Genomic DNA, 55,947 nt, shown 5'->3' on the forward strand with positions numbered 1-55,947 from the left:
GTGATCGGTTTGGTCGCCTGTATCGCCGCCCAGGTGGCATCCCCACCGTCGCGCACCGCACGGCGCCCGTAGGTGCTGCGCGTGGCTCTGGCGCACCCGCCGCGCCATCCGACCGCCGTTCCTGCCCGACCTCTCCAGGCAGGGATTCGAGCTGCGCCAGTTCCTCGACGTGCTCCAGGATCAGGTCGCCGATCTTCCTCATCGGCCGTCCGCGCCTACGGGCCTTCGACGGCGCGGCGGGCGGCACGTACGGCGAGTTCGACGTCTTCGGGGCATCGGCCTCGGCCACCTGGCGCGGATCTGGCCGGTGGTCGGTGGCCGGGTTGGGGGTATGCCATCAGTCGCATACCGCCGGCATCCAGCTCCACATTCGCCGTCGCCTCCCCCTTGACGATCCCCGTCACCCGGGCCGGAATCCTGTTACGTGCGCTCAACCGCATGATGTCCTCGCCCCGTTCGCCGCTCGACTCGCCAGCCCCGCTGCCACGAGCAAAGCGATCACGTCCTGTCGCATGATGCTTACCGCGATTCGCCTGGTCGCCGATCTCAGTAGGTATGGAGTCACCTTGCTTGGCACGTCCAGAAGGATGCGGATTCCGGAAGTAAAAACCGGGAGTGACTTCCGGACACGACTGCGGAGATCGCCTGGGCCTTGGCTGCCGCACCTCAAGTGAGGTCGTGAGCGATCTTGCAGGTTCACCGCTCCCGAGCCCGCCCCAGCCAACTATTTGATCTAGCCCTCAGTGTCGTCACCGGCCGGTGTGCCCCTGCTGACCAGTTCGAGCACGAAGACCGGGATCTGGCGGTCGGTCTTGCGCTGGTAGTCGGCATAGTCTGGGTACGCGTCCACCGCCCGGCGCCACCAAAGGGCCTTCTCGTCCCCGAACACCTCGCGCGCCCGGTACTCCCGGGTCACCGCGCCGTCCTGAAGCGCGATGACCGGCTCGGCGACCAGGCTGGCGTACCACTGCGGGTTGGTCGGCGCGCCCCCCATGGACGCGACAGCCGCGTAGCGCCCCTCGTGCTCGACACGCATCAGCGGCGTCTTGCGAACCTTGCCGGTCTTGGCGCCCCGGTAGGTCATCAGCACGGTGGGCAGGCCACTGATCGTGACGCCGTCGGTCGTGCCGGTGCGCACGATCTGCTCGACATGCTCGCGGACCCACCCCGACGCGCTCGGCTCGTAATCACCAGTCAACGCCATGCCCTGATCAACGTGCCCGGCCCGTCGCGATTGCGCGTGCCGGCGGCCGTGTGGGTGGCGGGGGCGCCTGGTATCCACGTTGCCGGTCAAGGTGTTGAGGATGCCGGGTAGCTCTGCCACCGTTTCGGCTGGCAGGCCGGTCACGGTCTCCTCCGCCAGAGCGCACCAAAGCTGCTTGACCTGGTCGGCCAGAGCTTTGCCGCTGTCGGTGAGTTCGACGATGCTGGCGCGCTTGTCGGAGGGGGCGGGTTTGCGGCGGATGTGACCGGTGGCTTCGAGCTTGCGGGTCATGAGGGTGACGCTGGGCGGCTCGCAGCCGAGCGCCTCGCTGAGCTGGGCCTGGATCATCGGGCCGGTCCGGGCGAGCTCGAGCAGGAGCGCCTCCTGTCCGGGGTACAGGCCGAGCGGGTCCAGCAGCGCCGCGGCCCTGGCCCGGTGGCGCAGGCTCAGGAGGCGGATGGCCTGGTTGAGGGCGTCGGCGTACTCGAAGTCCACGGGCTCTCCTTGACAGATTAGTTATGTGCATAACATTATCCGCATAACTAATTCTATGCGACATCGAGGGAGCCGACATGACCGTGAAGGTCGCAGTCATCTACTACAGCGCGACAGGCAATGTGCACGCACTCGCGCAGGCCGTCGCCGAGGGCGCCGCCTCGGCCGGAGCCGAGGTGCGGTTGCGGCGGGTCGCCGAGCTGGCACCCGACAGCGCGATCGCCCAGAACCCGCTGTGGCGGCGGCACGCCGACGCCGCCACGTCGATCACCCAGGCCTCGGTTGAGGACCTGGCGTGGGCCAACGCTTTCGCGTTCGGAACGCCGACCCGGTTCGGCGCGCCGGCTGCGCAGCTCAAGCAGTTCATCGACCAGGCCGGCGGGCTGTGGCGCGAAGGCAGGCTGGCCGACAAGCCGGTGACGGCCTTCACCTCGGCGTTCAACCGGCACGGCGGCAGCGAGGCCACGATCTTGTCGCTGGGCAATGTCTTCTACCACTGGGGGGCGCTGATCGTCCCGCCCGGATTCACCGATCCGGTCGTGTACGCCGCCGGCGGCAACCCCTACGGCACGTCGTTGGTGACCGGCCAGCCAACCGGAGACGGCCCCGATGCCGCGGCGCTGGAAGCGGCCAGGTACCAGGGACGGCGGTTGGCCCAGATCACGATCCGGCTGATGGGGGGCAGCCGCGTCACCGATGCCGCCGCGGGTGACGGAAACGCCCGCGAAGCCCTGGCCGGAACAACCTCCCAGACCGCGTGAGCGGCGGGGTTGGCAAGGAAGAAGTCATGACAAGCACCAGCACTGCAACTCAGCCGGCCAGGCCGCTCGCCGGCTCCGCCTGGATGGTCCTGGCGCTGGCGTGTGCATGCCAGTTCATGGTGATCCTGGACGCGTCCATCGTTAACGTCGCCCTGCCCTCGATCCGCGGGGACCTCGGCTTCACGCCCACCGGCCTGGCCTGGGTGGTGAACGGCTACCTGCTTACCTTCGCCGGCTTCATGCTGCTGGGCGGCCGCGCCGCTGACCTGTTCGGCCCGCGCCGGATCCTGGCCGCCGGGCTGTTCTTGTTCTCCGCCTCGAGTCTGGCCGGCGGCCTGGCAACCGCTCCGGAGGTCCTGGTGGCGGCCCGCGTCGCGCAGGGCATCGGAGCCGCCATGATGGCCCCGGCGACGCTGGCCGTGATCAACACCTCCTTCACCGAGCCGAAGGCGCGTGCCAAGGCGTTCGGCGCATGGTCTGCCGCGGGCGGTGTGGGCGGGATGGCCGGCGCGGTCGCGGGCGGTGCCATCACAACCGGCCTGTCGTGGCGGTGGGTCTTCCTGATCAATGTGCCGATCGGCGCGGTGCTGATCGTCTTGACCATGATGTCGCTGGCCGGCACGCGAACCGGCCGGCGGCAATCGCTCGACCTCACTGGCGCGGTCACGGGGACGGCGGGGCTGGCCGCGCTGATCTACGGGGTCATGCAGAGCGCCGATCACAGCTGGACGTCCGTGCGGGTCGTCGGGCCAGCCGTTGCGGGCCTGCTCCTGGTCGTCGTCTTCACCGTGGTGGAGGCGCGTTTCACCACCCAGCCGACAATGCCCCTGCGGCTGTTCAGAATCCGGGGGGTTGCCGTCGGCAGCGGCATGCTGCTGCTGTTCGGAGGGATTGCCATCGCGATGTGGTATTTCACGTCGCTGTTCCTGCAGAACGTACTCGGCTTCAGTGCGCTTCAAGCCGGGCTCGGGCAGACACCCGCGGCGGTGACGTTTATGGTGATCGCGCGATGGGCCGCCGCCTTGCTGCCGCGAACCGGTGTGCGCTCTCTGGTGCTGGCCGGCTGCGGCTGTTTCCTGGCCGGTTTCGGCTGGCTCGCCCAGGCCCACGCCGACAGCGGCTACGTCACCAGCGTGCTCGGGCCTACGCTGCTCATCGCGGTCGGCATCGGACTCACCTTCCCCACCCTCATGGCCGCGGCGACCGCCGACGTTCCCGAGGGCGACGCGGGGATCATCGGCGGCCTGGCCCAAACCGCCAGTCAGGTGGGCGGGTCGGTAGGCCTGGCAGTGCTCGCGACGGCCGCCGGAGCCAGAGCCGCGGCGGAGGCCGGCGGGAGTTCCCCTGCCGCCGCCCTCGCCGCCGGCTACGACCTGGTCTTCCTCATGGCTGCCTGGCTCGGCCTGGCCATCGCGGTGGTCAGCTTGCTGCTGCCGCGGCACCGGCGCGGCTGACCGCCGGCGACGCCGCGTGCTCACTCGCCGCACCCCTTGTTTGCGCGGACGACCTCACGTGGGGATGTGGAACAGCGATCGCTTCCCCGCCCCCGAAGGCGGTAGGAGACTGAGGCCTCGGGACAGCGTGCGGACCCGCGGCGGCGACCGCTTTGCCATGCTCGCGGCCGGTGGTCGTCGGGGACGGCGTGCTCGGCGCCGCGGTCACCGAGCTGGCCGAGCGGCATAGGCGGGTCACCGGAGTGCGCATGGACAACGGCGAGACACTGCCGGCCGACGTCGTCGTGGCGGCGTTCGGCGCCGCACCGGCGACCGAGTGGCTCGAGAGCAGCGGACTGGAGCTGGACAACGGGGTGGTGTGCGACTCCCGCTGCCGCGCGGCGGAGGGGATCTACGCGGCAGGCGACGTGGCCCGCTGGCGCCACGAGACGCTCGGCACGGTGCTCAGGCTGGAGAACCGGACCAACGCCACCGAGCAGGCGGTCGCCGTCGCCGGCACCATCCTCGGCGACGACCGGCCGTACACCCGGTGCCGTACTTCTGGACCGACCAGTTCGACGCCAAGATCCACGTCCATGGGGTGCTGTCCCCGGACGCCGAGGTCTCCATCGTGGACGGCGATGTGGCCGACCGCCGCTTCGTCGCCACCTACCGCCACAACGGCGAGGTCACCGGCGTGCTCGGCTGGAACATGCCCAAACAAGCCCGCCGGCACCGGCAGGAGCTCGTCGGGGCTTCGGCACTCGTAGGAGGAAGGTCATGACGGGCACGACCGACTCGATGGCGGATCAGGCGCGGATGCCGGTGTTCCCTGCGGCCAGAGCGGCCGGGTGCCCGGCGTGCTCATGTTGATCGCCGGGCACGAGACCACCGCGAACATGATCGCGCTCGGCACGCTCGCCCTGCTGGAGCACCCCGATCAGCTGGCCATGCTGCGCGAGACGGACGAGCCCAAGCTGTTCGCCTCCGCGGTCGAGGAGCTGCTGCGCTACATGAACATCACGCACAACGGCCGGCGTCGCGTCGCGCTGGCCGACATCGAGATCGCCGGCCAGGTCATCCGCGCAGGCGAGGGCATCATCATGGCCAACGACATCGCCAACCGAGACCCGTCTGTCTTCCCCGACCCCGACCGGCTGGACATCCGCCGCGACGCCCGCCGTCACGTGGCCTTCGGGTTCGGCGTCCACCAGTGCCTCGGCCAGCCGCTGGCCCGGATGGAACTGCAGGTCGTCTACGGCACGCTCTACCGGCGCATCCCCACGTGGCGGCTGGCCGCGACACTGGACGAGCTCCCGTTCAAACACGACGGCTCGGTGTACGGGGTGTACGAGCTACCCGTGACCTGGTGACTTCACTCGCGGCACCGAAGGCGTGCTCAGGCGGTCAGCAGCGGAAGCGCCAAGGCGATCACCGGCGTGCTCGCGTTCGCCTTGACCTGCCACACTGGCGAAACTCGATGGAAGACCGCTCGTGCTCGCTCTCAGGACATTCGGCCCGCGAACGCAGGCCAGAAAAGGGGTGCCACTTGTCCCGCGTGATCTTGCGTCCGATCGCCGATCAGGACCAGGACGAGTTTCTCGAACTGGTTCGTGCCAGCGCCGACCTGCATCATCCGTGGATGTCCCTGCCCGCCACGCCGGAGGAGTTCCAGGTCTACCTCAGGCGATTCGACGACCCGCTGTCGGCCGAGGGCCTGCTGGTCTGTGTGCGTGACACCGGTGCGATCGCGGGCACGGTCAACATCAACAGCATCATCCGCGGACGCCTCCAGGGCGCTTCCCTCGGCTACGCGGCCTTCGCTCCCACCGCGGGGCAGGGCTACATGTCCGAAGGTCTCGGCCTGGTGCTGCGCCACGCGTTCGAGGAGTTGCGGCTCCACCGGCTGGAAGCCCAGATCCAGCCGGACAACCACGCATCGGTGAAGCTGGTCCAGCGGCTCGGTTTCCGCTACGAGGGTTACTCGCCCGACCTGCTGTTCATCGACGGCGCCTGGCGGGATCACGAACGGTGGGCCATCACGAGCTCCGTGGTCGGCGACCCGCATCCGAGCCTGCCCGCCCGCTGAGGTCACGCGTCGGTACCCGGTAGCGGCGTTTGCGCCCTGCCACGCCGACGATGCTTTCTCCAGCGCCGGAGTGAGGCGGTGGCTGATCGCCAGCCTGCCCAGCAGGTGGTCGCCCTTGGCCCACCACAGCGTCGTCATCGGCACGAACCCGACCGCCCTGACGCCCGCTTCGTCCCGCTCGCCCAGCAAGCGCGCGACGTACGCGTCAAAGGCCGACGAGTCCAGCAGAGCCTGATGATCGACGTCGGTGACGAACCATGGAAGCGGATAGTCGCGGTCTGTGCGGAATTCGTCCATCGCGGCCAGGAACGAGGACCGCAGCCTGGTGGTCGGATCGATGAGCGCCGGCATCCGACCATGATGGCCCACCGCGAGTTGTCTGGATCAGTGCGAGCGGTGGGTGACGAGCACGGCGTGGTGGTCCGTTCCTTCGGGACCGTTGGGGTCGGCGTGCACGGTGGCCGCCTGGAGGCGGGGCAGCTCATGGATGAGCCGGTGCTCCGCCGCGACGGCCACGGCGTGCGCTTCCACCAGGGAAAGCGCGTGGCCGACCGCGATGTCCACCTCGGCGCGCAACGCGTGACCGATCCAGCGCAGCCGTACGGTGCCCACCCGCTCGACGCCTGGGACGCCGGCGAGGATGTGTTCGGCCTGCTCGACCAGGCGGGGGTCGACGGCGTCCATGAGCCGGTGGTAGATCTCGCGTGCGGCATCGCGCAGGACGAAGCAGATCGCGGCGGTGATGGCCAGGCCGACGACGGGATCGGCGATCGGGAAGCCGAGGGCCGCGCCGCCGGCGCCGAGCAGTACGGCCAGCGAGGTGAAGCCGTCGGTGCGGGCGTGCAGCCCGTCGGCCACGAGGGCGGCCGAGCCGATCTCGCGGCCGACCTTGATGCGGTAACGGGCGACCGCCTCGTTGCCGAGGAAGCCGATCACACCGGCGGCGGCCACCCATCCGAGGGCGTCCACCTCCTGCGGATGGATGAGCCTGACCACGGCCTCGTAGCCGGCCAACGCCGCAGACGCCGCGATGAGGAGCACGATCGCGATACCGGCCAGGTCCTCGGCCCTGCCGTACCCGTAGGTGAAACGGCGGGTGGCGGCTCTGCGCCCCAGGGAGAACGCGATGGCCAGGGGAAGCGCGGTCAGCGCGTCGGCGAAGTTGTGCAGCGTGTCGCCCAGGAGCGCCACCGAGCCTGAGACCGCCACGATCACGGACTGGACGATCGCGGTGGCCAGGAGGACGGCGAAGGAGCCGGCGAGCACCCGCATGCCCCTGCTGCTGGACTCCAGCGCCTCGTCCGTCTTGTCCGCGCTGTCATGGCTGTGCGGGGTGATCGCGTGTCCGGCCCGCGACAGCAGCCGCCTGACGCCCTGCGATCGTCCATGCCCGTGCCCATGCCCGTGCCCATGCCCGTGGCCGTGGCCGTGTCCGTGTCCGTGACCGCCGGCGTGCAGGTCAGACATAACGCACCTCGCTTGCATGTGACCGATCTCTATGACTATATGTAGTTATGTACGCACGCGACAACGCATCAGGTGCCAGTACATCGCAACAGCAACCCTCGAGCGCGCAGGTTGAGAGTGCGGTGGACGCGTTTCGCATGCTCAGCGACCCCACCCGGCTCAGGCTGATGTGGCTGCTGTCCTCCGGCGAGTACGACGTCGGCTCGCTCGCCCAGGCCCTCGACGTGGCGCGCCCGTCGGTCTCGCAGCACCTGGCGAAGCTGCGCCTGACGGGCCTGGTCGAGACCCGGCGCGACGGGCGCCGCGTGCTGTATCGCGCCCGCGACGCCCACGTGCGCGCGCTCATCCACGAGGCGCTCTTCCATGCCGACCATCAGGTGTCCGGCATCCCGCGCCACGACTGACCTCTCGCCGGCGGGGTCCGCGGTCAGGGCTTGGCGGGGGGCGGAGTGTTGGGGCAGGTGGTGTCGCGGACGGGCAGGGTGCCGTCGGTCAGGTAGCGGTTGACGGCGGCGTCGACGCAGGCGTTCCTGGGGGCGAACAGCCCGCCGTACACGGTGTGGCGGAAGGCGCCGCGCAAGGTGACCAGGCGCGACCATGCCGTAGTACACGCCCCCGGCGTACGGAGACAGGAGGCCGCCGCGGAGCCACGTTCTCACTCGGGACCGGTCACACATCGCGTGGAACGAGGCACGCTGCGCGACTCCTCGGAATCGGTTGCGGCTTTCTGCCGTATTTCGAGAGGATCATCACCTCTTGTCACCCCCCGGAAGGACGCACGTGAGACGCCTGACGCTGGTGGCCGCGATCTCGGTGGCCGGGCTCTTAGCCCCAGGAATCGCCCAGGCGGCGGACGGGGTGCAGGGAGTGGACGTGAGCAACTGGACCGGCGACATCGATTGGGCCAAGGTGCGCGACGGCGGCGCCAGGTTCGCGTTCGTGCAGGCCAGCGAGGGCGTCGACTACCGCAACCAGCGGTTCGACGCGCAGTTCGGCGGGGCCGCGGCGGCGGGGCTGCTCAGGGGCTCCTACCACTTCGCCCAGCCGCACGAGACGGACGGCGCCGCCCAGGCGGACTTCTTCGTCGACAACGGCGGCGCGTGGACCTCGGACGGCCAGACGCTGCCCGGCGTGCTCGACGTCGAGGACAACCCGTACAAGGACAAGAACGGCAAGAACAACTGCTACGACCTGTCCCCCGAGGACATGGTCACCTGGATCGGCGACTTCACCAAGCGCTACCACGCGCGCACCAAGCGCCACGCGATGATCTACACCACCACGAGCTGGTGGAAGACCTGTACGGGCGATTCCACCAAGTTCGCGAAGAATCCGCTCTGGCTCGCCCACTGGGGCGCCGAACCCGGCGAACTCCCTTCAGGATGGAAGAAGCACGCCTTCTGGCAGTCGGCCGACAAGGGTCCCCTCGTCGGCGGCCAGAACTCGTTCAACGGCACGGAGTCACAGCTCAAGGCGCTGGCCAACCCGCCTGCCGAGGTGACTGTGTCCGGCGCCGCCAAAAGTAGGAAGCTCTACACGATCACGCTGAAGAACACCGGTGTCCACCCTGTCACCGACGTCAGGCTCGCGGGCCGCGCGTTCGGCGGGCAGAAGGTGGTCAAGGCGGGTCCCGGGTGCTCGTTCAGCGGTACGGCGGTGCGATGCCTCATCCCCAAGGTCAATCCAGGACACTCGTTGCGGATCACCATCGCGACCAAGCCCTCGAAGGCCAGGGGCACGGTCGGAGTCAACGTCACGGTCGGGTCGGTCAAGCTCTCGCTCTCGGCGCGTTAGCCGTCCTTCTCCTGGCGGTGCCGGCGTCGATGCCGCTCCGCCAGCTCGCCATGCCCCGCATCGTGCTGCTGGCCTACCTGTACCAGGGCATTCCCTACTCGTGGGGCGGCGGGCACAAGGAGGATCCAGGGCCGTCGACTGGAACGTGCCAGGGGTACACCGGCAAGATCAAACCGTGTCCCGCGAAGCGGACGCGGGGGCTGGACTGCTCGGGGCTGACGCGGGCGGTGTACGCGCGGGCCTACGGGGAGGACGTGCTCGGGCAGGGGAACACCGACGAGCATCTGCGGAGGATGCGCAGGGTCGACGAGCCGCGGCCGGGGGACCTGGTGTTCTTCGGCCGGCCGTGGACCAAGCACGTGGGGATCTATCTCGGCGGCGGGCGGATGATGAACGCCCCCGAGACGGGGGCCGTCGTGCGCGTGGACGATGTGAACCGCCGCAAGGACCTCGTCGGCTACTTCCGCCTCTGAACCGCGGTGCCCCCCGCCCGCCGCTCCGATGCCGCCTGGCCGCGTGTCGAGGGGGCCGCCGAGCAGGGGTCGGCGTAGGTTGCACGCAGGCGTTTCGCGGCTTCGGCCCGGCATGTACCGACTTGGTATGGCTGTAACGCGTGTCTACCACCGAAAAATGAGAGACCTGAGGTCTACTCTGTGCCGCTATGGACAGGCGGTGGGTGGGCCCGGAAGGGCTGGAGATCATTCCCGCGACGCGCGCGGGACAGCAGGTGCTCCGCATCAGGCGGAACGGCTGGGTCGTGGCCGACTGTTTTTCGGTCGAGGCGGTCGCGATGCACGTGGATCTCGCGGACCTCTGCGAGGTGGTCGAGTTCGGGGCCCGAACGAGTTCGCGTCATCGCTGAGGGCCGTGTATGGTTACACCTGTCCGCAGCGCCGAGAGGCGAGACGGACAGGCCCCTATAGCTCAGTCGGCAGAGCGTCTCCATGGTAAGGAGAAGGTCAACGGTTCGATTCCGTTTGGGGGCTCCGAGTGCGAACGCCCGCTCCTCGTGGAGGTCGGGCGTTTCTTGTATGGATTTCAGGTGCGGGGGGTTCCTGAGGCATACTGGGAAGCACCTCACTCGACCCGGTGAAGTCGTGGCATGTTCGTGACTACTCCGAGGGTCGGGTATCCTTCACTGGCCGGGATTTTCGACCGGCAGCAAGGCGGAGTAGCTCAGTCAGGCAGAGCAAACGGCTCATAATCGTTGTGTCGCCGGTTCAAGTCCGGCCTCCGCTACTACCCAATCCCGAGTCTCATGCTCGGGCATGGGTGTGTCCCAGTCCCAAACGTAGAAAGGCACTCCCACGTGGCTGCCACCGACGTTAGGCCGAAGATCACGCTGGCCTGCCAGGAGTGCAAGCACCGCAACTACATCACGCGGAAGAACCGGCGCAATGACCCGGATCGGCTTGAGCTGAAGAAGTACTGCCCCAACTGCCGCTGCCACCAGGCGCACCGCGAGACCCGCTAGGTCCGCGCCAGTGGGCGCTGCTCCAGCAGTACCGCCCACTGTGCCCCTGAACGGGCAGGCCGCGGGATCGTCGAGGTCCGCGTCGGCGGTGAGGTTCTGGGAGTCCAGCCCACCAGCCCAGGTGCACGGCATGGCAGACGGCGACCGGGTCCATCGCCCGGCGCTCCTGACGCAACCGAACAAACGGCGTCCTCCACGGAGGGCGCCGTTCGTCGTTTCCCGGGGAAATCCACCAGCGACAGCCGAATGTTGTTCTGTTACCGTCGGCTCTACAGCCCAGAACGCATCAAAGGAGCACGGGCACTGATGGCCTTGAACCGTGATTTCGTGGGACGGACGTACAAGTCCACCACCTCGTACGAGGTCAGCCGGGTGAAGATCAAGGAGTTCGCCGCGGCTATCGGTGACAGCAATCCCATCTACAGGGACAGGGAGGCCGCGCAGGCCGCGGGGCATCCCGACGTGGTCGCCCCGCCGACCTTCCCCATCGTGTTCAGCCTGCAGAGCGGCGGCGACGCGCTCGGCGACCCCGACCTCGGCCTCAACTTCGCCATGGTGGTCCACGGCGAGCAGCGCTTCGAGTACACGCGCCCGATCTACCCGGGCGACGAGCTCGTCACCACCTCGACGATCACCGAGATCCGCAGCGCCGGCCGTAACGAGCTGCTGACGATCAGGAGCGACGTCACGACGGTGGCGGGCGAGCCTGTCTGCACCACCTACAACACGATCGTCGAGCGCGGAGGGGCGGGCTGAGATGGCTGCCACGGTGAAGTACGACGAGGTCGAGGTCGGCCAGGAGCTTCCCGCCACCGACTACCAGGTGCGCCGCGTCAACCTGGTGATGTACGCGGGCGCGTCCGGCGACTTCAACCCGATCCACTGGAACGAGCGCTTCGCCAAGACGGTCGGCCTGCCGGACGTCATCGCGCACGGCATGTTCACCATGGCCCAGGGCGGCCGTTTCGTCACCGACTGGGCGGGCGACCCTGGCGCGGTCCTCGACTACGGGGTGCGCTTCTCCTCGATGGTCGTCGTCCCCGACGACGACACGGGCGCGACGATCACCGTCAGCGGGGTGGTGGAGGAGAAGCTGGAGGACAAGCGGGTGGTCGTCGGCCTGACCGCCAAGGCAGGCGACGCGCGCGTGCTGTCCAAGGCCAGGGCGGTCGTGCAGCTCACCTGATCACTGCCGCTCACCGGGACCGGCCGGTCACCGGGCAGGCCGGCCACGGGAACCGGCCGGTCACCGGGCGGGGTGGTCACGAGAACCGGCCGGTCACCGGGCAGGGCGGTCACGAGGGGCGCAGCACCCGCGTCGCGCCCGCGATCAGTGCCGTCGCCAGGATCCAGCCTGAGGCGATCAGCGCGTAGGCCAGCCCCTGCGTCCAACCAGCGGGGTCGAACAGCTCCCGCTGCCCGAAGGTGGGGAACGGCAGCAGCAGGTCGAAGGTGTAGGCGAACGACTCGAACGCCGGGCTCTCGGCCGGTTTCAACGCCCTGGGCGGCACCAGGCCGTACACCACGGTCCCCACCACCAGGAGCAGCCCGAACCAGAGCGCGGCCAGCCATGGGCGGTAGCCGTACCCGACGGTGATGTCGAGCAGGCGGCCCCACAGCCGCCCGCCCGCGCCGAACGTGCGGCGGCGGGCGCGCTGTTTGGCGAGGAGGGTACGGCGGGCCAGCGTGTCGTTGCCGTCGCGCAGGTACCAGGCGGCGAGCTGCTCGTACGGCTGCGGCAGGAACCCGTAGGGATCGCGCCCGACCCACTCGACCCGGCGGTCGACCCCGCCGCCACGCAGGGTCTCGTAGACGAGGCCGTTCAGCCGGAGCTTCTCCGGCCAGCTCGCGGGGTCGTCGTTCAGGGTGCCGATGCGGGAGTGGGCGAGGCTCACGACGCCTTCGACCGGTTCGGTGTACCTCAGATAGACCTCGCGCGCCTCCATGTGGCTGGCGTGCAGCGCGTAGGGGGTGTCGGGGCTGCGCAGGACGCCGCGGATCGACAGGTTGCCGTTGACGCGGGCGCCGCGCAGTCTGACGCAACCCAGCGCGGTGAACCCCTTGCCTGCCTGCATGACGTCCTCGACGACCATGCTGTCCGCCGTCAGCGCGTCGGCGCCCGGGTTGCTGAGTGTCGCGCCGTTCATGAACAGGCCGCCGTTCAGCCGCGCGCCCACCAACCTGAGCCCGCCGATGATCTCGGCGTTCTCCAGGTAGTAGCCCGCGTCGACGGTGAGCGCGCCCGTGTACACCCCGCCGTCGATCTTGGTGCCGCCCATCCACAGGCCGTTCTCGAACGTCGCGCGGGCCAGCCGTACGGTGCCGGTGACGTGCGCCCCCGACAGGCTGAGATGCCCGGCGACGCGCATGCCGCCGCCGCTGAAGCCCGGCATGTGGCAGTCGGTGAAACGCATCGTCCTGGTGACGGTCCCGCCGAAGTCGGGTGCCTCGTCGAGATAGCAGCCGCTCAGCGCGAGCTCGTAGTCCACGTTGCCGCCGCGCAGCTCCAGGCGTCCGGTGATCCTCGCTCCGCGCAGCCGTACGGCGGGCACCGCGCCCACCCCAGGCTCGCGCGCGCCGAGCAGCAGTGCCACGATCACCTGCGCCCTGATCGTCCGCTCGGGACCCCACGTCGCGCCGTCGGCGGGCGCGTTCTCCCCCGCGGTACGGCCAATGCCGACCGGATTGTCCCCCAGCTGAACCTGCGTGCCCGAATGGAACGCCCGCCAAAGCCTTCGTTCCGCCTGGGTCATGCGCAGGCGTAATCCGTTCTGAACGACCATGGCCTGATTGTTACGCAACCTTTCGGGGGGCCCGCGCATCTACCCTGTGACGAAAGGAAGAACGATGAACCGTTCTCGCGGGTTCGCGCTGCTCGCCGTGGCCACCGCCGCCTCCGCACTGATGGTCACGCCCGCCCAGGCTGCGGCGAAGGCCGAGATCAGGTACGGATGGGTCGGCGCCTGCGCCAAGAAGGACTACTCCGTCCCGTGCGGCCCGTGGCATCTCGCGCTGGGCGGTGGCAAGGACGTCCAGCTCAAGGACGCCGTCGTGTATCCCACCGCGGCGGGCGGGAAGATCGACAAGGAGTCGAGCGCGCCGCTCTCGATCAGCGGCGACGGCAGGTTCGTCGGCTACTTCCGCACGAGCGACCGCAAGTTCGTCGTCCGTGACGTCGCGTCGGGCTCGATCAAGGTCCTGCCGGGCAAGGCCGCCGTGGCGCCGACGAGCGTCGGCATGCTGAACGTCGACCCCACCTTCTCCCCCGACGGCGGCCGTGTCGTCCTCGACTACTACGACGACGACGCCAAGCTGCCCTCGCTGCTGATCGACCTCAAGACCGACGCCGTCCACCGGATTCCAGGCAACGAGACCGTCCAGGGCTTCAGCCCCGACGGCTCGCACCTGCTCACCACGCGCGGCACCGACGACAACACCACGGAGCTGGCCGTCTACGACGGTTCGGGCGCCGAGGTGCAGAGCAGGGTCGTGCCGCAGGTCGTGGCCAACAACGCGCCGATCGGGCTCGCCGACGACGGCGTCACGGTCGGGTTGGTGATCGTCAGCCCGCAGACGAACGGCAAGACGCGGCTGCGCACCTACGACCTGTCCACCGACGCGGTCTCCGACGCCGTCACCCTGCGCATCCCCGCCGGCGAGTCGCCGACCAAGCTGGTATGGAACACCTCGGGGGACGTCACGCTCTGGACGCTCCAGTCCGACGCCGACGGCAACACCTCCAAGGCCGTCAAGCGCTCACTCAACCCCGAGACGGGGGCCACGGCCGCACGCGACTCGTTCCGCATCAAGTCCGGCATCTGGACCTGGTGGTTGCCTGGCGACTGACCCCAGTTATCGTGATTTCATGGGGAAAATCTACGAAAAGCTGACAGATCGGCTGCGTGAGTTCATTTCCGCGCAGCCGGTCTATTTCGTGGCCACGGCCCCCGAAACCGGCGGACACGTCAACGTCTCGCCCAAGGGATACGCCGACACCTTCACCGTCCTCGACGACCTCACCGTCGCCTACCTCGACCTCGACGGCAGCGGCGTCGAGACCATCGCCCACCTGCGCGAGAACGGCCGCGTCACGGTGATGTTCTGCGCCTTCCAGGGCCCGCCCAAGATCGTTCGCCTGTACGGCACCGGCCGCGTCGTCACGCGCGACGACCCCGAGTTCCCCGACCTGCTCACGCGCTTCGGACCGCATCCTGGCGTGCGGTCGATCATCGTGATCGGCTGCGACCGGATCTCCGACTCGTGCGGCTACGCCGTACCGTTCATGGCCTTCGAGGATGATCGCACGCTGCTCGACGAGTGGTCGGAACGCAAGGACGTCGTACAGAAGCGCGCCTACCGGGCCAAGAACAACAGGGAGAGCATCGACGGCATCCCAGCCCTCCACCCTGCGGAAACCGACCCGGTATCCACCCACTCCTGAGCCGCCCCCCACCTCGGGCTCACCCCCGCTCCCCGGATCCCATCCTCGGACTCAGCCCTCGCGCCGCCCCACGCTCGCTCCCAGGTTCCACCAGCCGCCCCACCCCACGCCCGCTCACGGATCTCACCCTCGGACTCAGCGCCCTCCCCACCACACACTCGCTCCCAGATCCCACCCTCCAGCTCAACCCACCGCCCCACCACGCACCCCGTTCTCGGATTCCACCCTGCCTCGCGTCGCCCCATAGCAACCCGGGCGCCCACCCGCTCAGCGGCGGTAGCCCGCCATGCGCTCCAACCGGGCCACGCGTTCCGCCGTAGACGGGTGGGTGGAGAACATCCGGCCCAGCCCGCTCCCGCTGAACGGGTTGGCGATCATCATGTGGGACGCCGACGCCAACCGGCTGTTCTCCGGCAGCGGCAGCCTCCGGGCGCCCATCTCGATCTTCCGCAGTGCCGACGCCAACGCCAGCGGTTCGCCCGTCAGCCGTGCGCCCGCCTCGTCGGCCTGGAACTCCCGCGACCGCGAGATCGCCAGGTGCACCATGCCCGCCGCCACCGGCCCGAGCAGCATCAGGAGCACCGCCCCGAGGAAGCCGGGCCCCTCGTCGTCGTCCGAACCGCCGAAGAACACCGCCACGTAGCTCAGCCAAGTGATCATCGTCGCCAGCGCCCCGGCCACGGACGAGATCAGGATGTCCCTGTTGTAGACGTGTGACAGCTCGTGCCCGATCACCCCGCGCAGTTCCCGCTCGTCGAGCAGCTGCGTCAGCCCGTACGTCACGCACACCACCGCGTTGCGCGGGTTGCGCCCGGTGGCGAAGGCGTTGGGTTGGACCGTCGGCGACATGTAGAGCCGTGGCATCGGCTGTCTGGCCTCGGTGGAGAGCTCGCGGACGATCCGGTAGAGGGTCGCCTGTTCGACCTCGCTCACCGGTCTGGCCCGCATCGCGGACAGCGCGATCCGGTCAGAGAAGAAATAGGAGACGGCGTTGGCGGCCAGGGCCACCGCGACCGCGAGTTGAACGCCTGTGCCACCGCCCAGCCACGCCCCCACCATGACGATCAACGCGGAGAGCAGCCCCAGCAGGAGCGCCGTGCGCAGGCCGTTGTGATGCAAGGGTTCCCCCCTTCCGTGGTGCGGGCTCACCTGTACCAACGTCGAGGGGCTCGTCCAGCGTTCCCAGCCACGGTGACTTATGGGAAGGGAGGGGTTACAGCGTGGCTATGCCCAGGACCAATTGGGGAGCGACGGAGAACAGCAGCGCCACGACGAACGTGGCGCCGATCGCCACCGACACGGCCGTCGGCCGGCCGCCGCCGGGATGAGCGTCGCCGGTCTGCTCGGCGCCGGGTGTGAAGAGCCGGGCGGTCCAGGCGACGTAGTAGTAGAGGCCGATGACCGTGTTGATCGCCATGACGACGGCCAGCCAGCCGAGGCCGCCGTTGACGATCTCACGGAAGACGACGACCTTGGCGAACAGACCGGCGAGGCCAGGAGGGAGACCGGCCAGGCAGATCAGGCTGAACGCCAGCGCCATCGCCGCGGCAGGACGCCTGAACACCATCCCGCGGTAGTCGTCGAGCTCGTTTCCTGGACGGCTTCTGGACACGAGCATGACGACGGCGAACGCGCCGAGGTTCATGGCCGCGTAGAACACCAGGTAGGCCACCGACGCCCCGGCGGCCAGCCCGCGCTGCCCCGCCTCGGTGAGCACGGCGAGCGGAGCGAGGATGTAGCCGGACTGCGCGACGGAGGACCAGGCCAGCAGCCGTACGGCGGAGCGCTGCCGCATCGCCAGCAGGTTGCCCGCCGTCATCGTGAGCGCCGAGACGATGGCGATGATCGGCGACCAGGTCGGCGCCTGCGCGTGCAGCGCGCTCAGCAGGACGAGGATGAGCCCGGCGAAGCCGGCCGCCTTGGAGACGACCGAGAGCAGCGCGGCCACGGGGATCGGCGCGCCCTGGTAGACGTCGCCAGCCCAGGCGTGGAACGGCACCGCCGCGATCTTGAAGGCGAATCCGGCGACCACGAGCACCACGCCGACTGCCACGACCATGGGCGGGTCTGTGGCGATCTCCAACGTCGAGGAGTAGGCGCCCCCGGCAGGCCCCTGCGCTCCGACCGTCACCGTGCCGCCCAGGGCCTCGCCCAGGCGCGAGAGGTAGACGGTGCCGCTCATGCCGTACAGCAGGGAGACCCCGAACAGCATGATCGCCGTGGAGACGACGGAGACGAGGAAGAGCTTGAGGGCTGCCTCGGAGGCCCTGCCGTCGTAGCGTTTGAGCGCCGTCAGCGCGAAGACCGGCAGCGACACGAGCTCGAGGGCCACGACGAGCATGATCAGGTCGCGCGAGGCCGGCAGGGTGACGGCCCCGACCAGCGTGCAGAGCAGCAGGAAGTGCCACTCGCCGACCGGGATGCCGCCGCCCGCCAGCTCCGTCATCGACAGGAGCACCACAACGGCTCCCGCGACGAGGGCGAGCCCCGCGAGGATGAGGGTGAACCTGTCGACCACGAACGAGCAGAGCGGAGGGCCCTGCCCCGCCAGATCGCCTGGGACGCAGAATGTCCGCAGTGTCCGGCCCTCGAGGGCCTGGGCGACGACGAAGCCGAACGCGACGGCGACACCGGCGAGCGTGACGAGACCGAGCGCCGTCCGCACCAACGCCGAACGTGGCAGGAAGGCGTCGAGCATCAGCACGAGCCCCGCGACCAGCGCGAGGACCAGTGGCGGCGCGATGGCGAAGTAGTCGATCGTCTGGGTCATGACAAGCCCGCCTTCGCCCGGCGAACCGGACAGACGCCTGCCTTCACCCGGCGGCCCGAAGACACTCCAGATGAGATCCCGCGGCCCGGAAGAGCTCCAGGTGAAATCCCGGGGGCCGGAGACGCCCCGGCTGCGATCGGGCCGGCCGGAGACGCCCCGGGTGCGAACGGGCGGGCCGGAAGGGACGGAGGGGTCATGGCGTGCCTCCCAGCAGCATCTGTACGGCAGGCGTCGTCAGCGCCAGCAACGCCTTCGGCCAGAGCCCGAACACGAGGGTGAGCACGACGAGCGGCACCCACGCGACCAGTTCGTAGCCCCGCACGTCGAGCCGGCCCTCGTCGAGGGTGGCGACGGCCGTGCCGTGGTCGCCCCGCGCGCGCACCGCCGCCGGTCGGCCGTGCGTGACCCTGGACAGCATGGTGAGGAAGTAGGCGGCGGTGAGCACCGCGCCGAGCCCGCCGATCGCCATGAAGGCCAGGAAGAGCGGCCTGGGCAGCCCGGGTGCCGGTTGGAAGGCGCCCAGGAGCGCCAGCATCTCGCCCCAGAACCCGGCCAGGCCCGGCAGCCCGAGCGAGGCGATGCAGGCGAAGGTGAGCAGCGCGCCGAGGTGGGGAAAGCGCGCGAGCATGCCGCCGCCGATCGTGGGCATGTCGGCGGTGCCGTATCTCTCCTTGATGGCGCCGGCCAAGAAGAACAGCAGGCCGGTGATCAGGCCGTGGGCGACGTTGGCGAACAGGGCGCCGTTGACGCCGACGGTGGTCAGCGTGGCGAACCCGAGCAGGACGAAGCCCATGTGGCCGACGGAGGAGTAGGCGATCATCCGTTTGAGGTCGCTCTGGGCGAGGCAGGCCAGCGCGCCGTAGATGATGCCGACCACGGCGAACGCGCCCAGCCACGGGGCGATGGCCGCGGCGCCCTCGGGCAGGACGGGGATGGCGATCCTGGCGAAGCCGTACGTGCCCATCTTGAGCAGGACGCCGGCGAGCAGCACCGAGCCGACCGTTGGGGCCTCGGTGTGGGCGTCGGGCAGCCAGGTGTGCAGCGGCCACATCGGGGTCTTGACCGCGAGGCCGATGCCGATCGCGACGAAGGCGAGGATCTGCACCGAGCGCGACAGGCCTGCGCCGTGAGCCTGCGTCAGGGCCACGATGTCGAGCGTGCCGGTCTGCGCCCAGATCAGCAGCAGGCCGAGCAGCAGCACGACCGAGCCGAGCAGGGTGTAGAGGATGAACTTGATCGCGGCGGCGCGACGGCCCGGGCCGCCCCAGATGGCGATCACGAAGTACATCGGGATGAGCACGACCTCGAAGAAGACGAAGAACAGCAGCAGGTCGAGCGCGAGGAACGTGCCGAGCATGCCGACTTCGAGGACGAGCAGCGTGAACAGCAGGGCCCTGGGGCGGGCGGGCAGGGGGGCGGGGCCCCAGCAGAGGTAGACGCAGCACAGGAACGTCAGCAGCGCCGTCAGCACGACCAGCGGCAGGGAGATGCCGTCGACGCCGAGGTGGAGGCGCAGGCCGAGGGCGGGAATCCATGGCTGGTCGACCGTGAACTGGGGTCGCGCCGCCTGGCCGTACTCGAAGGTCGCCGCCAGCACCACCGCGAGCGCGAGCGTGAGCCCCGAGACGGACAGGCCGATGGGTCTGAGGCGGCCCTCCGTGGCGGGCGCGAGCAACGCGCACGCGCCGAGGAGCGGCACCGCGAGCAGCGCCAGAGGCAACCAGGTCATCCGAACACCACCGCCCCCACCGCGATCAGCAGGACGCCCGCGAGGATACCGCTGACGTAGAGCTGCACGTTGCCGTTCTGCGCCAGGCGCAGCAGGCCAGAGGCCCCCCGCGTGGTACGGCCCGAGCCGCGCACCGCGCCGTCGACCACCCTGTCGTCGGCCCGCACCACGAGCCTGGCGAGCGCCAGCACCGGGCGGACGAACAGCGCGCTGTAGACGGTGTCCACGTAGAACGCCCGCTCGCTCGGCACCCTGAGCGGGCCGAGGATCCTGGCGGGATCGGCCAGCGGATCACCCCGCCACACCGCGTAGACGACCCCCGCGCCCAGCAGCGCGAGCGCGACGCTGATCGCCGCGGTGCCCCAGCTGATGTGGCCGAGGCCGAAGACGCCCAGGCCGAGAGCGGGGACGGCGAGCACCACGATCGGGCCGAGCATCGAGGGCGGCGCCTCGCGCGGGTCGACGATGTGGGCGGTGCCCGGCTGCGGTTCGGGCAGCGCGACGGGCCGCTCCGGTCCGAAGAAGGTGCGCAGCCACGCGCGGGTGGCGTAGGCGCCGGTGACGGCGACCGTCGCGAGCGCGCACGCGTAGAGGAGCAGTCCTGCGGCGTCGGTCAGCCCGCCGGTGCCGAGCGCGTGCTCGACGGCGGCCAGCACACCGTCCTTGCTGAAGAACCCGCTGGCGGGTGGCAGGCCCATGAGGGCGGCGAAACCGATCGTCATGGTCACGAACGTGACGGGCAGGTGGCGGCGTAGTCCGCCCATCTGGCTCATCAGGTTGGAGCCGACGTGGTGGATCACCGCGCCCGCGCACAGGAACAGCAGCGCCTTGAACGCCCCGTGCGTGAGCAGGTGGAAGATCGCCGTGCTGTCGGACCCCGCGGCGAGCGCGGCGGCCATGTAGGCGAGCTGGCTGATGGTGGAGTAGGCCAGCACCCGTTTGAGGTCGTCCTGCGCGAGGGCGGCCAGCGCCGCCCCGAGCATGCCGAGCGCCGCGAGCACGGCCAGGACGTCGAGGGTGGGCTGAGCGGCGAGGAACACGGGGAAGAGCCTGGCGACCAGGAAGATCCCTGCCGCGACCATCGTCGCGGCGTGGATGAGCGCGCTGATCGGCGTCGGGCCGGCCATCGCGTCGGGCAGCCAGGTGTGCAGCGGCACCTGCGCGCTCTTGCCCGCGACGCCCGCCAGCAGCAGCATCGTGGCGGTGACGACCGTGGCGGTCGGCAGCTCGGGCACCTTCGCGATCACGTCGTCGATCCTGAAACTGCCGGCGGACAGGCCGAGCACGAAGATGCCGAACAGGAAGCCCACGTCACCGAGCCTGGTGACCAGGAAGGCCTTGACCGCGGCCCTGGAGTTGGCGCGCTCCTCCCACCAGTGGCCGATGAGGAGGTAGGAGCAGAGCCCCATGATCTCCCAGCCGACGTAGAGAAGCAGCAGGTCGCCCGCGTAGACGACCAGCAGCATCGCGCTGGTGAACAGGCTGATGAACGCGCTGTACGACGGGTAGCGCGGGTCGTCTCTCAGGTAGCCGATCGAATAGATCTGTACGGCGAGCGCCACGATCGTGACCAGGACGGCGATGATCGAGGAGAGCTGGTCGGCCTGGAGGACCAGCGTGATGGGGACGCCGCCGGTCTCGATCGTGCCGTAGGTGGCGCCGGCGCTGACGGCCTGGGCCCGAGGCGGCTCCTCGGCCAGGCGCTGGAAGAAGGCGAACCCTTGGCTCGCCGCCAGCCAGCAGGCCAGCACGGCCGAGACGGTGGAGGGGATGACCGCGAACCACGCGGCTCTGCGGTTGGCCTTGGCGTCGACGGCCTCCAACGCCGGGTGGACGGCCGCGCCGTGGGGCAGGTCGTGGCCCGACCTCGCCTCGCCCCAGTCCGTGCTGCCCACGCCCGCGGTGAAAACCCGTCCCCTGGGCCAGCGCGAGAGCAGCAGGCCTGCCGCTGCCGCCAGGAACGGCAGGAGGATGACAAGCGCCGGGAAGACGTCGACGTAGGTGCGGCTCACTGTGCGCCCCCTCGACTCGCGCGCTCTCCTGACCTGGCCGCCGTGCCCGCGGCGCCGTTGCCTGTGGACGGTGGCCTTCCGCCCTCCGCGCCTGCGCCGGGTTCGCGCTCGGCGAGCTCCGGGGTGTCGGGCTCGGCCACGACCGGGACGTATTCCTTTTCGGACAGGTCGCGGAGCCTGTCGATGTCGACCGTCCTGCGGTTGCGGTAGAGGGCAAGGACGATGGCCAGCCCCAGCCCGAGTTCGGCGGCCGCGATCACGATGACGAACAGCGTGAGCACCTGCCCGCCGTGAAGCCGGTCGCGGAGCCAGACGTCGAAGGCGACCAGGTTGAGGTTGACCGCGTTGAGCATGAGCTCGACCGACATCAGCACCAGGATGGTGTTGCGCCGGGCGAGCACGCCGTACACGCCGATGGAGAAGAGCAGCGCGGAGACGACGGCCGGGTAGACGATGTGCACTACTTCCCCCTGCTCTCAACGGTCGGGGGCGCGTCGTCTGGCTTGATGTCGGTGCGCGACAGCACGATGGCTCCGATCAACGCGGCGAGCAGCAGGACCGAGAGCGCCTCGAACGGCAGCACCCAGGTGCGAAAGACGCTGGCGCCGAGCTCGCCCGCCGCACCTCCGCCTGGCTGGAGCGGGGTGTAGGCGGTACGGAAGCCGTCGACGACCACCGCGACCAGCACGCCTGCCGTCGCGAGCGCGACGACGGCGGCGACGATCCTGTTGCCGCTGTCGAGGTCGGCGGCCCTGCCGATGGGCGCTCGGGTGAGCATGATGCCGAACAGCAGCAGCACCACGACCGCGCCGACGTAGATGAGCACCTGGACCCACGCGACGAACTCGGCGGTCAGCACGAGATAGCACCCGGCGAGCGCGCCGAAGGAGACCACGAGCCAGAGGGCCGCGTGCACGAGTTGCCTGGTGGTCACGACAAGCAGTGCCGAGCCGACCGCCACCGCACCCAGGAGCAGGAAGACGATCTCTTGCACTGTGGGGGACAGGTAGGAAGGCACCGCCGCGGTCACTAGTCCTCCTCGGGCTCCGGTGTCTCGTGACGCTTCAGCCCGCCCGGCGGACGGATGGAACGCGGATCGGCCATCCGTCGCCTGCGCGGCTCGGTGGCAGAAGTCTGCTCCTCCGGTTCGGGTGGCGACGACGACGCGCCCGAACCTGTGGACAACTCTTCGTCCGGCGGCCGGCCTGTGGATGAACCTGGCTGCTGGGTCTCCGGCGAGGCCGGCAGCGCGCCGGGCGGGCGGATGCCGCGCACGTCGCCCATCCGCGCGGGGCGGGCGCGGGGCTCGCGTTCCCGCTTCTCCTCGGTCCCGGTGAGGCCGGAACCCTCCCGTGCCGCCGCTTCTCGGGACGTTCTCTCCCTGGCGGGCGCAGGGGCGCTCTCCTGGGCCGACGTTTCCACAGGCGCGCTCTGCTGTGTCGGGGTCTCGCCAGCCTGTGTCGGGGTCTCGCCGGGCTTCTCCTCAGCGCCCGGCGTGCCGGTCCCGCCTTCCGCACCCTCTGGCGGCGGCGTGGTCCGGCCGGGCCTGTCGGCCATGCCCGCTCCCTTTTCCGCACGGCCGGGCGTGGCGGCCCTCTCGCCCGTACGGCCGGCGCCAGCCGTACGGGCAGGCCGGACGGCAGCCGCGAGCTCCTTCGGCGGCTCGGCGCCCACCTCGTGCGCGGGAGGCGGCGGCACGGACTCCACCCAGCCGCCCAACCTGCCCTTCTCGTGCAGAAGGTTCCTGATGTCGCCCTCGGCGTACTCGAACTCCGGCGCCCAGAACAGCGCGTCGAACGGGCACACTTCGATGCAGATCCCGCAGTACATGCACAGCGCGAAGTCGATCGCGAACCTGTCGAGCACGTTGCGCTGCCTGGCCCTGCCGCCCTCGGGCGCGGGCAGGGTCTCCTTGTGCGAATCGATGTAGATGCACCAGTCGGGGCATTCGCGGGCGCACAGCATGCAGGAGGTGCAGTTCTCCTCCACCAGCGCGATGACGCCGCGACTGCGGGCCGGGAGATCGGGATGGACCTCGGGATACTGCTGGGTCACGGAGCGGCGCAGCATGTGGCGAAGGGTGACCGAAAGCCCCTTTACCAGCCCTACTCCAGGTATCCGTGCCATGGTTCAACATCATGACGCACTATGCGTCGCAGGTGAATGCACCAGCCCTTTGTCCCCAGGTTTTCCACAGCCATCCACAGGATACGGCGAAGTTATCCACAGCCGCCATCCACATCCTGCTTCTGTCGCCACAACCGGATACTCTCTCCGCCATGCCGCAGAGCCACCCCCACCGCCCCAGCGCCGGCGCCTGGACGGCCGCCGTCGCCTGGGCCGTGGTCCCGTTGCTCACGTGCGGCCTGGCGACTCCGTTCACCATCGGGTTCGCCGCGTTCTGGCTGCAGAGCAAGTGGCTCATCGTCTCCGCCGCCCTCTACGGCGCGTGCGTCAGCGCGTTCCTCATCGTCGCGGTCAGCTACGAAGACATCAACCTCGCGCCGGACTGGTTGTTCGGCCTGGTCGGGGTGGGTTTGTTCGCGAGCTGGCTGGGCGGCGTGATCCACAGCGGCATCCTCGTCCCCGTCATGGCGAAGGGCCGGCCGCGACCCGCCGTACGGACGGCAGGGGTCGCCCCCATGCGGGTGCACGACCGCTCCACCCATCCGTCAGGCCATCCGTCAGGCCAGGCGCGCCGCGTGGGAGAGCCCGAATGGATCGGTCACTACCGCGTGCTGCGCTCCCTCGGTCGCGGCGGACAGGGCGCGGTCTACCTCGCCGCCGCGCCCAACGGCACCCACGTGGCCGTCAAGCTGCTCCACGACCTGGGCGACGAGTTCGCGCGCACCAGGTTCGCCCGCGAGGTCGACGCCGCGCGCAGAGTCGCCACGTTTTCCACAGCCAGGCTGCTCGACATCAGCGTCACCCCCGACCAGGCCTACATCGTGAGCGAGTTCGTGGCGGGCCCCTCGCTCGAGCAGCTCGTCCGCGACCAGGGCCCGCGCGACGAGGACAGTCTGACCAGGCTCGCGCTGGCCACGGCCGGAGCGCTGGCCGCCATCCACAAGGCGGGCATCGTCCACCGGGACTTCAAGCCCAGCAACGTCCTGATCGGCTCCGACGGCCCTCGTGTGATCGACTTCGGGATCGCGCGCTCGCTCGACCACTCGACGATGACGGGCAAGATGTCGGGCACTCCGCCCTACATGTCGCCCGAACAGCTGTCCGGCTCACCCGTCGGCCCGCCGTCCGACGTCTTCAGCTGGGCGGTGACGATGACCTTCGCGGCGACGGGGCGTCCCGCGTTCGGCGAGGACACGGTGCCCGCGGTCTTCAACCGGGTCCTCAACCTGCATCCCGACCTGTCGCCGCTTCCTCGGTCCTTACGCGGCATCGTGGGCGCCGCGCTGGCCAAGTCACCCGCCGACCGGCCCACCGCAGCGGAGATCATGCTGGCCATCGTCCATTGAGCATGGCCTGATCGGCCTGTTCGACCGGCCGATCACGGCTCGGCCTCCAGGCGTACCACGCTCGACTTCTCCGTCAGGGCGCCCGACGGGCAGCCTGTCACCCGGCGAGGACCTTGATCACACCGGTGATGGCGAGCTGCAGCAGGGCGAGTGGCACCAGCCCGACCCACGCGAGCCGCTGCAACTGGTCCTCCCGCAGCCGGGGGAAGCTGACCCGCAGCCAGATGACCACGAACGCCACCGCGAACGCCTTGAGGAACGTCCAGACCACGCCGGGCAGCAGCGGCCCGTACCAGCCGCCCAGGAACAGCACCGTGGTGAGGAACGACAGCACCACGATGCCGACGTACTCCGACAACATGAACAGCGCGAACCGCATGCCCGTGTACTCCGTCATCGGACCCATGATGATCTCGGACTCGGCGATGGGCATGTCGAACGGCGGGCGGCGCAGCTCGGCGAGCCCGGCGAGGAAGAAGACCACGGCGCCGATCGCCTGCCAGGGCAGCCACCACCACTGCCAGGCCTCGACGATCCCGCTCAGGGAGAGGGTGCCCGCCGCCATCGCCACAGAGGAGGCCGACAGGACGAGCGGCAGCTCGTACGACATGAGCTGGGCGGCCGAGCGCATCCCGCCCAGCACCGAGTACTTGTTGCCCGAGGCCCACCCGGCCATGATCGAGCCGAGCACGCCGATGCCCATGACCGCGAGCACGTAGAACAGTCCGAGGTCGAGGTCCACGCCCACGAGCCCAGGGCCGATCGGAATGACGATCAGCACCAGCAGGTACGGCACGAGCGCGACACCCGGCGCGAGCTGGAAGACGCGGCGGTCGGCGGCGGCGGGGATCACGTCCTCCTTCTGGGCGAACTTCACGCCGTCGGCGATGAGCTGCGCCCAGCCGTGGAAGCCCCCGGCGTACATCGGGCCGAGGCGCGACTGCATGTGCGCCATGACCTTGTGCTCGGTCTGGCCGACGATCAGCGGCAGGAGGAGGAACACGAGCAGGATGACGACGAAGCGCAGAACGATGTCGAGGACTTCACCCATCGGGCTCCTCCACGGACGCGGGCGGTGCGGGAGACGACGGCGACGCGGGCGGGGCCGTAGACGGCGGTGACGTCGGCGCGGCAGGAGACGGCTGAGACGCGGACGACGCGGACGGTGGCGGCTCAGCCTGAGCGGGAGACGACGGTGGTGTGGATGGGACATCGGGTGGCTGCTCGGCCGAGGCAGGGCCCCAGTCGGCGGGAACGCCGGGAGGGAGGGTCTTGCGGCGGCTCGGCGCGCCGTGCCCTGACTCGCCGGGCTCCTTCGCGCCAGGCCACGGCTTGGCCACCCGGGCCGCCAGCACGAAGTCCTTCCGCAGCGGGTGCCCCTCGAAGCCGTCCGGGAGCAGTAGCGGCACCAGGTAGGGGTGCTCCTCGAAGACCACGCCGAACATCTCGAACGTTTCGCGTTCGTGCCAGTTCGCGCCCCGATACACCCCCACGGCGGACGGCAGGCGAGGGTCGGTGTGGGAAACCCTCGTCCGCAGCAGCAGGCGATCGTGCGTCGACGGGTTGTAGACGTGCGCGACGATGTCGAACCCGGCCGGCGGTTCGTCCACACCGGTCAGCCAGTCGAAGAACTCGTAGCCCGAATCCCTGCAGAACGTCAGCAGCTCGATCCAGTCAGCGGCGGCCACGTCGACGGTCTGCTCGCCCCAAGACTCGCTGATCTGCGCCCTGTCCCCGAAGTGCGCGCTGAGCGTCACGCGTCCTCCCCGTGGGAGCGGGACCAGAGGTAGCGGTCGCTCAGCCGTTCCTCGGCGATCTGCTCCTGGAGCTTCATGATGCCGTGCAGGAGCGCCTCCGGCCTGGGCGGGCAGCCGGGGACGTAGACGTCGACGGGGATGATCTGGTCGACGCCCTTGGTGACGCAGTAGGAGTCCCAGTAGGGGCCGCCGGTGTTGGAGCATGCGCCGAACGAGATGACGTACTTGGGGTCGGGCATCTGCTCGTAGAGGCGTTTGACGGCGGGGGCCATCTTGTCGGTGACGGTCCCCGACACGATCATCAGGTCCGCCTGCCTGGGGCCGTTCGCGAACGGGATCACACCGAAGCGGATGAAGTCGTGCCTGCTCATCGAGGTGGCGATGAACTCGATCGCGCAGCACGCCAGCCCGAAGTTGAAGACCCACAGGGAGTAGCGCCGCCCCCAGTTGAGCACGAAGCGCATCGGCTTCGGCGCCAGCCTGGAGACCGGCCCCACAGTCGGCATCGGAAGATCGGCCATGCGGCCATTCTCCAACGCCCGGTGCTTGAGGAATAGAGGGGCGCTCCGACATATCGCCTGGACACCGAACGCCCGGACCCCGTCTCGGTGGAGAGTCGGGCCGATGGAACGGCGGACCTTCCTGGGAGCCCGGGACCTGAAGGCCGGACCCGAAAGCCCGGACCCGAAAGCCCAGGACCGGAGGCCGGGGCCCGAAGGCCCGGACCCGAAGGCCCGGGGCCGGGGAAGGCAGGTATCTGAAGGTCGGAACAGTCAGGAAAGGACGGGGAAGTTGGCGCGGATCACGTTGCGTGGGTCGCGGGCCTGCTTGATCGCGCGCAGCCGGCTCAGCGTCTCCTCGGGGAAGGCCGCCGCCGCTCGCTCCCCCGGCGCCAGGAAGGTGTACGGCTTGCGCCCGCTGACGTAGGCGTCGAGCTCGCCCACCAGCTGGGCCTGCTTGGCCGTGACGCCTTCGATCAGGTGCGGAAGCCCGAGTCCGAGCATGTACAGCAGGTACGGCTCGGCCGCCGCCCCACCGGCGCCCGTGCCGGGTCCCGGCTCGGCCAGCGCCCCGCCGAGGTGGCGAATCTGGACGTTCATCAGAGGGTCGATCCGCTCGGTCGACAGGATCTCCACCGCCAGGTCGTCGAGGCCGGTCAGCAGCTCCGCGGAGGAGCGGGCGGGGCTCGGGTCGACGGGCTCGGCGGCGATGCCGCCCAGGTCGGCCGCCGCGACCACGCCGCGGCTGTCGGAGATGGCGCCGTCGATCTTGTCCAGGCGGGTGAGCAGCGCGGCCCCCTCGCTCGCCTCACCCAGGTAGGTGAGGTCCAGGGCGACCATCGGCGGCCCGCCGGGGAACTGGAAGCGGTTGATCCAGACGGACAGCTCGCGCGGCGCGTTGGCGGTGAGCTCGCGGAACGCCTCGAACACCTCGGGCGTGCGGTCACCTTGCCACATCACGCGGCCGCCGTAGATGGCCGGGGCGGGATACAGGTCGAACTCGATGCCGGTCACCAGCGCGAAGTCGCCGCCGCCGCCCCTCAGCGCCCAGAACAGGTCGGGGTCGGAGCCAGCGGTGACCGTGACCTGCCGGCCTTCTGCGTCCACGACGTCGAAGGCGAGCACGCTGTCGGCGGCCCAGCCGTACATGCGGGAGAACCAGCTGACGCCGCCGCCGAGGGTGTAGCCGACCACGGTGGCCGCGGGGGTGCTGCCGGCCAGGCCGGTCAGTCCGTGCGCCCCCGCCGCGGACTGCACCTGTCCCCATTTCACGCCGGCGCCCACCTTGGCCACCCGCTCGCCTGGGCGGACGTCCACGCTGTCCAGTCGTCCCGTGCGCAGCAGGATCACGCCGTCGGTGTCGCCGGAGGCGCCGTGGCCGCTCGGCTGGGCGGTCACTGTCAGGCCCACCCGGGCGGCGTACCTGATCAGGGACGCCACGTCGTCGGCGTCCTCGGCCTCCACCACGGCCGCGACGGGCTGCGGAACCGCCACGTTCCACGGCTTGGCCGCCGCGTCGAAGCCGTCGTCGCCCGGAAGCAGTACCTGGCCTCGGACCGCGCCGCGCACACTGTTGTCACTCATGTCCCGCTCCTCAGTTGATGGTTCTTGATCGTTTAATGAAGGGCTTCACCAGGGGATGGGCCGCGTCCTGGAGGAAGGCAGGGATCGCCAGCCGAACGGCGATCGCCGCGCCCCCATCGGCCGACCGGCAACCGGCACCACCGTCGATGTCGGCGGCGCGTCGGTCACCGCGATCACATTGCCGAGGGCCGGCGTGGTCATGTGCCTGATCCGCGCCGCCGGTCAGCCGCATGCCGCGCTCGCGACCTGCCTGGTGGCCGCGTCGAGGCGGTTCCAGAGGTTGACGGTGGCGATTCGGAGGATCAGCGCCGCCGGCTGCTGCTCGGACAGGCCGGTGTCATCGGCGGACACGGCCGGCAGGGCCCGCATCGCGCCTGGCACCGCCATCGCGGGGTCGCATCCGCGCTTCCATGATCGTTCTCCTTCGGGATCGTTCACCGCACGCCGGATCTGCCGGGTCCGTGGTCTTCGCTGCTATGACGGACCGCGACGGCGAAATGTGACCGAGGGCGGACACGTGCGGTGAACCGCAGGTCGCAGCCGCCGCGTTCCGGTCATCAGAATCGCCACGATCACCAGGGGGAACAATCCCGAGGTTCGGATGGATCGATCACGAAGTCCGATCGGTCACCCGCGTCCTGGCGACGTTGGCGAAGCTTCTGATGCGGTTGGTCTCGTCGGCGGTGCGCCAGACCAGACCCCATTCGAGCGGCGGGGCGTCGTGGAAGGGGATGTAGGCGACGCCGGGCCTGACGTAGTAGCGCATGACCTGGGCGCCGACGGGGAAGACGCCCTTTCCCGCAGCGGTGAGGGCCAGTGCCTCCTGGAGTGTCCTGATCTCGGGGCCGCGCGCGATCGGCTTGCCGCCCGGCGTGGTGCTGGGGGTCCTGCTCTCGATGAAGGTCGCCGGCCACGAGGACGGCATGGTCAGGACGGGAAGCCTGGCGAGGTCCTCGATCGAGACCGAGCTGCGGCGGGCCAGCAGGTGCGAGGCGGGTACGGCCAGCATGCGCGCCTCGCGCAGCAGCGGGCCGCCCATGGTCAGATCCGGTTCGTCGAGGGGGAACGGGGCGGCCATCATGTCGATCTCGCCCGCTCGCAACGGCTCGAGGCCCTCGATGACCTGGATCTCCCTGAACCGCACCTCGCAGTCGGCGTGGCCGGCCTTGAACCGCTCGCCGACCTCCACGAGCAGGTCGCCCATCGCGGCTCCGACGAAGCCCAGGGTGAGCACGCCGCCGATGCCCCTTCCCGCGCTGGTGGCCCTGGCGACGCCCTCCTTGATCAGGCGGTGGGCGGGCTCGATGTCGTCGCGCAGCCGTCGGCCGATGCCGGTGAGAGCCACGTGGCGGCTGCTCCGCTCGAAGAGCGGGGCGCCCACCCGGCGTTCGAGCTTCTTGATGATCTGGCTGACGGAGCCCTGGGACAGCCGCAGCCGCTCGGCCGTACGGCCGAAGTGGAGCTCTTCAGCGAGCGTGAGAAAGGTTTCGATGTCGCGCTGGTCCACCGCTCACCTCCGACGATTGGTCACACTGATCGGTCCATTCGCATTCCGACATTGATCCGGACTCAGCTCGTGGCTGACACTCGGAGGAGTCGATCTGCCGGCAGCGGACCCTGAGGGGAGGCGGGACCCCCGAGAGCTTCGCGACGCCGTCATCGCCCGGTCGGGTCACGCTGGTCATTGAAGCGGTGCCGATCCGCTGAGCGCATGGGCGCTGGAGCGGAGATGTCGGGTATAGCTGGCACTACCTTCCGCAGCTGCCGAGGTAGGCGAGTACGGCGAGCACCCGCCGGTGGTCTCTCTCGTCGGGCGGCAGGCCGAGCTTGGCGAAGATGTTGGCCACGTGCTTGGCGACGGTCACCTCGGTGATCGACAGTGCCCTGGCGATGGCGCCGTTGGACCTGCCCTCGGCCATCAGCCCCAGCACTTCGCGCTCGCGCCTGGTCAGGCGCTCCACCTGCTCGCACGGCGTCGTGACGTCCCTGGCGCGTGCCCAGGTCTGCTCGAACAGGTCGACCAGGGAGGCGACCATGCTCGGCTGGCGGACCACCAGCGCGCCGAGGGGGTACTCGGCGGGATCGATCGGCAGGAACGCGATCCGCCGATCGAAGATCAGCAGTTCGCTGAACCGTTCGTCGGTGACGCGGTGCAGGTCACCGGCGGCGTGCAGTTCCCTGACCCTGGCGGCCTGGTCGGGGCTGTCGAGCACGTCGGCCTTGACGACCGTGCGCATGATCGTGCCGCGCGCCAGGGCGTCGAGGGTGATGCGCATGCCGCCCTTCGCGTCGCGCTGCCTCGCGTCTCTGGCGCGCATGGCGAGGATCTCGTCCGCCGTTTCGCTGAGGTCGCTGACCAGCTGCCAGACGACGACGTTGTCCTCGACGCGTTCCACGTCGTACGTGGTGGCGGGCAGTGCGGCCTGGAACGCGGCGATCCTGGTGAGCTCTTTCGCGATCAGCTCCAGTCGCCTGCCGCTCGGTTCGACCTCGTCCATCACGCCCCTTCGTGGTCATGGAGCAGGTTCGCAAAGGGTGCGCACATCCCGCCCGCCGGGGCAAGTCAGGGCCAGCGGGGATGCTATGTCCAGGTAAGGACGCGTTTGCGCCAGGCGTAGACGATGCCGATCGCGATGAACCCCAGGAAGATGAACATCTCCACCAGCGTGGTCATCCCGTAGCCGGGAGCCGCGAACACCGTCGCCCACGGGAACAGGAACACCGCGTCGACCGCGAACACCACGTACAGGTAGGTGAAGACGTAGTACCTGATCTGCGACTGCGCCCACCCCTCGCCGACAGGGTCGACGCCGCACTCGTAGGTGGTGAGCTTCTCGGGCGTCGGGCGCGTGGGGCGCAACAGGCGGTTGGCCATGAGGGCGCCCGCGACGATGGCCGCGCCGATGACGAGCAGCGCGAAGACCAGCGCGTAGGAGCCGAAGTAGCCACCCATGTGCTGATCGTAACCCCGGCCAAAGCCTCTGTCCTCTTACTCTCAAATCGGGGCAAAGCAGTATAGATACCCCATAACCTGGCCTGCATGCATAAAAGGCGATTCTTCGGAGGAATCGCGCTTATAGCCGCCGTCACCACCGGCTGCGGCATGGCCACCGCTTCCCCCGAGCGGGAACTACGCGTACCCGCCGAGCCCACCATGATCAGCTTCGTCGCCCCCTCTGAGGTCGCAGGTCTGACGACCAGGACACTCACACAGGGCGACGCAGGCGACAGGGATGTGCACATTGCCTATCCGGAGCTGAAAGACGCCTCCGGCCTCAACCGCTGGCTCAGCACGCGCGCCGAGAGCCAGATGCGCCGCTTCGTGCGGTCCGCGAACGCCGCGGCCCCCCAGCCTCGCCCCGAGCTCAACGTGGACTGGCAGCTGACCGCCGCCGGCAGCGACATCATCGGCGTACGGCTGCGCACGAGCGAGTTCGGCGGAGCCAACTGGGCCAACTCGGTCCGAACGGTTTGGTACGACAGGATCACCGACAAGGTCATCGACTCCCCCGGCCTGGTGAGCAACATGCGCCCGCTGACGGCCATCGTCAGGGCCGAGCTCAGGAAGCGCGCCTCGGAAGTCGACTATGACGCGGTGCTGGCCAACCCCGATCTGTTCGACTCCATGGCCTTCAACCGCGAGGGCGACCTCGTCGTGGAGTTCGACGACTACCAGGTGGGGCCGGGGGCGCTGGGCAGGGTGGCGGTCGCCGTACCCGAGCAGCAGGTCGAGCCGCTGCTGTCCCCGACCGGCCGGCGGGCACGGGCGGCCGCCAGGAACGTTCTGCCTTCGCCCGCGGTCAACGGGACGCCCGCCAAGAGCCCGCCCGACACGAGTTCCAGGGCGGGGATCGTCGACTGCGAGGTCGCCAGGTGCGTCGCGCTGACGTTCGACGACGGGCCAGGGCCCTACACGGGCCGGCTGCTGGACGAGCTGGAGAAGGCCGGTGCGAGAGCCACGTTCTTCACCATCGGCACGAACGCGGCGACCAACCCGGAAGTGGTCCGTCGCATGCACGAGCAGGGGCACCTGGTCGGCAACCACACCTGGGCGCACCGCGACCTGACGAAACTGTCGAGCAGCAAGATCGCCGATGCCCTCGCCAGGGCGCAGCACACGATCAGCGCCGAGACGGGGCAGCGGCCCACGCTGGCCCGTGCGCCGTACGGGGCGGTGAACAAGGAGGTCAGGACCATCGCCGCGAAGATGGGGATCTCTTTGGTCAACTGGGACGTCGACACCATGGATGAACGCGGCAGGGACGCGAAGGCGGCGGCGCGGCGTGCGATCAGCGGTGCGCATCCGGGGGCGATCATCCTCATGCACGAGATCCACGGCGCGTCGGTCGAGGCTGTCCCAGAGATCCTGCGGGAGTTGACCAAGAAGGGTTATACGTTTGTCACGGTTCCGGAGCTGTACGGCTCGGCCGGGATGAAGCCAGGTCTCGTGTACTCCTCGGGTAAGCAGCCCCTGACGTAGGTAAGCCTTCGTTGGCGCATATAGTTAGGCATCGTGACCCGAACCGTCCTCTTCGCCCGCCTGCACGTTGACCTGTGCCGGCTCGCGGCAGGGCTGTGTCGTCCCTTTCGTTCTCTCGCGTCTGCCTGACTTTCACCGCGCTACCCGTGATGCGCATCACGGAAACGTGTGACCCCCGAGGACTTAGCATGGAATTTGAGAACGTGCCACGAGCGCAGTCGAGGAGGACTTCGCTGTGACCAAGCAGGTTCAGCAACTCGACCGAGTCATCATTCGGTTCGCCGGCGACTCCGGCGACGGAATGCAGCTCACCGGCGACCGCTTCACCGCTGGAACGGCGGAGTTCGGCAACGACCTGTCCACCCTGCCCAACTTCCCTGCCGAGATTCGGGCACCCGCAGGGACGCTTCCCGGCGTGTCGAGCTTCCAGCTCCACTTCGCCGACCACGACATCCTGACGCCGGGCGACGCGCCGAACGTCCTTGTCGCCATGAACCCCGCGGCGCTGAAGGCCAACCTGGGCGACCTGCCCAGGGGCGCGGACATCATCGCCAACACCGACGAGTTCACCAAGCGCAACCTGCAGAAGGTGGGCTACGACGTCAGCCCGCTCGAGGACGACTCCCTCAGCGAGTGGCGCGTCCATGCCGTGCCGCTGACCTCGCTCACGGTGAAGGCACTCGAAGGCTTCGACCTGTCGAAGAAGGACGCCGAGCGTTCCAAGAACATGTTCGCCCTCGGGCTGCTGAGCTGGCTCTACCACCGGCCGACCGAGCACACGATCACGTTCCTCGAGCAGAAGTTCGCCAAGAAGCCCGAGATCGCCAAGGCCAACATCGCGGCCTTCCAGGCGGGCTGGAACTACGGCGAGACGACCGAGTCTTTCTCGGTCTCCTACGAGATCAAGCCGGCCAAGCTGCCCCCGGGCGTCTACCGCAACATCTCGGGCAACCAGGCGCTGGCCTACGGGCTGATCGCGGCCGGTGTGCAGTCGAAGCTGCCGCTGTTCCTGGGCTCCTACCCGATCACCCCGGCCAGCGACATCCTCCACGAGCTGTCCAAGCACAAGCGCTTCGGCATCCGCACCTTCCAGGCGGAGGACGAGATCGCGGGCGTCGGCGCCGCGCTGGGCGCCGCCTTCGGCGGGGCGCTCGGCGTGACGACGACCAGCGGTCCAGGCGTGGCGCTGAAGGCGGAGACGATCGGCCTCGCGGTCATGACCGAGCTGCCGCTGATCCTGGTGGACGTGCAGCGAGCCGGCCCCTCGACGGGCATGCCGACCAAGACCGAGCAGACCGACCTGCTGATGGCGATGTTCGGCCGCAACGGCGAGTCGCCCGTGCCGATCGTGGCGCCCTCCACGCCGAGCGACTGCTTCGACGCGGCGATCGAGGCCGCCCGGATCGCGGTGAAGTACCGTACGCCCGTCTACCTGCTCTCCGACGGCTACCTGGCCAACGGCTCGGAGCCGTGGCGGCTGCCCGAGATCTCCGATCTCCCGGACATCTCCACCGAGTTCGCCACGGTGACGGACGAGGAGTTCCTGCCCTACAAGCGCGATGCCGAGACCCTGGCCCGTCCGTGGGCGATCCCCGGCACAGCCGGGCTGGAGCACCGCATCGGCGGCATCGAGAAGGCCGACGGCTCGGGCAACATCTCCTACGACCCGAACAACCACGACCGCATGGTCAGGCTCCGCCAGGCCAAGATCGACGGCATCGACGTGCCCGACCTCGAGGTCGACGACCCGGAGGGCGACGCCAGGGTGCTGGTCCTCGGCTGGGGCTCGACCTTCGGGCCCATCGCGGCGGCCGTGCGCAGGATCAGGAAGGCAGGCGGCAAGGTCGCGCAGGCGCATCTGCGGCACCTCAACCCGCTGCCTGCCAACACCGGCGACGTGCTCAAGAGCTACGACAAGGTGCTCCTGCCCGAGATCAACCTCGGCCAGCTGGCGCTGCTGCTGCGCGCGAGGTTCCTCGTCGACATCATCAGCTACAACCGCGTGCGCGGGCTCCCGTTCAAGGCCGAGGAGCTGGCCGGAGTCATCCAGGACGTGATCGACAGTGACTGAACTCGTGAACGGCAAGGGCCTGGCCCTGGTTCCCAAGGCCGAGGGCAAGCAGACCCTGAAGGACTTCAAGTCCGACCAGGAGGTCCGCTGGTGCCCCGGTTGCGGTGACTACGCCATCCTGGCCGCGGTGCAGAGCTTCCTGCCCGAGCTGGGGCTCAGGCGCGAGAACATCGTCTTCGTCTCCGGCATCGGCTGCTCCAGCCGCTTCCCTTACTACCTCGACACCTACGGCTTCCACTCCATTCACGGCCGCGCTCCTGCCATCGCCACCGGTCTGGCGGCCTCGCGACCCGACCTGAGCGTGTGGGTGATCACGGGTGACGGTGACGCGCTGTCGATCGGCGGCAACCACCTGATCCACGCGCTGCGCCGTAACGTCAACCTGAACATCCTGCTGTTCAACAACAGGATCTACGGTCTGACCAAGGGCCAGTACTCCCCCACCTCCGAGATCGGCAAGATCACCAAGTCGACCCCGATGGGCTCGCTGGACAAGCCGTTCAACCCGATCTCGCTGGCGCTGGGCGCCGAGGCGTCGTTCGTGGCCCGCACGATCGACTCCGACCGCAAGCACCTGCAGTCGGTGCTGCGCGAGGCAACGGCCCACAGGGGCACGTCGCTGGTGGAGATCTACCAGAACTGCAACATCTTCAACGACAACGCCTTCGAGCAGCTCAAGGACCCCGAGATCCGCGACGACATCACGCTGCGCCTGGAGCACGGGCAGCCGATCGTCAGCGCGACCAAGGCCGTGGTCAGATCGGCCACCGGCGGTGGCATCGAGGTGGTGCCGCTGGCGGAGGCGGGCGACCGCGTGCTGGTGCACGACGCGCACAACCCCGACCCCTCGGTGGCGTTCGCGCTGTCGCGCCTGGACGAGCCTGCCTTCGAGCACGTGCCGATCGGCATCTTCCGGCAGGTCGACAGGCCCGCCTACGACACGCTGATGGCCGGGCAGCTCGAGGAGGCCGTGGCGCAGAAGGGCCCCGGCGATCTCGGCGACCTGCTCATGGGCGGCGACACCTGGCGCATCAGCTGACCTTTCGTTACGAGGCGGGTGGGTAAGCCCGCCTCGTAACGTTGGCCGTCTTTGGACCGATACACCCCACGCTGAGTTCGCGATCAGAGGGGGATGGTCATGGGCACGCTGCAGGCGTTACGCAACCGGTTCGTCGACGCGCCGAACTCGGTGGGCGCGCGGGCGAGGCAGCGGCGCTGGGACCGCTTCGCGGCCGTCTTTCCGAACATCTCCGAGATGTCGGTGATCGATCTCGGCGGCACGTTCGCCGCGTGGGAGCGGGCCCCGGTACGGCCGGCCCGCCTGCACCTGGTCAACCTGATGGACCCGCCGTCCGACCTTCCCCCGTGGGCCAGGGCCGACCGAGGGGACGCCACCGAGCTGCCCAAGGCGATCCTGGACGGCGACTACGACCTCGTCTACTCCAACGCCGTCATCGAGCACGTGGGCGGCCACATCCGCCGCGAGCGCTTCGCCGACAACGTCCGCGCGCTGGCGGACCGCCACTGGGTGCAGGTGCCGTACCGCTACTTCCCCATCGAGCCGCACGTGCTCTTCCCCGGCTTCCAGTTCCTTCCCGTCGCCGCCAGACGCGCGATCATCAGCCACTGGCCGCTGGTGCACACCGCGCCGCGGGACAGGCTGCACGCGCTGCGTGACGCCATGGAGGTGGAGCTGCTGAGCGTGACGGAGATGCGCTACTACTTCCCCACCTCCGTGATCGGCTACGAGCGGATGGGCGGTCTGATCAAGTCGATCATCGCGGTGGGCCCTAAGGCGTGAGCTTGTAGATGTGGTAGCCGTACTCGGTCTCGAACGAGTCGACGAACCGCCCGTGCTCGACAGGGATGCTCCGGTTCTCGAAGAGCACCTCCACCTGGGCCGCCGACGCCAGCTCGGGCGGGAGGGTCAGTGACCGCTTGCCCGGCTCGCTCCCCCGCTCGATCATGGCGAAGACGTAGAAGGATCCGTCCCTGCCCTTCAGCATGGTCTCCAGTCCCTCGCCGAAGTCGAAGGCGTAGGACTGGGTGTTGAGCACCGGCGCCAGCTGCTTGATCTGCTTGTTCACCTCGCCTGCCGCGGCCCTGATCGGCTGGTAGCAGGGCTCTCGCAGCGCGTGCTGGCTGGTGCAGGGGCCGCCGAAGCTGTGGTTGAAGTAGAGGATGCCGCGGGCCTCGTGGATGATCGAGTTCATCACCGCGCCCTTGAGCTGCCCTGGTTCGATGGCACGCACGCCCATCTTGTTCTGGTCGGTGAAGGGCCAGCCGACCTCGACGAAGTTGTAGACGGGCTGGAACTTGCCGTCCATCGCGTCGAGCTTGCGCTGCTTGTCCATGAGCCAGCCGTAGTCGGCCGCGCGCGGGCACTCGTTGTCCGGAAATTTCAGGATCGTTTTGGCTTCGACGCAGACCCCGGCGTCGGTGTACCAGTACATGTCGGTCGAGACGAGATCGGTGTAGTCGTTGACGAACCGGCCGTTGTCCTTGTCGCTCCACCACATGCCGACGCCCTTGCCGTAGTTGGCGTAGTACATGCGGCCGTCGCCCTTGGGCAGCTTGTCCTTCAGCGTCTTCATCGCGGTGAAGCCGCACCCCTCGCCCTTGGGCGGGATGCAGGGGTCGCCCTCTCCGCCGAACCTGCCGTCCCACTGGGCGTTGCCGGGCCGCGGGAACATGTCGGCCTCGTCGGCGATCACCCAGCCGACCGTCTCGGGCCCCGACCCCGGCAGCGGCTTGGTCGTCATCGCCGACATGCCGTGCTTGTCGACCAGCTTCATGTCGCTGTCGGCGGTGAGCTCGACGTAGAGGTTGAGCCCCGCGTCCTTGTCGGTCAGGACGTCCTTTTCGGTCAGCACCGACTCGTACCAGACGCCGATGGGGAAGAACGAGGGATCCGTCCATCCCCTGGCCGCGGCCACGGGGAACTTCTCGTAGTAGGAAGGGCCGCCCTCCCACGGAACGCGTGGCAGGTCCAGGGTCTTGCCGTCCGAACCGCGCGGCGTCGCACCCGGGATCATGACGAACAGGACCGCCGCGACCACCGCGACGGCCGCCACCCCTCCGAGAACGTAGCTCCTTCTCACGGTCGCGCCTCCCCGATCCTGATCCTGTAGATGTGGTAGGTGCCTTCGGTGGCGAAAGAGTCGGTGAACCTGCCGTCCGCGCCGATGGGGAGGGTCCTGTCCTCGAACAGGACCTCCGCCTCCCGCGCCGTCGACAGCTCACTGGGGATGGTGAGCGTGCGCGGCCCCATGGTTCCACCTCGCTCCACCATTGCGAAGAGGTAGAGGAACCCGTCGTGGCGCTTCAGCATGGTGTCGAGGCCCGGCGCGTAGCCGTATCTGAAGGACTGGCTGTTCAGGACGGGCGCGAGCAGCCTGATCCGCTTGTTGAGCTCGCTCACGGCGGCCCTGACCCGTGCGCCGCAGGGCGCGCGCAACAGGCTGGTGGTACGGCACGCCCGCCCCACGCTGTGGTCGAGGTAGACGACCCCGCGTGCCCCGTGGATCAGCGAGCTCATCACCGCGCCGCCGACCTGCCCCGGTTCGATGGCGCGGTCGTCCTCGCGGGGCTGCCCCAGCTCGACGACGGCGTAGACGGGTTGCAGGCGGGCGTCCTTGGCGTCGAGGGTGCGCTGCCTGCCGATGGTCTCGCCGTAGTTGGCCGCCAGGCGGCACTGGCCGGTCGCCAGGTTCATGAAGCGCCCGCCCTCCTCGCAGGCGGCGCGGTCGGTGTACCAGTAGAGGCTGGTGGAGACGGCGTCGGTGTAGCGGTTGACGAACGCGGCGGCCTGGTCGCCGGTCTGCCAGTACATGACGCCCTTGCCGTAGTTGGCGTACCGGAGGCGGCCGTCGTCGGGCAGGCGGCGGGAGAGCGTCTCCATGGCGGTGTAGCCGCAGCTCGCCCTGGCGGGACGGCAGGCGGGCGCGCCGAAGCCCGCGACGCCCGACCAGCGGGCGCTGCCGGGCCCGCCCCACATGTCGGCCTCGGTGCCGATGAGCCAGCCCACGGTCTCGTCGCCGTAACCTGGCAGCGGCCTGCTGGTGAGCGCGGACATGCCGTGACGACGCAGCAGCCGCGGGTCGCTGTCCCTGGTCAGCTCGAAGTAGGTGGTGATGCCCGCCGCCTTGTCGGCGGTCACGTCCGCCCGCGTGCGCACGGCGGCGAACCACACCCCGACGGGGAAGAAGGAAGGCTCGGTCCAACCGGCCTTCGCCGCCGCGGGAAAGCGCTCGTAGTAGCGCGGGCCGCCCTCCCACGCGACCGGCTCCAGCTCCACCCGGATGGGTGAGAGGTCGCCTCCGGCGGGCGGCGTGCAGGCGGTCAGCGCCAGCAGGGCCACGGCCGGCGCCCAGGTCCTCCTCACCCCGGCGGCCTCTCGACCGGCCCTCGGCGCGTCGGCCGTTCGGCGAGCGCGCGCAGCTCGTCGGCGCGGACGGACCAGTCGTCGCCCAGCACGGAGGCGCGCAGCGCGTCTGGCGGCTGCGGCGCGCCCTCGGCCAGCGAGACCCTGACGGCCTTGACGAACAGGTCGGGGGTCGCGGCCACCCGCACCCTGTCGGCGTATCGGGCCAGCTCGCCGTAGTCGGTGCTGACCACGGGCAGCCCTAGCGCCAGGTACTCCTTCAGCTTGATCGGGTTGGCGTGCCTGATCCAGTCGTTGTCAAGCCACGGCATGATCGCGACGTCGAAGGCCGAGCCGTAGGCGGGAATCAGCTCGTAGGGGCGGAAGCCCAGCCAGTGGACGTTCGCGTGTCCTGCGAGCCGCTCGATGGGCCCGTTGGCGTCGCCGACCAGCACAAGGGAGACCTCGGGCAGTTCCACGGCCAGCCGCTCCAGCAGGTCGAAGTCGACGACGAAGTCGTCCAGCGCGCCGAAGAAGCCGACGCGCGGCCCTGGGACGCGGCGGATGTCGGCGGGCCACCGTTCGGCGGGCACGCGGGTGAAGTGCGCCAGGTCGACGCCGTGGTCGAGGAAGTGCGCGCGGTCGCCGGCCAGCGGCCGGTCCTCGGCCATGAGCGTCCTGCTGACGTAGACCACGCTGTCGGAGCGGCGCAGAAGCTGCGACTCCATCTCCTTGATGGTCTCTCCGCCGCCCTCGGGGAAGGCCGAGTGCCGGTCGGAGCGGTTGAAGACGAGCGCCCTGCGCGGCATCGGGCGCACGACGTCCCACGCCGTCGGGAGCGTGACGACGACGACGGGACGGCGCAGGCCGAGCACCGCGCACACCGCGGCGACCTGCGCCCTGACCAGCAGCGCGCTCACCTTCCTGCCCAGGGCGGAGCCGTACAGCGGCAGCGGGAGGGGCGACATGACATAGAAGTCCGGCGCGGGCCTGCGCACGAACTTCGCGACGCTGCGCAGCTTGCGGCCGATGCGCCGCAGCGTGTTCGCGGACCTGCCAGGCATGGGCATGCGCAGGCCGATGCTGTTGACGACCAGGACCCTGCGCTGGGCCGACAGGTGGCGCATGAGCTGGAAGTCGGAGTGCGCCCTGTTGTGGTACCACCAGTCCTGGGCAGAGAAGCAGACGTAGCCCGAAGGGGGCGGCGGCGTGCCCGGCGGGGTGGGCCATTCGGCCATGGTGAGCAGCTCGCGTAACGCCGCCCTGTGCCTGCCTCTGGCGGGCGCGCGGCTGGCCTCGTTCAGGGTGACGGCCGCGCGCATCAGCGCGCCGCGCGGCCTGCCGTACAGCTTCCTGTGCAGGCGCACCCGGTTGGCGGCGGCCAGCGCCCACAGCCGGTCGGAGGCCACCTGGTCGCCGCCGAGATGCACGGCGACGGCGTCGGGCTCGTACCGTACGGCGAAGCCGCGCCATCCCGCGCGCAGCATGTACTCGGTCTCCTCCGAATACAGGAAGTAGCGGTCGTCGAGCGGGCCCAGCGCCTCGGCGCAGGCTCGCGAGACCAGCCATGCCGCGCCCGTCGCCCAGTCGACCGTGCGCGGCCTCAGATAGTCGCGCGGGTCGGCGACCAGCTCGCCCAGCGGCGCGAACCGTCCGGCTCTGAACCCGCCGAGCGCGGCCTCGCCCAGCGCCCTCAGCACGGTGGGCCGCCTGCGCAGGGAGAGCTGGAGCGCTCCGTGTTCGTCGAGCAGCCTGGGTACGGCGATGCCCACGCCTGGCCGCTCCAGCGCGCGCAGCAACAGGGCGACCATGCCGGGCCGCAGCCTGATGTCGGCGTTGAGCACCAGGACGTCGCATCCTTCGGCGGCGGCCATGCCGGCGTTCACCCCGAAGGCGAAGCCGCCGTTGCGGCCCGTCTCGATCAGCTCGACGCCCTGGCCGTAGGCGCGGACCCGGTCGACGGTGTCGTCGGGCGAGTCGTTGTCCACCACGATGATCCGGGCGTCGGGCACGCCTTCGAGCCCGGGGCCGAGCGAGCGCAGGCAGTCCTCGATGATCTTCGCGCTGGCATAGGTGACGATCACGACGGCAAGGGGCATGGGATCAACCATTCTCGCGAGCTCAGGGCCTGCGTCCGGCGAGCCGCCGCACGGCGGCGATGGCGAGCACCTTGACGGCGAACGGGGCGTCCTCCCACAGGTAGCGGCGGGCCAGCCTGCCGGGCTCCAGCCAGAGCCGGTGGAGCCACTCGCCGCCGATCCGCTGCAACCCCTCGGGAGCGCGCCTGAACTGCCCGGCCGCCATCGGGATCCCCGCGCCGCAGCCGAGGTACCAGGCGCGGGACAGTCGCGACCGGAGAGCGGCGATGGTCCTTTCCTGCTTGGGGAAGCCCAGCCCGACCAGGACGAGGTCGGGGGCGGCGGCGGCCACCTTGTCCACGGTTTCGCGCATGCCCTCCGCCGTCGCGTCGAAGCCGAAGGGCGGCGAGTGGCTGCCCGCCACGCGCAGACCGGGGTAGCGCCCTGCGAGCACCCGCCCCGCGCGCTCCGCGATGCCCGGCTCGCCGCCGAGCAGGAAGACCGAGCGGCCCTCCGCCGCGGCGCGCTCGCTGAGGCTCCACACGAGAGAGGCGCCGGTGACGCGCTCGGGCACGCCGAGCCCCGACAGCCTGGCCGCCCAGACCACGGGCATGCCGTCGGCGACGACCAGCTCGGCCTCGGCCACCAGCGCGGCCAGCGCCGGGTCACCGCCGGCCTTGCGGACGATGTCCACGTTCGCGGTGACGATCGACCCGCCTTCGCCGCGCGCCCACGCCGCGGCGACGCGGTCGGCGACGTCGGCTTCGCTGAGCGCCATGACCGCGACCGCGCCGACGCGAACGCGCTCGGGGACCGAGGCGGGACCGCTCACCGCACCGCCTTCTCGTCCCGCGCCGCCTCCACGACTTCCTTCCCCTGCGGTACGGCACGCACCGCCCGGAGCAGCGCTCCCGCCAGGCCCACGAACAGGAAGGCGATCCCGCTGGTCGTCTCGAAGGCGTTGAGGTCGAAGGTCGCGCAGCCGACCAGGGGGACCAGCATCGACGCGGCCAGGCTCAGGCCCAGGTCGCGGGTGGTCGCGTCGGTGGACAGCGCCCGCGCCCTCAGCGCGGCCCAGATGGCGGTCAGGAAGAGACCGAGCAGGGTCGCCACCCCGAGCAGGCCGCCTTCGACGGTCGTCAGCAGGTACTGGTTGTCGAAGACGATGTCGTAGGGCGGGTACCAGGTGCCGTGGCCCCTGCCGAGCAGCGGGTGCTGCTCGAACGCGTTGAGGGCGATGGCGTAGTCGGCGGTCCTGTAGCGGATGCTGGAGTCGTTGCCGATGTTGTCGAACAGCCCGGCGATCGCGCCGACGAGTCCTGGAGCGGCCAGCCGTACGACCGCGAGGAAGAAGACGAGCGCGACGATCGCCTGGACACGCCGCCTGGCGGGCCAGTGGGACAGCAGCAGCAGCCCCGCCGCGATCAGCCCGAGCACGGGCGAGCGCGAGGCGGAGAACACCAGGCCCGCGGCGATGAGCGCGCAGGCCACCCACCAGCGCAGCGCGGGCAGGCCCCGCTCGCGGGCGGCGAAGGCGTAGTGCAGCGCGATGGGCAGGATCATCGAGCACACCACGCCGAACTCGATGGGATGGCTGGTGGTGGCCGCGGCCCTGTTGAGGCCGTTGCGTTCGAGGATCGCGGGCGCCTCGCCCCTGATGCGCGTGCCGGGCACGATCACGTCGAGGGTCGGGTCGTAGGAGAACAGGAACTGGATGCCGCCGATCACGCCGAGGATGGCGCCCGCGACGACGGCGGTCTTCAGCACCAGGTCGATGCGGTCTCTTCCGCGGACGCCGTCGCAAGCCACCAGCGCGACGCCGACGAGGGCGAGCGCGATGACGCCGATGTGGTCGGCCAGCTCCAGCTGGCGCGGCTCCAGATAGGCGACGGCGGCCTGGGCGTAGCTGGCCAGGTAGGCGACCGCGTAGAGGTAGATGGCCGTGCGGACCGGGTTGAAGCCCTTGGCCGCGCCGAGCGTGAGCGTGAAGTGCGCGCAGAACCACCACAGCACCGCGAACAGACCCACGGCCTCGGCGGGGGTCAGCGCGAACGGCAGGCCCCTGAGGATGAGCCTCGCGGGCACGACCATGAGGACGACGACGAAGAACGCCGCGAACGTGGCTCCGTCGGCCCTGCGTCCCGTGGAACGGTCCGTGACCGGTGGCGCGAGGACTGCGGTCACCGCTGGAGTACCTCTTCGCGCACGGGGGCGGCCTGCACCGGATTGGCGCGTTCCCGCCTGCGGCGATACAGCGCCGCCGTCACGCTCTCGGTGGCGAAGGAGGCGGCCAGGCTGGCGAGCAGACCCAGGAGGAGGACGGCCGCGGTGTAGCGCAGCTTGTCGTTGCGCAGCGCCACGGCGTCGGTCGGCGGCAGGATCTCCGTGAGGATGATGAAGGTCGTGGGCGGCGCCTTGAGCTGCACCTGGCGCTTGTCGAGCTCGGCCCTGGCCCGCTGGGTCACCCGCGTGACGATCTCCTTGGCGGCGCGCGGGTCCGAGCTCATGCCCTCGATGAGGACGAACGGCTGGCTGAAGAGCAGCTCGGGGTTGGGGCTGCCGTTGTTGACCTCGTAGGTGGTCTCGCCGTGCGGCCTGGCCCCGAGCTTGGTCATCGTGTCCTCGGAGCCCAGGATCTGGACGAGGACCTCCGCTGTCATGTTCAACCCGTAGTTGTAGTTCAGCAGCGGGTTGGCTTCCATGATCTGGTCGCGCCTGTCGCCCAGCGTCGAAGGACCGGTGATCGGCACGGTGAGCGACAGCACGGCCGACGACTGGTACATCGGCGGGATGCTCGCGTATATGCCGTAGGAGCCCGCGAGCGTCAGTAACAGGGCTGGGATGGCGACGTACCAACGCCGCAACACGACTCCGACCGCCCCCCAGAAATCCAACTCATCCCCTCACTAACCGATAAAGCACGATAAATCAGCTGTTTTCCGGGTCGTCGTCGTCTTTCACGACCGGGATCGGCATCGTGTGGTCGACGGTGGATTCCATGTTCCTGGCCTTTTCCTTGCCTTCGGCGAAGACCAGCACCTTGCCGTTCAGCTTGCGCGGCGGCGTGACCTTCCTCCCCACCGGCTCGGGCCGCGCCTGCTTCTCCTCGGCCGCCGGTACGGCCCGGCCGCGGCGCAGGACCAGCAGCTGCGCCAGCCCGAGCCCGAACGCCATCCCCAGACCGAACGCGCCGAAGGTGGCGACGAGCGTGTTGCCCCACACCGCCTTGGGCTCGAGGGTGGTCACGTCGTTGAGCGCGATGTAGGTGCTGGTCGGAGCGCCCAGGATGCGCTGCTGGTTGAGGAGTTCGGCGCGGATGCGCTTCTCGGCCCTGGCGATCGTGTCCAGGACGGTCGCGCTGGAGGGAGCCTCCACCGCGACGTGGACGAAGGGGCCCGCCGTCGTGATGCCCATCAGCGCGGCGTTGGAGCGACCGTCGTCGACGGTGAGCTTGACGGGGCCGCCGTCCACGATGCCCAGTTCCTTCTGGATCGCGGGGTTGTTCATCGTCAGGATGAGGATGCCGGCGACCGTCCGCATGCTGTCGTTGTACTGCAGGAGCGGGTTGGTCAGGCCGACCGGCTTGGTCTTGTCGAGGGACAGGGTGCCCCCCGAGGGCGGAGCGACGAGGATCATGGACGAGCTGGCCGCGTAGCGGGCCGGCACTTGGAAGAAGGCCACGGCGCCCAGGCCCAGCGATACCAGGACGACCGGCAGAGTCACCCACTTCCGTCTTAACAGCCCAAAAACACTCTCCCAGAAGCTCATACTTACCCCCCACGCTTCCGGATTGGTACATATATCTAGGCGACCCAAGTTCGGGACCTACAGCCCTCTATCTGAAGATCGCCCCTCAACGTTACGGTTATCCGGCTAGCGAGTCCACACCGGATAAATCCTGACCTGCCTTTTCGCTTAGCCGTAATGGAGGCTGACAAATGGCCGAAAATTCACCGTCGCTCGTGGGGCGCGCGGCGCCGGAGATCGGGCTCGGCCTGTGCGTCTACAACGGCGAGCCGTACCTCAGCGGCTCTCTGGCCTCGATCCTCGCCCAGGAGGACGCCGACTTCGAGCTCGTAATCGCGGACAACTGCTCCACCGACGCGACCGAGGAGATCTGCAGGGAGGCGGCCAGGAACGATCCACGAGTCCGCTACCTGCGGCGCGACCGGAACATCGGCGTCATCGCGACCCACAACCAGATCATCGGAGAGGCGCGCGGGGAGTTCTTCGCCTGGGTGACCTCCGACGACGAGTACCGCAAGGACCGCCTGTCGGCGCTGGCGGCGGCGCTGCGCGACAGCCCTGCGGCCTCGATGGCCTTCTCGGGAGCCGAGGAGGTCGACGGTGAGGGCAACCTGATCGAGGTCTGGCGCACCACGGCGGCAACCGACCATCCCGACCCGATCGTGCGGCTGCGCGCCAAGCTCGACTTCTACGACGAGACGCTGCAGTTCTACGGCCTGATGCGGCGCGGCGTCCTGGAGCGGGCGATGCCCTTGCAGCCCATCGTGGCGTGCGACAGGGTGCTGCTCGCGCAGCTCGCCCTGCTCGGCCCCATGGTCGCGGTGAACGAGCCGCTGCTGTGGCACCGCAACCACGCGGGCAGCGTCAGCAGAGCCAACCACGCGCGGACCTTCCGCAGGCGGGAGGCGCCGCAGGAGAACCCGCGCTGGTTCCTGCCGAACGTGGAGGAGGGCCGCTGTCTGCTGCGCGTCATCAACCACACGCCGATGAGCGGGGCCGCGCGGCTGCGGGCCTACGCCGCGATGCGCCCGTGGCTGAGGCGCAACGCGGCGCCGATGGCCCGCAACGTCGCCCACGTGGGCGTCGGCCTGGTGCGCGGCGGGACCAGCTGACTCAGCCGGCGACGAGGGTGCGGATCTCCCTGAGCCTGGCTCGGGAGATCCCCACCACGGTGTAGGCGATCAGCCCCGCGCCGCCCGCGAGCGCCAGCCGTACCAGTGAGAAGGCGCCGTCTGTCGCCGTCATCACCAGCCAGGCCACCACGCCCGCCGCCAGCCCTCCGGCCAGTGGCCTGACCGCCGCGGGGCCGATCGGCCCGAGCGCCACGCCCACCCGGTGGAGCAGCAGCCCCGTCAGCGGAAGGGTGACCAGCACGCCGACGGCCGCGTGCGCGATCGCCACCCCCTGGATGCCGTCGAGCCGCGCGCCGAAGTACAGCGAGGGGATCAGCGCCACCGCCCACACGACCTTGAGCAGCGCGATGGAGCCGACCGCGCCCACCGAGGTGAGCACGTCAGAGCAGATGTTCATGAGCATCCGCACCGCCATGACCACCATGAGGAACGACAGGGCGGCGGCCGAGGGCAGCCACTTGTCGCCGTAGAGGAACGGCACCACGATCGGCGCGAGCACGGCGACCAGGACCGCGACCGGCGTCACCACGATCAGCAACATCGGCACGATCTGCTGCACCTTGGCCGAGAGGTCCTCGGGCCGCTCGTCCGCCACCCTGGAGAAGCCGGGCAACGTGACGTGCCGCAGCGCCTCCCCGATCAGTCCTGGCACCCAGTTGGAGACATTGAGCGCCAGGAGGTAGTAGCCGAGCACGGTCGCGCCGAACGCCTTGCCGACGATGATGGAGTCGGCGTTCAGCAGCAGCGCCTCCACGCCCAGGCCGAGGGCCAGCGGCATGCCGAAACGCAAGAGCCTGGTCATCGGCTCGCGCCGCAGCCCGAACCTGATCGGCTCCTTCGACCAGATGATCATCAGGATGCCGCTCACCGCCGTCGAGGCGACGGCTCCGCAGGCGAAGCTGTAGGGGCCGAAGCCGGCCAGCGCGCAGCCGATCGACAGCGGCACCTGCACCGCCACCCCCACCATGGTCGCGATGGCGATCCTGCCCTGCTGGAACCTGCGTAACAGGACGGCGCTGCGCACTCCGACCAGCCCGTCGATGACGATGAGCAGCGCCATCACCCTGACCATGCCTGCGGCGTCGGCGTTGCCCGCGAACCCCGCGAAGGCGGGGGCGCCGAACCACAACGCGGTGTAGACGGTCAGGCTGAAGCCGAGCACCATCGTGGTCGCGGTGGGCAGCACGTCCTCGATCCTGCCGCGCCACTGGACGATCGCGGCCACAATGCCGGCGTCGTTGATGTGCCAGAGGAACTGCTGGGCGGCCAGCGCGACCGCGTAGATGCCGAAGTCGGCGGGGGCCAGCAGGCGCGCGAGGACCAGCCCCATGCCGAAGGAGGCGAGCCTGGTGGCCACCCTCGCCACCAGCCCCCATCGCAGGCCCTTCCCCGCCGACCCGGCCCTGTCGGTGGTCTCAGTCTCTGGCATGTGCCTTACCTAACTTTCTTGGTCGACCCGTTCGAGCCAGATCTCCCGCCAGTAGCCGAAGTGGCCGCGCGGGCAGTTGAAGTTGTGCCTGCCGGGGCAGACGAAGTCCTCGATGAGCACGCTGGGCGTCTTCATCTCGAGCATCCGGCCGGTCGTCTCGTCGAGGCAGCGTTCGACCTTGCCCGCGACGACGCCGGTCTTGCCGCAGTACATGGCGAGGTCGTTGTCGAACCCCATGCCTCTGTTGCGGAGGTTGGCATCCAGAGTGTCGGCGATCTCGGTCTTGGACCTGACACGCACCAACTCTCCGGGTTTGAGATCGAGCTCGGCAACGGGTGTCGGACCGACCACCCTGCCCTTTAGGAACCCCCAGGCGAGCCCGTCCCTGAACCACAGCCGTCTGGGCAGGATCCGGGTGCTCCACGCCTGGAGCCTGCCGAACAGCGCGATCAGGAAGCCGCGCAGCGTCTCGACAGCGGCGACGTTGCCCGAGCGGTAGTCCCAGAGGAACTGGCGCAGGTCCTTGAGCGGCAGCCGCTCCGGAGCCGCCCTGAGGATCTCCGTCGCCTGGCAGGCGTAGCGCGGCTCGCCGTCCTCGAACGGCTCCCTCGTGGTGGCACGCTCCAGGATGGTGACGTCGACGGGGCCCGCTGACCGCCGCGGCTCCCTGTCGTCGGCCTTCCGCAACCAGGCCGTCTTCCAGTAGGTGAGGCAGGCGGCCTGACAGCCGCCGTGCGACTCGCCGTCGCAGCGCGCGCCCGTGAGGTGGACGGCGTCGCGCATCCGCCTGATGCCGGTGCGCTCGATGGTGTCGCAGAGCTTGTGCGCCACCTTCTCGACCGTCATCCGCCTGCCGCAGAAGGCCAGCATCTCCGGCATGAACGGCAGCCCGTCGAGCTCGCCGTTGTGGTCCAGCGTCGCCAGGATCTCCTCGGCGCTCAGGACCTCAACCAGGTCCCCCACCTTGTACTCGATCAACGTGCCCCTCCTCTTTCAACAGGCCGGCCTTGGCGAGCGCGCTAGCGGCTGCGCTCACCCCGGCGAAAGGGATCCCCGAACGGACCGCGATGTCCAGCAGGCTGTGCTCTCCGTCGGAGAGGTTGAGCACCCACAGAATCGCCATCTGGTCGATGTCTGGACTTCCGTACAGGCCGCGCGGGCCGAGCCATGGCTCGCCGTACGGCTCGAGATTGAGGTATCTGCGTTCCTCCTCCAGCACCTGGACGATCTCCTCGACGGCGGCGAGGGTGTGCTCCATCGCCTCCTGCGTGACGAAGGACGGATCGTCCGCCGAGGTGTGATATTCGGGGAACTCGCCGTCGGGCGTTCTGGTCAGCCGCCCGACCGGCAGGTTGAAGCCGGGCGAGCAGAAGTGGCGTTCGTCGTAGCCGAACGGGACGAAGTCGCGCACCTCGTGCTCGCGCGTGGACAGGACGTGCGCGGCCGCCCTGTCGATCAGCGCGTCGCCCCTGCGGCTGCGCTTGTAGGTCAGCCTGCCCGGGTCGCCCGCGCAGGCCAGCACCAGTCCGTGCGTGATCCGCCCGATCGTGTCCCTGTTGTCGGCCAGCCAGGTGATCGCGCCGAGGGCCGCGGGCGCGAACAGGAACCGGTAGGTGAGGCGGGGCCGCCGTCCCGCCAGCCTGGAGGCCAGCTCGATGGCGACCGCGATGCCCGCGAGCGTCTCGTTGGCGAGCGCGGGGTGGCAGGTGTGGCAGGAGATGAGCACCTCCTCGCCGGTACGGCCGCGCACCACGTGCTCGCCGTAGGTGAGGTGCCCGTCGGCCAGCGTCGAGTCGATCCGCACCTCGTACTCGCCCTCGGGCAGCTCCCGCAGCGCGTTCTCGCTGAGGCAGAAGCCCCAGTCCTTCTTGAAGTAGCCGGTCCTGTACGGCACCAGGTCCGGCTGGGCTGGCAGCGTGTGCAGGCGCGGGCGCAGCTCCTCCAGCGTCATCGTCGCCGAGACGGGCACGCTGTTGCCCACGACGTGCAGCGGCGACCTGGCGAAGTCGATCACCCTGCGCCCCGTGGCGTCCTTGACGTAGGCGTCGGTGATGTTCCACTCCTGGGGCACGACCCAGTCGAGGACCCGCGTTCCCGTGGGCACCTCGTGCAGCTCCAGCGGGATCGTCTCGGCGATGATCGCCAGCGTGCGCCGCACGCCGTCGCCCGTCATGCTGCGGCAGATCGGGTGCAGCCGCTCGACCAGTTCCTTCACGGCCGCAGGGTCTCGTCGACGGTGCCCTCGGCGCGCCGGGCGGCGAGCCTGGACAGGCGGGTGAAGCGGTGGTCGAAGGCATCCTGGGTGAGCCCGTGCTCCCTGTAGGCGTCGACCAGTTCGCGGGCGCCCGCCTTGACCGACCAGACCGCCTCGTAGCCCGGGAGCGCGGCGCGGACGCGGGCGAAGTCCACCCGGTAGGAGCGCGGGTCGTTGCCCGCCTCGCCGGTGATGAGCAGCTCCGATCCCGGCACGGCCTCGACGACCTCGGCCGCGATCTCCGCGACCGTCACGTTGTTCTGCTCCGAGCCGACGTTGAAGGCCAGGGCGTGTACGGCTTCGCGCGGCGCGACCAGCGCCAGCTCGAAGGCGCGGGCGATGTCCTGGGCGTGGACGAGCGGCCGCCACGGCGTGCCGTCCGAGAGCACCCGCACGGTGCCGGTCAGCAGCGCGTGGCCGACGAGGTTGTTCAGCACGATGTCGGCGCGCAGCCGCGGCGAGAACCCGAACGCGGTGGCGTTGCGCAGGAAGACGGGCGAGAAGTCGTCGTCGGCCAGCTCGCGCAGGTCGTCCTCGACCCGCACCTTCGACTCGGCGTAGGGGGTGACGGGCCGCAGCGGCGCGTCCTCGGCGACCAGTCCCTCTCCTCCCGACGCGCCGTAGACCGAGCACGTGGAGGCGTAGAGAAAGCGGCGCACGCCCGCCTCGCGGGCGAGCCTGGCCAGCCGTACGGAGGCATGGTGGTTGATGTCGTAGGTCAGCTCGGGCGCCAGCGCGCCGAGCGGGTCGTTGGACAGGGCTGCCAGGTGGATCACCGCGTCGAAGCCCTCGACGTGCTCGGGGCCCACGTCCCGCAGGTCCACCGCGTGGCAGGGCGGGTCGGCCGGGGCGGGGCCCAGCACGCAGTCGGCGAACAGCCCCGAGTCGAGGCCGAACACCTCATGGCCCGCCGCGGTGATGATCGGGGCCATCACGGTGCCCAGATAGCCCTGGTGGCCGGTCAACAGAACGCGCACAACTGCTCCTTAGTAGCTCAGCACGAGCTTGGTGGCGTGGAAGGCTTCGGCGTACCGGCTCTGGCACTGCACGCCCCGCACGCGGGCCAGCCCGCCGAAGGTCTCGGCGTCGAACCAGCTCCGGCCGTGCTGTGAGGGGTAGTGCTCGTGCAGCAGGCCGATCTTCTCGGTCAGCAGGTCGTCGGCCATGGGCACGAAGACGTTGGGCTGGGCCAGGTCGGACTCCCATTTGAGGATCTCGTAGCCGAGCACGTGGTGGTCGCGGAAGACCGTGGGCACCAGCTCGGCCAGCCCCCTGTGGTCCTGGTGGGCGTCGTGCGGTGAGGGCGCGAGGACCAGCCCCGGGTCGCAGGCCGCCCGCAGCTCGTGCAGGGCGTCCTTGGCGCGTTCCCAGTGCGCGGGCAGGCGGCCGTCCGGCAGGTCGAGGACGCGCACGTCGAGCTCGGCCTTGGGGCAGAACGCGGCCAGCGCGGCGCGTTCCTCGGCTTCGCGCTCGGTGCCCGCGCCCGACATCACCAGCGCCGTGACCCGCAGGCCCGGCCGGGCGCGGCACAGGCCGAGCAGCGTGCCGCCCGCGCCGATGGCGAGGTCGTCGCAGTGGGCGCCGAGCAGGGCGATCTCCTCAGACCGCCCTGGAGAGAGCCGCAACACCGGCGATCCGCCTTCCCTCCCACAGCGCCCATGGCCGTTCGCCCCTGGAGTACTCCTCGTCCAGCGCGACCCGCTCCTTGACCGTGTCGGTGGGCCGCCAGAAGCCCCTGTAGGGGTAGGCGAGGAGCCTGCCCTCCTTGGCCATCGCGGCGCAGGCGTCGGCGACCAGGTCGCCGCCCGGCGGGATCAGGTCGAAGACCTCGGGGCGCAGGACGAAGTAGCCGCCGTTGATCCACAGCGGCATCTCGGTGACCGGCGTGATGCCGCCGACCCTGCCGTTCTCCCCCAGCTCGACGCAGTGAAAGGTGCCGGGAGGCGGGACGACCATCATCGACGCGCCCGCGTCCGAGGCGCGGAAGTTGTCGATCATCACGTCGAGCGGGGCGTCGGTGAGCACGTCGGCGTAGTTGGCGAGGAACATCTGCTCCCCGTCGAGATGCCTGCGCACCCTGCGCAGCCGCTCGCCGATCGGGGAGTCCGTCCCGGTGTGGACGAACGAGATGGACCAGTCGGAGATGTCCGTCGACAGCAGCTCGATCTTGCCGTCGCGCAGGACGAAGTCGTTGGAGGCGGTCTCCTGGTAGTTCAGGAAGAAGCTCTTGATGTGCTCGGCCCCGTAGCCCAGGCACAGGATGAACTCCTTGTGCCCGTAGTGGGCGTAGTAGCGCATCACGTGCCAGATGAGCGGCCTCGGGCCGACGGGCTGCATCGGCTTGGGCAGGTCGGTGACGCCGTCGCGCATCCGGGTCCCGCGACCGCCGCAGAAGAGGACGACCTTCACACGACCTCCAACCGCGGGATGGGGAAGACGAGCCTGCCGCCCCAGTCGTGGACGTAGGAGAGCTGGCCGACCAGTTCGTCGCGCAGGTTCCACGGCAGGACGAGCACGTAGTCGGGGCGGTCCTCGGCGATCCGCTCGGGCGGCAGGATCGGGATCCGCGCGCCGGGGGTGAACCTGCCGTGCTTGTAGGGGTTGCGGTCGACGGTGTAGGCCAGCAGGTCGGGGCGGACGCCGCAGTGGTTGAGCAGCGTGTTGCCCTTGCCCGGCGCGCCGTAACCGACGACCGTCCTGCCCTCGTCCGCCGCGTCGATGAGGAAGCGCAGCAGGTCTCGGCGGACCTTGGCGACGCGGGCGGCGAAGTCGGCGTATCCGGAGAGTTCCAGGAGCCCCGCGGCCTTCTCGCGGGCGATCACGTCGTGCACCCGCGCGGACGGCGTGCCGTACGGCTTGGCCCACAGCCTGATCGACCCGCCGTGCGTGGGCAGCAGTTCCACGTCGACCAGCGTCAGGCCGCCGACGGCCAGCGCCCGCTGGGCGGCGGCGACCGTGTAGTACTGGAAGTGCTCGTGGTAGATCGTGTCGTACTGGTTGAGCTCCATGAGCGTCAGCAGGTGCTGCACCTCGACGGAGACCACGCCGTCGTCGGCCACCAGGTTGCGCAGCCCCCGGGTGAAGCCGACCACGTCGGGGATATGGGCGTAGACGTTGTTGGCGACCACGACGTCGGCGGGGCCGTGCTCGTCGCGCACCCGCTGCCCGACCTCCGGAGACAGGAACTCGGTGAGCGTCGGCACGCCCTTCTCCACCGCCGCCGCTCCCACGTTGGCCGAGGGCTCGATGCCCAGGCAGCGCACCCCGCGCGCCGCCACGTGCTGGAGCAGGTAGCCGTCGTTGCTCGCCACCTCGACCACGAACGAGTCCGGCCGCAGCGCCAGCCCGTCGACGAAGCGTCCTGCGTGCCCGACCCAGGAGGAGGAGTAGGAGGAGAAGTAGGCGTACTCGGTGAACGTCTCCTCCGGCGTGATCAGCGGCGGGAGCTGCGCCAGCCAGCACGAGGTGCACACCCGCAGATGCAGCGGATACGTCGCCTCGGGCTGGTCGAGCTGGTCGGCTGTGAGGAACAGCTCGCACGGCGGAGTCGCGCCGAGATCGACGACTCCTACCAGCTCATTCGACCCACATAACCGGCAAATGGTCATCTGTAGTCTCCAGACACAGGGGTTATTCGGGGATGGAACAGCAGGTGTTACAGCTCTACTCTTCGGATCATGAAGCCCCTCAGCATCGACGGCGCGTGGGCGTTCACCCCTCGTGTCCACGCCGATCCCCGCGGCAGCTTCCTGGAGGCGTTCCGCGCCGCCGACCTGCCGGTCCCCTTCGAGCTCGCCCAGGTCAACTGCTCGGTGTCCAAGGCGGGGGTGCTGCGCGGCATCCACTTCGCCGACGTGCCGCCAGGGCAGGCCAAGTACGTGATGTGCGTGTCGGGCAGCGTCCTGGACGTCGTGGTCGATCTGCGGGTCGGCTCGCCGGGCTTCGGCAGGTGGGAGGCCGTCGCCCTCGACGACAGCGAGCGGGCCGCCGTCTACCTCTCCGAGGGCCTGGGCCACGGGTTCATGGCGCTGAGCGAGGAGGCCACGGTCGTCTACCTGTGCTCCACGCCGTACAACCCTTCGGCTGAGCACGGCGTGCACCCGCTCAGCCTGGGCATCGAGTGGCCGGGCCTGGAGCCGCTGCTGTCGGAGAAGGACGCCGCCGCCCCCACGCTCGACGCGGCGCTGGAGGCCGGGCTGCTGCCCGACTACGCCACCTGCCGGCGGTTCTACGCGGAGCGGCACTGACGGGCCTCCTCGCTCGCCATCACCGGCCAGGCCGCGTGCAGCGCCGTCCGCCAGTGCCTGATCGGCTCGCACCTGGTGTTGGCCAGCACGCTGCTGGAGGGGCGGGGCGCGGGCCGGGGAAAGCGCGAGCTCGGCACCGGCCTGACCCTGTCGGGGTCCGCACCGAGAAGGGTGAAGACCTCCCTGGCCAGGCCGTACCAGGTGGTCTCGCCCGAGCTCGTGCCGTGGTAGACGCCTGGCATCAGGTCGGACCTGGCGATCCGCACCAGGAAGGCGGCCAGGTCCACGGTCCACGTCGGCTGGCCGCGCTGGTCGTTGACGACGTCCACGGTGTCGCGCTCGGCGGCCGATCTGATCATGGTCCTGACGAAGTTGGGGCCGTGCGCGCCGTAGAGCCAGGCCGTGCGCACCACGTAGTGCCCCGCCGCCGCCAGCTCGCCGGCCAGCTTGGTCCTGCCGTAGGCGTTGACCGGCCCCGGCTGGTCGTCCTCCCTGTACGGCACGCGCGAACGCCCGTCGAAGACGTAGTCCGTCGACAGGTGGATCAACCGCGCCCCCGCCCACGAACAGGCGTCGGCCAGCACCGCGACCGCGTGCCCGTTGATCGCCAGCGCCTCCGCCTCCCTGCTCTCGGCCTCGTCGACGGCGGTCCACGCCGCGCAGTTGACCACCACGTCCGGCCGGTGGCCGCTGACCAGGTCGCGGACCGCCCGCTCGTCGCACAGGTCGAGTTCGGCGCGGGTCGGCGCCAGGATTTGCTCACCGGACAGGGCCACCAGGTCGAGCACGTCGGCGGCGAGCATGCTCCCGCCGCCGGTGATCAGCCATCTCACTCCCACCAGTCCCTGTGGTCGGTGTACCAGCGGATCGTGTCCTTCAGCCCCTGGTCGAAGGGGATCGCGGCCTGGTAGCCCATCGCGCGCAGCCTGCCGTCGTCGAGGGAGTAGCGGCGGTCGTGGCCCTTGCGGTCGGCCACGGGCTCGACCTGGTCCCAGCCCTTGCCGAACGCCTCCAGGATGCGGCCGGTCAGCTCCTTGTTGGTCAGCTCGGCGGTGCCCGCGATGTGGTACACCTCGCCGGACGCGCCGCGCTCGGCCACCAGCCTGATGCCCGCGCAGTGGTCGGCGACGTGGATCCAGTCGCGGACGTTGCCGCCGTCGCC

Annotated in this window: 56 protein-coding genes, 2 tRNA genes and 2 pseudogenes (1 of these 60 only partly in view); 24 read left to right on the top strand and 36 right to left on the bottom strand. The window is 69.7% G+C overall.

The features are described from left to right. Positions 1-733: 733 nt before the first annotated feature. A complete protein-coding gene (locus tag AB0B45_RS11105; protein ID WP_358128392.1) occupies positions 734-1,699 on the bottom strand; it encodes a nitroreductase/quinone reductase family protein in 966 nt (321 codons plus the stop codon). 77 nt (positions 1,700-1,776) lie between these two features. On the opposite strand from AB0B45_RS11105, the gene wrbA reads away from it, so the two are divergent. The 6 genes and pseudogenes from wrbA (at position 1,777) to AB0B45_RS11135 (ending at position 5,982) form a co-directional block, all read left to right on the top strand. Beyond that, complete coding sequence (wrbA, locus tag AB0B45_RS11110) at positions 1,777-2,460, top strand: NAD(P)H:quinone oxidoreductase (RefSeq protein WP_358128394.1); 684 nt, start codon at positions 1,777-1,779, stop codon at positions 2,458-2,460. A gap of 26 nt (positions 2,461-2,486) precedes the next feature. Further along, positions 2,487-3,914 carry an MFS transporter gene (locus tag AB0B45_RS11115; RefSeq protein WP_358128396.1) on the top strand — a complete coding sequence of 476 codons (1,428 nt, stop codon included), beginning with the start codon at positions 2,487-2,489 and terminating at the stop codon, positions 3,912-3,914. A gap of 248 nt (positions 3,915-4,162) precedes the next feature. Beyond that, positions 4,163-4,336 (top strand): annotated as a pseudogene (locus AB0B45_RS11120) (FAD-dependent oxidoreductase); the annotation flags it as partial. A 158-nt stretch (positions 4,337-4,494) separates the two neighbouring features. Continuing rightward, on the top strand, positions 4,495-4,677 hold the full coding sequence (locus AB0B45_RS11125) for a hypothetical protein (RefSeq protein WP_358128397.1): 183 nt from the start codon (positions 4,495-4,497) through the stop codon (positions 4,675-4,677). An 82-nt stretch (positions 4,678-4,759) separates the two neighbouring features. Then, positions 4,760-5,266, top strand: a complete 507-nt coding sequence (locus AB0B45_RS11130) for a cytochrome P450 (protein WP_358129405.1) — start codon at positions 4,760-4,762, stop codon at positions 5,264-5,266. A gap of 185 nt (positions 5,267-5,451) precedes the next feature. Further along, positions 5,452-5,982: a GNAT family N-acetyltransferase gene (locus AB0B45_RS11135; RefSeq protein ID WP_358129408.1), complete on the top strand. Its 531-nt coding sequence runs from the start codon at positions 5,452-5,454 to the stop codon at positions 5,980-5,982. Between the two features lie 384 nt (positions 5,983-6,366). On the opposite strand, the gene AB0B45_RS11140 is transcribed toward AB0B45_RS11135, so the two are convergent. After that, positions 6,367-7,449, bottom strand: a complete 1,083-nt coding sequence (locus AB0B45_RS11140; RefSeq protein ID WP_358128399.1) for a cation diffusion facilitator family transporter — start codon at positions 7,447-7,449, stop codon at positions 6,367-6,369. Positions 7,450-7,571: 122 nt separating this feature from the next. Between AB0B45_RS11140 and AB0B45_RS11145 the strand changes: the two genes are divergently transcribed. Beyond that, positions 7,572-7,853 (top strand): metalloregulator ArsR/SmtB family transcription factor, encoded by a 282-nt coding sequence (locus tag AB0B45_RS11145; RefSeq protein ID WP_358128401.1) that lies wholly within the window; start codon positions 7,572-7,574, stop codon positions 7,851-7,853. A 23-nt stretch (positions 7,854-7,876) separates the two neighbouring features. Here AB0B45_RS11145 and AB0B45_RS11150 read toward each other — a convergent pair whose 3' ends face one another. Then, complete coding sequence (locus AB0B45_RS11150; RefSeq protein ID WP_358129410.1) at positions 7,877-8,038, bottom strand: alpha/beta hydrolase; 162 nt, start codon at positions 8,036-8,038, stop codon at positions 7,877-7,879. Between the two features lie 191 nt (positions 8,039-8,229). Between AB0B45_RS11150 and AB0B45_RS11155 the strand changes: the two genes are divergently transcribed. The 8 genes from AB0B45_RS11155 (at position 8,230) to AB0B45_RS11190 (ending at position 11,903) form a co-directional block, all read left to right on the top strand. Next, the gene (locus tag AB0B45_RS11155; protein WP_358128403.1) at positions 8,230-9,243 is read left to right on the top strand and encodes a GH25 family lysozyme; all 1,014 of its coding nucleotides are present in this window, start codon (positions 8,230-8,232) and stop codon (positions 9,241-9,243) included. Positions 9,244-9,272: 29 nt separating this feature from the next. Then, positions 9,273-9,716, top strand: coding sequence for an NlpC/P60 family protein (locus AB0B45_RS11160; RefSeq protein ID WP_358128405.1), 444 nt, complete (start codon positions 9,273-9,275; stop codon positions 9,714-9,716). 188 nt (positions 9,717-9,904) lie between these two features. Then, positions 9,905-10,105, top strand: coding sequence for a transposase (locus AB0B45_RS11165; RefSeq protein ID WP_358128407.1), 201 nt, complete (start codon positions 9,905-9,907; stop codon positions 10,103-10,105). A 51-nt stretch (positions 10,106-10,156) separates the two neighbouring features. Further along, positions 10,157-10,229, top strand: a tRNA-Thr gene (locus AB0B45_RS11170). Positions 10,230-10,408: 179 nt separating this feature from the next. Further along, positions 10,409-10,482 (top strand) — tRNA-Met (locus tag AB0B45_RS11175). 70 nt (positions 10,483-10,552) lie between these two features. Next, positions 10,553-10,717, top strand: a complete 165-nt coding sequence (gene rpmG, locus AB0B45_RS11180; RefSeq protein ID WP_106397297.1) for a 50S ribosomal protein L33 — start codon at positions 10,553-10,555, stop codon at positions 10,715-10,717. A gap of 306 nt (positions 10,718-11,023) precedes the next feature. Then, complete coding sequence (locus AB0B45_RS11185; RefSeq protein WP_358128409.1) at positions 11,024-11,473, top strand: MaoC family dehydratase N-terminal domain-containing protein; 450 nt, start codon at positions 11,024-11,026, stop codon at positions 11,471-11,473. A 1-nt stretch (position 11,474) separates the two neighbouring features. Next, positions 11,475-11,903: a MaoC family dehydratase gene (locus AB0B45_RS11190; protein ID WP_358128411.1), complete on the top strand. Its 429-nt coding sequence runs from the start codon at positions 11,475-11,477 to the stop codon at positions 11,901-11,903. Between the two features lie 109 nt (positions 11,904-12,012). Here the strand turns inward: AB0B45_RS11190 and AB0B45_RS11195 are convergent, their stop codons facing one another. Next, entirely contained in the window at positions 12,013-13,500 is a 1,488-nt protein-coding gene (locus AB0B45_RS11195; protein ID WP_358128413.1) for a hypothetical protein, read from the bottom strand. A 64-nt stretch (positions 13,501-13,564) separates the two neighbouring features. On the opposite strand from AB0B45_RS11195, the gene AB0B45_RS11200 reads away from it, so the two are divergent. After that, the gene (locus AB0B45_RS11200; RefSeq protein WP_358128415.1) at positions 13,565-14,563 is read left to right on the top strand and encodes a hypothetical protein; all 999 of its coding nucleotides are present in this window, start codon (positions 13,565-13,567) and stop codon (positions 14,561-14,563) included. Between the two features lie 19 nt (positions 14,564-14,582). After that, positions 14,583-15,158 (top strand): pyridoxamine 5'-phosphate oxidase family protein, encoded by a 576-nt coding sequence (locus tag AB0B45_RS11205; RefSeq protein ID WP_358128417.1) that lies wholly within the window; start codon positions 14,583-14,585, stop codon positions 15,156-15,158. Between the two features lie 267 nt (positions 15,159-15,425). On the opposite strand, the gene htpX is transcribed toward AB0B45_RS11205, so the two are convergent. The 7 genes and pseudogenes from htpX to AB0B45_RS11240 form a co-directional block, all read right to left on the bottom strand. Next, complete coding sequence (gene htpX, locus AB0B45_RS11210; protein ID WP_358128419.1) at positions 15,426-16,277, bottom strand: zinc metalloprotease HtpX; 852 nt, start codon at positions 16,275-16,277, stop codon at positions 15,426-15,428. Between the two features lie 94 nt (positions 16,278-16,371). Next, positions 16,372-17,928: an NADH-quinone oxidoreductase subunit N gene (locus tag AB0B45_RS11215; protein ID WP_358128421.1), complete on the bottom strand. Its 1,557-nt coding sequence runs from the start codon at positions 17,926-17,928 to the stop codon at positions 16,372-16,374. 193 nt (positions 17,929-18,121) lie between these two features. Beyond that, a complete protein-coding gene (locus AB0B45_RS11220) occupies positions 18,122-19,657 on the bottom strand; it encodes an NADH-quinone oxidoreductase subunit M (RefSeq protein ID WP_358128423.1) in 1,536 nt (511 codons plus the stop codon). Then, positions 19,654-21,669 carry an NADH-quinone oxidoreductase subunit L gene (locus AB0B45_RS11225; protein WP_358128424.1) on the bottom strand — a complete coding sequence of 672 codons (2,016 nt, stop codon included), beginning with the start codon at positions 21,667-21,669 and terminating at the stop codon, positions 19,654-19,656. The genes AB0B45_RS11220 and AB0B45_RS11225 overlap by 4 nt, the downstream gene beginning before the upstream one ends. 176 nt (positions 21,670-21,845) lie before the next feature. After that, positions 21,846-22,130, bottom strand: a pseudogene (gene nuoK, locus AB0B45_RS11230) (NADH-quinone oxidoreductase subunit NuoK); the annotation flags it as partial. Next, positions 22,130-22,699: an NADH-quinone oxidoreductase subunit J gene (locus AB0B45_RS11235; RefSeq protein WP_358128425.1), complete on the bottom strand. Its 570-nt coding sequence runs from the start codon at positions 22,697-22,699 to the stop codon at positions 22,130-22,132. The pseudogene nuoK and the gene AB0B45_RS11235, both read right to left, overlap by 1 nt. Then, on the bottom strand, positions 22,699-23,739 hold the full coding sequence (locus tag AB0B45_RS11240) for a 4Fe-4S binding protein (RefSeq protein WP_358128427.1): 1,041 nt from the start codon (positions 23,737-23,739) through the stop codon (positions 22,699-22,701). Before AB0B45_RS11240 ends, AB0B45_RS11235 begins: the two co-directional genes overlap by 1 nt. A gap of 209 nt (positions 23,740-23,948) precedes the next feature. Between AB0B45_RS11240 and AB0B45_RS11245 the strand changes: the two genes are divergently transcribed. Further along, positions 23,949-25,142, top strand: a complete 1,194-nt coding sequence (locus AB0B45_RS11245; protein ID WP_358128428.1) for a serine/threonine-protein kinase — start codon at positions 23,949-23,951, stop codon at positions 25,140-25,142. Between the two features lie 97 nt (positions 25,143-25,239). Here the strand turns inward: AB0B45_RS11245 and nuoH are convergent, their stop codons facing one another. The 9 genes from nuoH to ndhC all read right to left on the bottom strand — a co-directional run bounded on the left by nuoH (position 25,240) and on the right by ndhC (position 31,936). Next, positions 25,240-26,193, bottom strand: a complete 954-nt coding sequence (nuoH, locus tag AB0B45_RS11250; protein ID WP_358128429.1) for an NADH-quinone oxidoreductase subunit NuoH — start codon at positions 26,191-26,193, stop codon at positions 25,240-25,242. Next, positions 26,186-26,899 carry an NADH-quinone oxidoreductase subunit C gene (locus AB0B45_RS11255; protein WP_358128430.1) on the bottom strand — a complete coding sequence of 238 codons (714 nt, stop codon included), beginning with the start codon at positions 26,897-26,899 and terminating at the stop codon, positions 26,186-26,188. The genes nuoH and AB0B45_RS11255 overlap by 8 nt, the downstream gene beginning before the upstream one ends. Further along, positions 26,896-27,363, bottom strand: a complete 468-nt coding sequence (locus AB0B45_RS11260) for an NADH-quinone oxidoreductase subunit B family protein (RefSeq protein WP_358129413.1) — start codon at positions 27,361-27,363, stop codon at positions 26,896-26,898. Before AB0B45_RS11260 ends, AB0B45_RS11255 begins: the two co-directional genes overlap by 4 nt. Before the next feature lie 309 nt (positions 27,364-27,672). Beyond that, entirely contained in the window at positions 27,673-28,983 is a 1,311-nt protein-coding gene (locus AB0B45_RS11265; protein ID WP_358128431.1) for an FAD-dependent oxidoreductase, read from the bottom strand. Between the two features lie 10 nt (positions 28,984-28,993). Beyond that, entirely contained in the window at positions 28,994-29,215 is a 222-nt protein-coding gene (locus tag AB0B45_RS11270; protein ID WP_358128433.1) for a hypothetical protein, read from the bottom strand. Beyond that, the gene (locus tag AB0B45_RS11275; protein ID WP_358128435.1) at positions 29,206-29,421 is read right to left on the bottom strand and encodes a hypothetical protein; all 216 of its coding nucleotides are present in this window, start codon (positions 29,419-29,421) and stop codon (positions 29,206-29,208) included. Before AB0B45_RS11275 ends, AB0B45_RS11270 begins: the two co-directional genes overlap by 10 nt. A 172-nt stretch (positions 29,422-29,593) precedes the next feature. Further along, positions 29,594-30,490, bottom strand: a complete 897-nt coding sequence (locus AB0B45_RS11280) for a LysR substrate-binding domain-containing protein (RefSeq protein ID WP_358128437.1) — start codon at positions 30,488-30,490, stop codon at positions 29,594-29,596. Between the two features lie 241 nt (positions 30,491-30,731). Continuing rightward, the gene (locus AB0B45_RS11285; RefSeq protein WP_358128438.1) at positions 30,732-31,481 is read right to left on the bottom strand and encodes a helix-turn-helix transcriptional regulator; all 750 of its coding nucleotides are present in this window, start codon (positions 31,479-31,481) and stop codon (positions 30,732-30,734) included. A gap of 83 nt (positions 31,482-31,564) precedes the next feature. Next, positions 31,565-31,936, bottom strand: coding sequence for an NADH-quinone oxidoreductase subunit A (gene ndhC, locus AB0B45_RS11290; RefSeq protein ID WP_358128440.1), 372 nt, complete (start codon positions 31,934-31,936; stop codon positions 31,565-31,567). An 87-nt stretch (positions 31,937-32,023) separates the two neighbouring features. Between ndhC and AB0B45_RS11295 the strand changes: the two genes are divergently transcribed. The 4 genes from AB0B45_RS11295 to AB0B45_RS11310 all read left to right on the top strand — a co-directional run bounded on the left by AB0B45_RS11295 (position 32,024) and on the right by AB0B45_RS11310 (position 37,335). Then, on the top strand, positions 32,024-33,463 hold the full coding sequence (locus tag AB0B45_RS11295) for a polysaccharide deacetylase family protein (RefSeq protein ID WP_358128441.1): 1,440 nt from the start codon (positions 32,024-32,026) through the stop codon (positions 33,461-33,463). 235 nt (positions 33,464-33,698) lie between these two features. Further along, complete coding sequence (locus AB0B45_RS11300) at positions 33,699-35,534, top strand: 2-oxoacid:acceptor oxidoreductase subunit alpha (RefSeq protein ID WP_358128443.1); 1,836 nt, start codon at positions 33,699-33,701, stop codon at positions 35,532-35,534. After that, positions 35,527-36,573, top strand: coding sequence for a 2-oxoacid:ferredoxin oxidoreductase subunit beta (locus tag AB0B45_RS11305; protein WP_358128445.1), 1,047 nt, complete (start codon positions 35,527-35,529; stop codon positions 36,571-36,573). Before AB0B45_RS11300 ends, AB0B45_RS11305 begins: the two co-directional genes overlap by 8 nt. 99 nt (positions 36,574-36,672) lie before the next feature. Beyond that, positions 36,673-37,335 (top strand): hypothetical protein, encoded by a 663-nt coding sequence (locus tag AB0B45_RS11310; RefSeq protein WP_358128447.1) that lies wholly within the window; start codon positions 36,673-36,675, stop codon positions 37,333-37,335. On the opposite strand, the gene AB0B45_RS11315 is transcribed toward AB0B45_RS11310, so the two are convergent. The 7 genes from AB0B45_RS11315 to AB0B45_RS11345 form a co-directional block, all read right to left on the bottom strand. Next, complete coding sequence (locus AB0B45_RS11315; protein WP_358128449.1) at positions 37,325-38,635, bottom strand: hypothetical protein; 1,311 nt, start codon at positions 38,633-38,635, stop codon at positions 37,325-37,327. The genes AB0B45_RS11310 and AB0B45_RS11315 overlap by 11 nt on opposite strands. Then, on the bottom strand, positions 38,632-39,918 hold the full coding sequence (locus AB0B45_RS11320; protein WP_358128451.1) for a hypothetical protein: 1,287 nt from the start codon (positions 39,916-39,918) through the stop codon (positions 38,632-38,634). Before AB0B45_RS11320 ends, AB0B45_RS11315 begins: the two co-directional genes overlap by 4 nt. Next, positions 39,915-41,996, bottom strand: coding sequence for a glycosyltransferase (locus tag AB0B45_RS11325; RefSeq protein WP_358128452.1), 2,082 nt, complete (start codon positions 41,994-41,996; stop codon positions 39,915-39,917). The genes AB0B45_RS11320 and AB0B45_RS11325 overlap by 4 nt, the downstream gene beginning before the upstream one ends. Positions 41,997-42,018: 22 nt before the next feature. Beyond that, positions 42,019-42,807 carry a WecB/TagA/CpsF family glycosyltransferase gene (locus tag AB0B45_RS11330; RefSeq protein WP_358128455.1) on the bottom strand — a complete coding sequence of 263 codons (789 nt, stop codon included), beginning with the start codon at positions 42,805-42,807 and terminating at the stop codon, positions 42,019-42,021. Next, positions 42,804-44,159 (bottom strand): O-antigen ligase family protein, encoded by a 1,356-nt coding sequence (locus AB0B45_RS11335; protein ID WP_358128458.1) that lies wholly within the window; start codon positions 44,157-44,159, stop codon positions 42,804-42,806. The genes AB0B45_RS11330 and AB0B45_RS11335 overlap by 4 nt, the downstream gene beginning before the upstream one ends. Further along, positions 44,156-44,839 (bottom strand): hypothetical protein, encoded by a 684-nt coding sequence (locus AB0B45_RS11340; RefSeq protein ID WP_358128462.1) that lies wholly within the window; start codon positions 44,837-44,839, stop codon positions 44,156-44,158. The genes AB0B45_RS11335 and AB0B45_RS11340 overlap by 4 nt, the downstream gene beginning before the upstream one ends. A gap of 64 nt (positions 44,840-44,903) precedes the next feature. Then, positions 44,904-45,698: a hypothetical protein gene (locus AB0B45_RS11345; protein ID WP_358128465.1), complete on the bottom strand. Its 795-nt coding sequence runs from the start codon at positions 45,696-45,698 to the stop codon at positions 44,904-44,906. Positions 45,699-45,913: 215 nt separating this feature from the next. Here AB0B45_RS11345 and AB0B45_RS11350 point away from each other — a divergent pair, with 215 nt between their 5' ends. Further along, positions 45,914-46,834 (top strand): glycosyltransferase, encoded by a 921-nt coding sequence (locus AB0B45_RS11350; protein WP_358128468.1) that lies wholly within the window; start codon positions 45,914-45,916, stop codon positions 46,832-46,834. Between the two features lies 1 nt (position 46,835). On the opposite strand, the gene AB0B45_RS11355 is transcribed toward AB0B45_RS11350, so the two are convergent. From AB0B45_RS11355 to AB0B45_RS11385, 7 genes are read right to left on the bottom strand one after another with little or no spacing between them, the layout of a single operon-like run. Continuing rightward, a complete protein-coding gene (locus tag AB0B45_RS11355; protein ID WP_358128471.1) occupies positions 46,836-48,284 on the bottom strand; it encodes a lipopolysaccharide biosynthesis protein in 1,449 nt (482 codons plus the stop codon). Between the two features lie 9 nt (positions 48,285-48,293). Beyond that, on the bottom strand, positions 48,294-49,262 hold the full coding sequence (locus AB0B45_RS11360) for a hypothetical protein (protein ID WP_358128474.1): 969 nt from the start codon (positions 49,260-49,262) through the stop codon (positions 48,294-48,296). Continuing rightward, entirely contained in the window at positions 49,231-50,499 is a 1,269-nt protein-coding gene (locus AB0B45_RS11365) for a DUF4910 domain-containing protein (RefSeq protein ID WP_358128477.1), read from the bottom strand. The genes AB0B45_RS11360 and AB0B45_RS11365 overlap by 32 nt, the downstream gene beginning before the upstream one ends. Next, positions 50,496-51,515: an SDR family oxidoreductase gene (locus AB0B45_RS11370; protein WP_358128479.1), complete on the bottom strand. Its 1,020-nt coding sequence runs from the start codon at positions 51,513-51,515 to the stop codon at positions 50,496-50,498. The genes AB0B45_RS11365 and AB0B45_RS11370 overlap by 4 nt, the downstream gene beginning before the upstream one ends. 9 nt (positions 51,516-51,524) lie before the next feature. Continuing rightward, positions 51,525-52,166, bottom strand: a complete 642-nt coding sequence (locus AB0B45_RS11375; protein WP_358128481.1) for a PIG-L family deacetylase — start codon at positions 52,164-52,166, stop codon at positions 51,525-51,527. Continuing rightward, positions 52,138-52,947 carry a sugar phosphate nucleotidyltransferase gene (locus AB0B45_RS11380; protein WP_358128484.1) on the bottom strand — a complete coding sequence of 270 codons (810 nt, stop codon included), beginning with the start codon at positions 52,945-52,947 and terminating at the stop codon, positions 52,138-52,140. Before AB0B45_RS11380 ends, AB0B45_RS11375 begins: the two co-directional genes overlap by 29 nt. Beyond that, entirely contained in the window at positions 52,944-54,146 is a 1,203-nt protein-coding gene (locus AB0B45_RS11385; protein WP_358128486.1) for a class I SAM-dependent methyltransferase, read from the bottom strand. The genes AB0B45_RS11380 and AB0B45_RS11385 overlap by 4 nt, the downstream gene beginning before the upstream one ends. 69 nt (positions 54,147-54,215) lie before the next feature. On the opposite strand from AB0B45_RS11385, the gene rfbC reads away from it, so the two are divergent. Continuing rightward, on the top strand, positions 54,216-54,785 hold the full coding sequence (rfbC, locus tag AB0B45_RS11390) for a dTDP-4-dehydrorhamnose 3,5-epimerase (RefSeq protein ID WP_358128489.1): 570 nt from the start codon (positions 54,216-54,218) through the stop codon (positions 54,783-54,785). Here the strand turns inward: rfbC and rfbD are convergent. Beyond that, a complete protein-coding gene (gene rfbD, locus AB0B45_RS11395; protein WP_358128492.1) occupies positions 54,767-55,618 on the bottom strand; it encodes a dTDP-4-dehydrorhamnose reductase in 852 nt (283 codons plus the stop codon). The genes rfbC and rfbD overlap by 19 nt on opposite strands. Next, positions 55,615-55,947, bottom strand: the 3' end of a protein-coding gene (rfbB, locus tag AB0B45_RS11400; RefSeq protein WP_358128495.1) for a dTDP-glucose 4,6-dehydratase. Its footprint extends 594 nt past the window's final position; only the last 333 of its 927 coding nucleotides appear in the window; its start codon lies beyond the right edge, outside the window; the stop codon is at positions 55,615-55,617. Before rfbB ends, rfbD begins: the two co-directional genes overlap by 4 nt.

Source organism: Nonomuraea sp. NPDC049152, from assembly GCF_040648355.1.
GTDB lineage: Bacteria > Actinomycetota > Actinomycetes > Streptosporangiales > Streptosporangiaceae > Nonomuraea.

What these genes read in the sequence shown, in the direction of transcription:
- wrbA (WP_358128394.1), top strand. Translation starts at nt 1,777, where the DNA reads ATGACCGTGAAGGTCGCAGTCATCTACTACAGCGCGACAGGCAATGTG.
- AB0B45_RS11115 (WP_358128396.1), top strand. Translation starts at nt 2,487, where the DNA reads ATGACAAGCACCAGCACTGCAACTCAGCCGGCCAGGCCGCTCGCCGGC.
- AB0B45_RS11130 (WP_358129405.1), top strand. Translation starts at nt 4,760, where the DNA reads ATGTTGATCGCCGGGCACGAGACCACCGCGAACATGATCGCGCTCGGC.
- AB0B45_RS11140 (WP_358128399.1), bottom strand. Translation starts at nt 7,449, where the DNA reads ATGTCTGACCTGCACGCCGGCGGTCACGGACACGGACACGGCCACGGC.
- AB0B45_RS11160 (WP_358128405.1), top strand. Translation starts at nt 9,273, where the DNA reads ATGCCGCTCCGCCAGCTCGCCATGCCCCGCATCGTGCTGCTGGCCTAC.
- AB0B45_RS11165 (WP_358128407.1), top strand. Translation starts at nt 9,905, where the DNA reads ATGGACAGGCGGTGGGTGGGCCCGGAAGGGCTGGAGATCATTCCCGCG.
- AB0B45_RS11185 (WP_358128409.1), top strand. Translation starts at nt 11,024, where the DNA reads ATGGCCTTGAACCGTGATTTCGTGGGACGGACGTACAAGTCCACCACC.
- AB0B45_RS11190 (WP_358128411.1), top strand. Translation starts at nt 11,475, where the DNA reads ATGGCTGCCACGGTGAAGTACGACGAGGTCGAGGTCGGCCAGGAGCTT.
- AB0B45_RS11195 (WP_358128413.1), bottom strand. Translation starts at nt 13,500, where the DNA reads ATGGTCGTTCAGAACGGATTACGCCTGCGCATGACCCAGGCGGAACGA.
- AB0B45_RS11200 (WP_358128415.1), top strand. Translation starts at nt 13,565, where the DNA reads ATGAACCGTTCTCGCGGGTTCGCGCTGCTCGCCGTGGCCACCGCCGCC.
- AB0B45_RS11205 (WP_358128417.1), top strand. Translation starts at nt 14,583, where the DNA reads ATGGGGAAAATCTACGAAAAGCTGACAGATCGGCTGCGTGAGTTCATT.
- AB0B45_RS11215 (WP_358128421.1), bottom strand. Translation starts at nt 17,928, where the DNA reads ATGACCCAGACGATCGACTACTTCGCCATCGCGCCGCCACTGGTCCTC.
- AB0B45_RS11220 (WP_358128423.1), bottom strand. Translation starts at nt 19,657, where the DNA reads ATGACCTGGTTGCCTCTGGCGCTGCTCGCGGTGCCGCTCCTCGGCGCG.
- AB0B45_RS11240 (WP_358128427.1), bottom strand. Translation starts at nt 23,739, where the DNA reads ATGCTGCGCCGCTCCGTGACCCAGCAGTATCCCGAGGTCCATCCCGAT.
- AB0B45_RS11245 (WP_358128428.1), top strand. Translation starts at nt 23,949, where the DNA reads ATGCCGCAGAGCCACCCCCACCGCCCCAGCGCCGGCGCCTGGACGGCC.
- nuoH (WP_358128429.1), bottom strand. Translation starts at nt 26,193, where the DNA reads ATGGGTGAAGTCCTCGACATCGTTCTGCGCTTCGTCGTCATCCTGCTC.
- AB0B45_RS11260 (WP_358129413.1), bottom strand. Translation starts at nt 27,363, where the DNA reads ATGCGCTTCGTGCTCAACTGGGGGCGGCGCTACTCCCTGTGGGTCTTC.
- AB0B45_RS11265 (WP_358128431.1), bottom strand. Translation starts at nt 28,983, where the DNA reads ATGAGTGACAACAGTGTGCGCGGCGCGGTCCGAGGCCAGGTACTGCTT.
- AB0B45_RS11270 (WP_358128433.1), bottom strand. Translation starts at nt 29,215, where the DNA reads ATGCGGCTGACCGGCGGCGCGGATCAGGCACATGACCACGCCGGCCCT.
- AB0B45_RS11285 (WP_358128438.1), bottom strand. Translation starts at nt 31,481, where the DNA reads ATGGACGAGGTCGAACCGAGCGGCAGGCGACTGGAGCTGATCGCGAAA.
- ndhC (WP_358128440.1), bottom strand. Translation starts at nt 31,936, where the DNA reads ATGGGTGGCTACTTCGGCTCCTACGCGCTGGTCTTCGCGCTGCTCGTC.
- AB0B45_RS11295 (WP_358128441.1), top strand. Translation starts at nt 32,024, where the DNA reads ATGCATAAAAGGCGATTCTTCGGAGGAATCGCGCTTATAGCCGCCGTC.
- AB0B45_RS11310 (WP_358128447.1), top strand. Translation starts at nt 36,673, where the DNA reads ATGGGCACGCTGCAGGCGTTACGCAACCGGTTCGTCGACGCGCCGAAC.
- AB0B45_RS11325 (WP_358128452.1), bottom strand. Translation starts at nt 41,996, where the DNA reads ATGCCCCTTGCCGTCGTGATCGTCACCTATGCCAGCGCGAAGATCATC.
- AB0B45_RS11350 (WP_358128468.1), top strand. Translation starts at nt 45,914, where the DNA reads ATGGCCGAAAATTCACCGTCGCTCGTGGGGCGCGCGGCGCCGGAGATC.
- AB0B45_RS11355 (WP_358128471.1), bottom strand. Translation starts at nt 48,284, where the DNA reads ATGCCAGAGACTGAGACCACCGACAGGGCCGGGTCGGCGGGGAAGGGC.
- AB0B45_RS11385 (WP_358128486.1), bottom strand. Translation starts at nt 54,146, where the DNA reads ATGACCATTTGCCGGTTATGTGGGTCGAATGAGCTGGTAGGAGTCGTC.
- rfbC (WP_358128489.1), top strand. Translation starts at nt 54,216, where the DNA reads ATGAAGCCCCTCAGCATCGACGGCGCGTGGGCGTTCACCCCTCGTGTC.